The sequence below is a fragment of the Micromonospora sp. KC723 genome, assembly GCF_004348595.1.
Taxonomy (GTDB): Bacteria; Actinomycetota; Actinomycetes; order Mycobacteriales; family Micromonosporaceae; genus Micromonospora.
This window is the reverse complement of sequence record NZ_SMKD01000008.1, coordinates 1-56,028: the sequence shown is the minus strand read 5'-3', so window position 1 is coordinate 56,028 and position 56,028 is coordinate 1. Positions and strand designations below refer to the sequence as shown.

Annotated in this window: 52 protein-coding genes, 1 pseudogene and 1 riboswitch; of the genes and pseudogenes, 15 read left to right on the top strand and 38 right to left on the bottom strand. The window is 73.5% G+C overall.

The genetic code is table 11. From position 1 onward, the window contains the following. Positions 1 to 171: 171 nt before the first annotated feature. Both E1165_RS03900 and E1165_RS03895 read right to left on the bottom strand, forming a co-directional pair. Positions 172 to 1,446, bottom strand: coding sequence for a hypothetical protein (locus E1165_RS03900; protein ID WP_132387753.1), 1,275 nt, complete (start codon positions 1,444 to 1,446; stop codon positions 172 to 174). Between the two features lie 297 nt (positions 1,447 to 1,743). Continuing rightward, positions 1,744 to 2,628: a hypothetical protein gene (locus E1165_RS03895; RefSeq protein ID WP_132387751.1), complete on the bottom strand. Its 885-nt coding sequence runs from the start codon at positions 2,626 to 2,628 to the stop codon at positions 1,744 to 1,746. Between the two features lie 233 nt (positions 2,629 to 2,861). On the opposite strand from E1165_RS03895, the gene E1165_RS03890 reads away from it, so the two are divergent. Next, positions 2,862 to 3,239, top strand: a complete 378-nt coding sequence (locus tag E1165_RS03890) for an FKBP-type peptidyl-prolyl cis-trans isomerase (protein WP_132387805.1) — start codon at positions 2,862 to 2,864, stop codon at positions 3,237 to 3,239. Between the two features lie 42 nt (positions 3,240 to 3,281). Here the strand turns inward: E1165_RS03890 and E1165_RS03885 are convergent, their stop codons facing one another. From E1165_RS03885 to pdhA, 5 genes are all read right to left on the bottom strand, one after another. Then, positions 3,282 to 3,650 (bottom strand): STAS domain-containing protein, encoded by a 369-nt coding sequence (locus E1165_RS03885; protein WP_132387749.1) that lies wholly within the window; start codon positions 3,648 to 3,650, stop codon positions 3,282 to 3,284. A 214-nt stretch (positions 3,651 to 3,864) separates the two neighbouring features. Further along, positions 3,865 to 5,142 carry an Ig-like domain-containing protein gene (locus tag E1165_RS03880; RefSeq protein WP_132387747.1) on the bottom strand — a complete coding sequence of 426 codons (1,278 nt, stop codon included), beginning with the start codon at positions 5,140 to 5,142 and terminating at the stop codon, positions 3,865 to 3,867. 361 nt (positions 5,143 to 5,503) lie between these two features. Further along, positions 5,504 to 6,958 (bottom strand): dihydrolipoamide acetyltransferase family protein, encoded by a 1,455-nt coding sequence (locus E1165_RS03875; protein ID WP_132387745.1) that lies wholly within the window; start codon positions 6,956 to 6,958, stop codon positions 5,504 to 5,506. Further along, positions 6,943 to 7,947: an alpha-ketoacid dehydrogenase subunit beta gene (locus E1165_RS03870; protein WP_132387743.1), complete on the bottom strand. Its 1,005-nt coding sequence runs from the start codon at positions 7,945 to 7,947 to the stop codon at positions 6,943 to 6,945. The genes E1165_RS03875 and E1165_RS03870 overlap by 16 nt, the downstream gene beginning before the upstream one ends. Further along, on the bottom strand, positions 7,947 to 9,149 hold the full coding sequence (gene pdhA, locus E1165_RS03865; RefSeq protein WP_207916542.1) for a pyruvate dehydrogenase (acetyl-transferring) E1 component subunit alpha: 1,203 nt from the start codon (positions 9,147 to 9,149) through the stop codon (positions 7,947 to 7,949). Before pdhA ends, E1165_RS03870 begins: the two co-directional genes overlap by 1 nt. A gap of 69 nt (positions 9,150 to 9,218) precedes the next feature. Between pdhA and E1165_RS03860 the strand changes: the two genes are divergently transcribed. Then, a complete protein-coding gene (locus tag E1165_RS03860; RefSeq protein ID WP_132387803.1) occupies positions 9,219 to 9,728 on the top strand; it encodes an Lrp/AsnC family transcriptional regulator in 510 nt (169 codons plus the stop codon). Between the two features lie 4 nt (positions 9,729 to 9,732). Here E1165_RS03860 and E1165_RS03855 read toward each other — a convergent pair whose 3' ends face one another. After that, positions 9,733 to 10,704 (bottom strand): DNA polymerase domain-containing protein, encoded by a 972-nt coding sequence (locus E1165_RS03855; RefSeq protein ID WP_132387739.1) that lies wholly within the window; start codon positions 10,702 to 10,704, stop codon positions 9,733 to 9,735. Positions 10,705 to 10,784: 80 nt separating this feature from the next. On the opposite strand from E1165_RS03855, the gene E1165_RS03850 reads away from it, so the two are divergent. Next, positions 10,785 to 11,405 (top strand): L-threonylcarbamoyladenylate synthase, encoded by a 621-nt coding sequence (locus tag E1165_RS03850; RefSeq protein ID WP_132387737.1) that lies wholly within the window; start codon positions 10,785 to 10,787, stop codon positions 11,403 to 11,405. Between the two features lie 6 nt (positions 11,406 to 11,411). Here the strand turns inward: E1165_RS03850 and E1165_RS03845 are convergent, their stop codons facing one another. Then, positions 11,412 to 11,957, bottom strand: coding sequence for a hypothetical protein (locus tag E1165_RS03845; RefSeq protein WP_132387735.1), 546 nt, complete (start codon positions 11,955 to 11,957; stop codon positions 11,412 to 11,414). A gap of 79 nt (positions 11,958 to 12,036) precedes the next feature. Further along, positions 12,037 to 12,264: a hypothetical protein gene (locus E1165_RS03840; protein ID WP_132260887.1), complete on the bottom strand. Its 228-nt coding sequence runs from the start codon at positions 12,262 to 12,264 to the stop codon at positions 12,037 to 12,039. Between the two features lie 157 nt (positions 12,265 to 12,421). Here E1165_RS03840 and E1165_RS03835 point away from each other — a divergent pair, with 157 nt between their 5' ends. The 4 genes from E1165_RS03835 to E1165_RS03820 all read left to right on the top strand — a co-directional run bounded on the left by E1165_RS03835 (position 12,422) and on the right by E1165_RS03820 (position 16,247). Next, the gene (locus tag E1165_RS03835) at positions 12,422 to 13,153 is read left to right on the top strand and encodes a histidine phosphatase family protein (RefSeq protein ID WP_132387733.1); all 732 of its coding nucleotides are present in this window, start codon (positions 12,422 to 12,424) and stop codon (positions 13,151 to 13,153) included. Continuing rightward, complete coding sequence (locus E1165_RS03830) at positions 13,137 to 14,006, top strand: NAD(P)H-hydrate dehydratase (protein WP_132387731.1); 870 nt, start codon at positions 13,137 to 13,139, stop codon at positions 14,004 to 14,006. The genes E1165_RS03835 and E1165_RS03830 overlap by 17 nt, the downstream gene beginning before the upstream one ends. A 145-nt stretch (positions 14,007 to 14,151) precedes the next feature. Further along, the gene (locus E1165_RS03825; RefSeq protein ID WP_132387729.1) at positions 14,152 to 15,639 is read left to right on the top strand and encodes a S8 family serine peptidase; all 1,488 of its coding nucleotides are present in this window, start codon (positions 14,152 to 14,154) and stop codon (positions 15,637 to 15,639) included. Positions 15,640 to 15,746: 107 nt separating this feature from the next. Beyond that, complete coding sequence (locus E1165_RS03820) at positions 15,747 to 16,247, top strand: hemerythrin domain-containing protein (protein ID WP_132387727.1); 501 nt, start codon at positions 15,747 to 15,749, stop codon at positions 16,245 to 16,247. Positions 16,248 to 16,294: 47 nt separating this feature from the next. Here E1165_RS03820 and E1165_RS03815 read toward each other — a convergent pair whose 3' ends face one another. Further along, positions 16,295 to 17,161, bottom strand: a complete 867-nt coding sequence (locus tag E1165_RS03815) for a metallophosphoesterase (RefSeq protein WP_132387725.1) — start codon at positions 17,159 to 17,161, stop codon at positions 16,295 to 16,297. Positions 17,162 to 17,361: 200 nt separating this feature from the next. Further along, positions 17,362 to 17,451: riboswitch (ZMP/ZTP riboswitch) on the top strand. A gap of 18 nt (positions 17,452 to 17,469) precedes the next feature. On the opposite strand from E1165_RS03815, the gene E1165_RS03810 reads away from it, so the two are divergent. Continuing rightward, positions 17,470 to 18,906 (top strand): glycine hydroxymethyltransferase, encoded by a 1,437-nt coding sequence (locus E1165_RS03810; protein WP_132387723.1) that lies wholly within the window; start codon positions 17,470 to 17,472, stop codon positions 18,904 to 18,906. A gap of 59 nt (positions 18,907 to 18,965) precedes the next feature. Here E1165_RS03810 and E1165_RS03805 read toward each other — a convergent pair whose 3' ends face one another. The 6 genes from E1165_RS03805 to E1165_RS03780 form a co-directional block, all read right to left on the bottom strand. Then, positions 18,966 to 19,226, bottom strand: coding sequence for a hypothetical protein (locus E1165_RS03805; protein WP_132387721.1), 261 nt, complete (start codon positions 19,224 to 19,226; stop codon positions 18,966 to 18,968). A gap of 61 nt (positions 19,227 to 19,287) precedes the next feature. Beyond that, positions 19,288 to 20,673 (bottom strand): PLP-dependent aminotransferase family protein, encoded by a 1,386-nt coding sequence (locus tag E1165_RS03800; RefSeq protein ID WP_371687299.1) that lies wholly within the window; start codon positions 20,671 to 20,673, stop codon positions 19,288 to 19,290. Then, positions 20,622 to 21,725, bottom strand: a complete 1,104-nt coding sequence (locus E1165_RS03795; protein WP_243704578.1) for an alpha-hydroxy acid oxidase — start codon at positions 21,723 to 21,725, stop codon at positions 20,622 to 20,624. The genes E1165_RS03800 and E1165_RS03795 overlap by 52 nt, the downstream gene beginning before the upstream one ends. Positions 21,726 to 21,802: 77 nt before the next feature. Beyond that, the gene (locus E1165_RS03790; RefSeq protein ID WP_132387715.1) at positions 21,803 to 22,789 is read right to left on the bottom strand and encodes an alpha/beta hydrolase; all 987 of its coding nucleotides are present in this window, start codon (positions 22,787 to 22,789) and stop codon (positions 21,803 to 21,805) included. 8 nt (positions 22,790 to 22,797) lie between these two features. Continuing rightward, a complete protein-coding gene (locus E1165_RS03785) occupies positions 22,798 to 24,009 on the bottom strand; it encodes a cytochrome P450 (protein ID WP_132387713.1) in 1,212 nt (403 codons plus the stop codon). A gap of 62 nt (positions 24,010 to 24,071) precedes the next feature. Beyond that, positions 24,072 to 25,355 carry an SGNH/GDSL hydrolase family protein gene (locus tag E1165_RS03780; protein ID WP_207916540.1) on the bottom strand — a complete coding sequence of 428 codons (1,284 nt, stop codon included), beginning with the start codon at positions 25,353 to 25,355 and terminating at the stop codon, positions 24,072 to 24,074. 342 nt (positions 25,356 to 25,697) lie between these two features. On the opposite strand from E1165_RS03780, the gene E1165_RS03775 reads away from it, so the two are divergent. The 4 genes from E1165_RS03775 to E1165_RS03760 all read left to right on the top strand — a co-directional run bounded on the left by E1165_RS03775 (position 25,698) and on the right by E1165_RS03760 (position 30,350). Beyond that, a complete protein-coding gene (locus tag E1165_RS03775; RefSeq protein ID WP_132387709.1) occupies positions 25,698 to 27,236 on the top strand; it encodes a class I adenylate-forming enzyme family protein in 1,539 nt (512 codons plus the stop codon). Between the two features lie 77 nt (positions 27,237 to 27,313). Next, positions 27,314 to 28,504, top strand: a complete 1,191-nt coding sequence (locus tag E1165_RS03770) for an MFS transporter (RefSeq protein ID WP_243704582.1) — start codon at positions 27,314 to 27,316, stop codon at positions 28,502 to 28,504. 146 nt (positions 28,505 to 28,650) lie between these two features. Next, the gene (locus E1165_RS03765; RefSeq protein ID WP_132387705.1) at positions 28,651 to 29,601 is read left to right on the top strand and encodes an exo-alpha-sialidase; all 951 of its coding nucleotides are present in this window, start codon (positions 28,651 to 28,653) and stop codon (positions 29,599 to 29,601) included. Positions 29,602 to 29,648: 47 nt separating this feature from the next. Beyond that, positions 29,649 to 30,350 carry an SGNH/GDSL hydrolase family protein gene (locus E1165_RS03760; protein ID WP_132387703.1) on the top strand — a complete coding sequence of 234 codons (702 nt, stop codon included), beginning with the start codon at positions 29,649 to 29,651 and terminating at the stop codon, positions 30,348 to 30,350. Between the two features lie 74 nt (positions 30,351 to 30,424). Here E1165_RS03760 and E1165_RS03755 read toward each other — a convergent pair whose 3' ends face one another. From E1165_RS03755 to E1165_RS03705, 11 genes are read right to left on the bottom strand one after another with little or no spacing between them, the layout of a single operon-like run. Then, positions 30,425 to 31,783, bottom strand: coding sequence for a circularly permuted type 2 ATP-grasp protein (locus E1165_RS03755; RefSeq protein ID WP_165945132.1), 1,359 nt, complete (start codon positions 31,781 to 31,783; stop codon positions 30,425 to 30,427). Then, a complete protein-coding gene (locus E1165_RS03750; protein WP_132387701.1) occupies positions 31,780 to 32,745 on the bottom strand; it encodes an alpha-ketoacid dehydrogenase subunit beta in 966 nt (321 codons plus the stop codon). The genes E1165_RS03755 and E1165_RS03750 overlap by 4 nt, the downstream gene beginning before the upstream one ends. After that, positions 32,742 to 33,719, bottom strand: a complete 978-nt coding sequence (locus tag E1165_RS03745; protein WP_132387699.1) for a thiamine pyrophosphate-dependent dehydrogenase E1 component subunit alpha — start codon at positions 33,717 to 33,719, stop codon at positions 32,742 to 32,744. The genes E1165_RS03750 and E1165_RS03745 overlap by 4 nt, the downstream gene beginning before the upstream one ends. Continuing rightward, the gene (locus E1165_RS03740; protein ID WP_132387697.1) at positions 33,716 to 34,675 is read right to left on the bottom strand and encodes a phytanoyl-CoA dioxygenase family protein; all 960 of its coding nucleotides are present in this window, start codon (positions 34,673 to 34,675) and stop codon (positions 33,716 to 33,718) included. Before E1165_RS03740 ends, E1165_RS03745 begins: the two co-directional genes overlap by 4 nt. Next, entirely contained in the window at positions 34,672 to 35,778 is a 1,107-nt protein-coding gene (hppD, locus tag E1165_RS03735) for a 4-hydroxyphenylpyruvate dioxygenase (RefSeq protein ID WP_132387695.1), read from the bottom strand. Before hppD ends, E1165_RS03740 begins: the two co-directional genes overlap by 4 nt. Further along, positions 35,760 to 37,022: a beta-ketoacyl synthase gene (locus E1165_RS03730; protein WP_132387693.1), complete on the bottom strand. Its 1,263-nt coding sequence runs from the start codon at positions 37,020 to 37,022 to the stop codon at positions 35,760 to 35,762. Before E1165_RS03730 ends, hppD begins: the two co-directional genes overlap by 19 nt. Further along, on the bottom strand, positions 37,019 to 38,635 hold the full coding sequence (locus tag E1165_RS03725) for a class I adenylate-forming enzyme family protein (protein ID WP_132387691.1): 1,617 nt from the start codon (positions 38,633 to 38,635) through the stop codon (positions 37,019 to 37,021). The genes E1165_RS03730 and E1165_RS03725 overlap by 4 nt, the downstream gene beginning before the upstream one ends. Beyond that, positions 38,632 to 39,189, bottom strand: a complete 558-nt coding sequence (locus tag E1165_RS03720) for a beta-ketoacyl synthase chain length factor (protein WP_371687298.1) — start codon at positions 39,187 to 39,189, stop codon at positions 38,632 to 38,634. Before E1165_RS03720 ends, E1165_RS03725 begins: the two co-directional genes overlap by 4 nt. Further along, a complete protein-coding gene (locus E1165_RS03715) occupies positions 39,186 to 40,301 on the bottom strand; it encodes a beta-ketoacyl synthase (RefSeq protein WP_132387687.1) in 1,116 nt (371 codons plus the stop codon). Before E1165_RS03715 ends, E1165_RS03720 begins: the two co-directional genes overlap by 4 nt. Then, complete coding sequence (locus E1165_RS03710; protein ID WP_132387685.1) at positions 40,294 to 40,539, bottom strand: acyl carrier protein; 246 nt, start codon at positions 40,537 to 40,539, stop codon at positions 40,294 to 40,296. Before E1165_RS03710 ends, E1165_RS03715 begins: the two co-directional genes overlap by 8 nt. Further along, the gene (locus tag E1165_RS03705) at positions 40,539 to 40,805 is read right to left on the bottom strand and encodes an acyl carrier protein (protein ID WP_132387683.1); all 267 of its coding nucleotides are present in this window, start codon (positions 40,803 to 40,805) and stop codon (positions 40,539 to 40,541) included. The genes E1165_RS03710 and E1165_RS03705 overlap by 1 nt, the downstream gene beginning before the upstream one ends. 17 nt (positions 40,806 to 40,822) lie before the next feature. Between E1165_RS03705 and E1165_RS03700 the strand changes: the two genes are divergently transcribed. Then, positions 40,823 to 41,455 (top strand): 4'-phosphopantetheinyl transferase superfamily protein, encoded by a 633-nt coding sequence (locus tag E1165_RS03700; protein ID WP_243704577.1) that lies wholly within the window; start codon positions 40,823 to 40,825, stop codon positions 41,453 to 41,455. A 17-nt stretch (positions 41,456 to 41,472) separates the two neighbouring features. Here the strand turns inward: E1165_RS03700 and E1165_RS03695 are convergent, their stop codons facing one another. Further along, the gene (locus E1165_RS03695) at positions 41,473 to 42,855 is read right to left on the bottom strand and encodes a class I adenylate-forming enzyme family protein (RefSeq protein WP_132387797.1); all 1,383 of its coding nucleotides are present in this window, start codon (positions 42,853 to 42,855) and stop codon (positions 41,473 to 41,475) included. Positions 42,856 to 43,253: 398 nt separating this feature from the next. Here E1165_RS03695 and E1165_RS03690 point away from each other — a divergent pair, with 398 nt between their 5' ends. Further along, positions 43,254 to 45,161, top strand: coding sequence for a CocE/NonD family hydrolase (locus E1165_RS03690; RefSeq protein ID WP_132387681.1), 1,908 nt, complete (start codon positions 43,254 to 43,256; stop codon positions 45,159 to 45,161). A 137-nt stretch (positions 45,162 to 45,298) separates the two neighbouring features. On the opposite strand, the gene E1165_RS03685 is transcribed toward E1165_RS03690, so the two are convergent. The 9 genes and pseudogenes from E1165_RS03685 to E1165_RS03650 all read right to left on the bottom strand — a co-directional run bounded on the left by E1165_RS03685 (position 45,299) and on the right by E1165_RS03650 (position 54,485). Beyond that, positions 45,299 to 45,622 carry an antibiotic biosynthesis monooxygenase gene (locus E1165_RS03685; RefSeq protein WP_132387679.1) on the bottom strand — a complete coding sequence of 108 codons (324 nt, stop codon included), beginning with the start codon at positions 45,620 to 45,622 and terminating at the stop codon, positions 45,299 to 45,301. Next, the gene (locus tag E1165_RS03680) at positions 45,619 to 46,869 is read right to left on the bottom strand and encodes a beta-ketoacyl synthase N-terminal-like domain-containing protein (RefSeq protein WP_132387677.1); all 1,251 of its coding nucleotides are present in this window, start codon (positions 46,867 to 46,869) and stop codon (positions 45,619 to 45,621) included. The genes E1165_RS03685 and E1165_RS03680 overlap by 4 nt, the downstream gene beginning before the upstream one ends. Next, positions 46,866 to 48,134, bottom strand: a complete 1,269-nt coding sequence (locus E1165_RS03675) for a beta-ketoacyl synthase (protein WP_132387675.1) — start codon at positions 48,132 to 48,134, stop codon at positions 46,866 to 46,868. Before E1165_RS03675 ends, E1165_RS03680 begins: the two co-directional genes overlap by 4 nt. Next, on the bottom strand, positions 48,131 to 48,535 hold the full coding sequence (locus tag E1165_RS03670) for a cupin domain-containing protein (RefSeq protein WP_132387673.1): 405 nt from the start codon (positions 48,533 to 48,535) through the stop codon (positions 48,131 to 48,133). The genes E1165_RS03675 and E1165_RS03670 overlap by 4 nt, the downstream gene beginning before the upstream one ends. Then, positions 48,532 to 49,239: an SRPBCC family protein gene (locus E1165_RS28810; RefSeq protein WP_165945133.1), complete on the bottom strand. Its 708-nt coding sequence runs from the start codon at positions 49,237 to 49,239 to the stop codon at positions 48,532 to 48,534. The genes E1165_RS03670 and E1165_RS28810 overlap by 4 nt, the downstream gene beginning before the upstream one ends. Before the next feature lie 66 nt (positions 49,240 to 49,305). Then, positions 49,306 to 50,553 (bottom strand): annotated as a pseudogene (mmsB, locus tag E1165_RS28805) (multiple monosaccharide ABC transporter permease); the annotation flags it as partial. Next, the gene (gene mmsA, locus E1165_RS03660) at positions 50,550 to 52,088 is read right to left on the bottom strand and encodes a multiple monosaccharide ABC transporter ATP-binding protein (protein ID WP_132387795.1); all 1,539 of its coding nucleotides are present in this window, start codon (positions 52,086 to 52,088) and stop codon (positions 50,550 to 50,552) included. The pseudogene mmsB and the gene mmsA, both read right to left, overlap by 4 nt. An 88-nt stretch (positions 52,089 to 52,176) precedes the next feature. Beyond that, positions 52,177 to 53,319 (bottom strand): multiple monosaccharide ABC transporter substrate-binding protein, encoded by a 1,143-nt coding sequence (gene chvE / locus E1165_RS03655; protein ID WP_132387669.1) that lies wholly within the window; start codon positions 53,317 to 53,319, stop codon positions 52,177 to 52,179. A gap of 179 nt (positions 53,320 to 53,498) precedes the next feature. Further along, positions 53,499 to 54,485, bottom strand: a complete 987-nt coding sequence (locus E1165_RS03650) for a LacI family DNA-binding transcriptional regulator (protein WP_207916538.1) — start codon at positions 54,483 to 54,485, stop codon at positions 53,499 to 53,501. 427 nt (positions 54,486 to 54,912) lie between these two features. Here E1165_RS03650 and E1165_RS03645 point away from each other — a divergent pair. Then, positions 54,913 to 56,028 (top strand): sorbosone dehydrogenase family protein (locus E1165_RS03645; RefSeq protein WP_132387791.1); only part of this gene is annotated, 1,116 nt, incomplete at its 3' end.

The window sequence follows — 56,028 nt, the reverse complement described above, 5'->3', positions numbered from 1 at the left end:
TTCCGCCGGACGTCGGCCGGGCCGGACGTTCCCGCTTCCGGCGGTCCGCCGACGGTGCGCGGGAGGGTCGTGACGGCGTCGACCGACGCACGGGATCCGAGCCGGCGCGCGTGAACGCCTGCGGGCCGCCCGGACATCGGTCCGAGCGGCCCGCAGGCTCACGTGAGCCGGTCAGTTGACCTGGATCCGCACCACGTCGAAGGCCGGGGTCTGGTTGGCCCGCTCCATCATCGGCACCCGGTGCGAGCCGTCACCGGCCCACACCGCGCACTGCGCGGTGCCGTTCTGCGGCAGACCCGGCACCTGGATCACCACCTCGTCGGCCTGGCCACCGCCGCGGCCGTCCTCGGTCGCGACGAAGAAGGCCGGCACCGCCTCCGGGTTCGTCGGCGCGGAGTTCGTGCTCTGCAGCATGCGGCAGGCGGTGTGGAAGTGCCCACGGGTGAGGCCCTGGCCATTGAGGACCGAGCTCTCCAGGTAGTAGCCGCCCTGGCCGGCGGCGAGGAACCGGTCCCGGACCAGGTTGCGGGTGGAGACCCGCAGGGTGAACGCCTGGTTGCGGCGGACCTGGTTCGGGAACTGCGTGATCAGCAGGGAGGGGTTGTTGGCCGCCGCGCCGACCTCACCGAACGCGGTGCTCACGCAGCGGTTGCCGTTCTGGAAACCGTCGTGCGGCTGGAGCCGGCTGTTGCCGCAGTCCTTGGCGAGGACCCCGAGCGCGTTGCCGTTGTTCCCGTTGTTGTTCTGGCCGCCGTTGTTGTTGCCGCCGTTGTTGTTGCCGCCGTTCTGGCCGCCGTTGTTGGCGCCGCCGTTGTTGGCGTTGCCCTGGGCGGCGACGGTGCAGGTGGCAAGCTGGTCGAGGCCCTGCGGCCGCTGCGCCACCCGGCCGATCGCGATCGCGATCCGGTCCAGAACCGCGGCCCGCTTGCCGGCCAGCGGGCCCAGAATGGCGTTGTTGATGAAGCCCTGCCCCTTGTTGCCCTCGGCGGCCAGGCGCCTGTTCGCCTCGTCGATCTGCGTCTTCAGCAGGGCCAGGTTCCGGTCGACCTCGTTGCGGGCCTGCGCGGGAATCTGCGGCAGCCGGCTGGTCACGTCCGGGCAGGACACCCCGGAGGCGAGGGTCGTCACCGGAGCGCTGCCGGCCTTCACCGACTGGCACTCGGCGACCGACATCTGGCCGTCACCCCAGTGGTTGCGCACCCAGCGGCCGTTCTGCCAGGTCTGCGTGGTGCTGGTCCGGCCACCCGGAGAGGTGGCGCCGGGGCTCGGCTGCACACAGTTCGACGACACCGTGCGGGTGTTCGCCGACTGCCGGCGCTCGCCAGCCGACGAGATCTGGGTCACGGCGGCGATACCACCGAAGACCGCGAGCGCGCCGACCGCCGCGAGCAGTCGCTTGCTCCGTGCGCTGCCGGCAGACCGGCGCGCCCCTGAGGTCCTGCGCATCGAATTGCTCTCCTTCTCGATCCGGTACTGACTCGTGATCCCGTCGGGCGACGGAATGCGGGGTGGGTCACCCCGTCAGGATCACTGCGACGTTCCGGTCGCACGTCGATGGCCGACGATGCCATTCCGCACCGTCCGCCGCGTCGGCTGGCGCGGCTGGAAGATCCGTGTCCATTCCCGCTTAGGTACGGAGACCCTGGGGCGATGGTTCAACGCGGATCATGGATTCGTGCGCCGAATTTTCGCCGGCGACCGGACCGGCACACCGAGTCACGGCGCGACGACCGGAGGCGACCGTCAGTCGGCGCAGAGGTGGTCGAACGCGAAGTCGTCGGCCAGCTCGTCCCGGCGCTCCCGCAGCGCCCGGATCTGCCGTCGCAGCGCGCTCCGGTCGACCAGTGCGGGCTCGTCCGTCTCCAGCGCACGCAGCCGCTCACCGACCGCGAGGGCGGCCAGATCCTCGGCGAACCGGGCGGCGTCCACCCCGCACCGGAACCGGTGCTCGCGCACGATCACCCGCTCGACCAGGCACCGCCCGGGGCGCACCTCGATCCAGCTCCAGCCCTCGGCCGCGCCGTCGCCCCACCGCACGTGCAGACCACGGACGATCGGATCAGCCAGGCGCCGGGACACGTACGCGGCCACCGCGTCGGCCCGCGCCAGCGCCCCGAGATCGTTGACGTGCCCCCGTCGACCGTCGGGCAGCCGCCCGACGATGTCCCGGAACCCGACCGGCGGATCGAGCACCTCGGCGTCCGGCCCGACCACCGGTACCGCCGCGGCGTAGTCGTGGGCGTCCAGGACGTACGCGACGATCGGCCGGCCGTGGTCGACGGCGCGCAGGGTGGGCGACTCGATCCTCAGCACGGGCAGACCGATCGCGGCGCAGACCGCGTCGCGCATCCGCTCGGCGCGCAGCCTCGGCGACCCGGTCGGAGCGGTCGGGGCGATCGACACGGCCAGACGCGGCAGACCGCTGTCCACCGCGCAGACGACGTGGTCGAACTCCTCCCGCGTGGCCGAACTCCACTGGTGCCCGGTGATCCCCTCGGGGCGGCGTGCCACCAGCTCGCCCAGCCGCCGACGTCCGTGGACCACCTGGCCCGCCCGGGTGAACGAACCGACGCCGACGCACGGCACCGACCGCAGCCGGGAAGCGCCGTCGGTGGCGGTCGGCGTCATCGTCGGCAGGTCCTCACGCTCGCGGGGTCGGTCGACCGCCGAGTCTAGGGCGTCGGGCGGCCTGATCGGATCCCCGGTGCGGCTGGCTGGCGGAACGGGAAGGCGGTCGCGGGGTCCGAGCGGGATCGGCGGTGCGCGATCGGGCAGGATCGACGGTGACCGGACGATGGACGGCCGTGGTCGCGCCGTACGAGCGGGCCGCCGGCACGAGCGCAGGAGAACAGCAGATGACCATGCCCCAGGCAGGCAAGCCCGAGATCGGCCCGATCGAGGGCACGCCCCCGGCCGATCTCGTCGTCGAGGACATCAGCGTGGGCGACGGCCCCGAGGCGCGGCCGGGTCAGCTGGCCGAGGTCCACTATGTCGGTGTGTCGCACTCCACCGGCCGGGAGTTCGACGCCTCGTGGAACCGGGGCGAGACCTTCCAGTTTCCGCTCGGGGGCGGTCAGGTGATCGCCGGCTGGGACCAGGGGGTGGTGGGCATGAAGGTCGGCGGCCGCCGCCGGCTGACCATCCCGCCGCACCTGGGCTACGGCACCCGGGGTGCCGGCGGCGTTATCAAGCCGAACGAGACCCTGGTCTTCGTCGTCGACCTGGTGGGCGTCCGCTGACCCGTCGCGGGGTCGCCGGTGCGCCCGGCGGCCCCGCGCCAGTCAGGCGCAGGCCACCAGATCGCTGCGGCGGCAGGCCACCGGGGCGCCACCGACTAGCACGGGAACGACCCGGTGGACGCCGGTGACCCGCAAGACCCGGGCGACGACCGGATCGGGATCCGCCAACACCAGCTCGCCGCCCCGGGCCCGGACCCGCAGCCGCGCGGCGAGCAGCGTCCGCACCCCGGCCGCGGAAAGCAGCCGCACCCCGGAGAGGTCGACCCGCAGCACCGGCCGAGCCGGAGCGGCCCAGAGCGCGGCCCGCAACTCGCCGACCGAGGCCACGTCGATCTCACCGACGACCCGTACCTCGGCCACCTCGTCCCGCACGTCGAGTTGGACGTGGAGCCGATCACCGCGCTGTCCCATACGACGAAACTACCGCCGGCCACCGACAATCACGCCCCGCCACGGGCCGATTCCCGGGTACGCCCCGGGAATGCCCCGATCCGCCTCAGGGAGGATCCGGCCCGTCCGTGAACCGGTCACCGCCGCGCGTCACCTGGAGTGGCCGTACCGGGACGACCGCGACCGGCCCGCCGTGCGGCGGGCCGGTCGTTCCCGGTCGTTCCTCCCCTGGCTCTCAGCCGCCGCTGGCCGACGGCGCCGGCTCGGGTGACGAGCCGCCCGCCACCGCGCCCGGGTGCCCCTGGGTCGGGGCCGGCGCCGGCCTGAGCCCCGGCGGCACGGGCAGCGCGCTGCCCCTGACGAACTCGTCCCAGCTGACGTTCCAGGCCGTCCAGCCGTTGCCCGGCTGTAGCTGCACCTCGGTGCCCTTGACGGTGATCAGGTCGCCGACCTGGGTGATGCCCATCAGCCAGTCGGCGGCGGCGGACGAGACGTTGGCGCAGCCGTGCGAGACGTTGGTGTTGCCCTGGTCCCCCTCCGACCACGGCGCGGCGTGGATGAACTCGCCGCCCCAGGTGTAGCGCTGGGCATCCTCGACGTCCACCACGTACCCGCCGTCCGGCTCGCCGCGGGTGTCGAAGGTCGTCTGCTGGTGCTTCTCCATGATCACCATCTTGCCGCTGGAACTCGGCGTGCTGGGTTTGCCGAGGCTCACCGGGATCTTGCGGATCAGCTTGTGGTCCTGGAAGACCGACATCTGCTTGGTGGCGTTGTCGATCTCGAGAGCAACCTGGCGACCGATCCTGGAGGAGGCCCGCCGGTCCTCGTCGCCGACGTACTTCGTGCCGATCGGCAGCCCTTCGAGCCCGGCACGGACGCTGATCTTCGTGCCCGGCTTCCAGAAGTCCGGCGCCCGGTAGTAGACCTGGGTGCCGTCCTCCAGCCACGACCAGGTGCCCGGCTGCGGGGGATCCGTCTTCACGAACAATCGCCGCTGCACGGCCGCCCTGGCCTCTTTCGGAATTCCCGGATCGAATGCGACCGTCACCGGCATCGCCGTGCCGTACGTCTGATTCCCGGAGAAATACAATGTGCTCGTGATGGCCTGCCGGGTCGATTTCGGCCCGGTGGTGAACGTCGTCCGGCGCACGGTGGTGCGGCCGGAGTCACCGGTCGCGGTGACCTCCGCGGTGTAGGTGCGGCCGTGCTGCAGCGGGGCGGCCGGCACCCAGCTCGAGCCGTCCTCCCGGGGCTCTCCCGCGAGCTGTTTCCCCTTGTCGTCGGTGAGTTTGACGGCGGTGACCCGGCCTCCCGTGACGGTGGTGCCGACCTCCGCGCTGACCGGCACGTCCCGGGCCCGGTCGGCGGGGGTCAGGGTGACCGCCAGATCCACCGCGGCGCGGCCGGGCGCCGGCCCGGCCGCCGGTTTCCGGTCGGCGGTGCACCCGCCGAGTATCAACGGTGTGGCCGCGATGGTCACCGCCAAAAGCGTCAATCGCCGCCTCAAATCCATGTTCAGCCCCCCATTTCCGCTCCCCTTGGCCACATTCTGTACAGCCCTTCCCGGGGCATGGCGTTCTTTCGCGGGAAATGCTCGGAAACGGGCGGACGTTTGGCCGCCGCTGTGCTGTGGACGTTCTCCCGGCACCCGGCCGTCCGGGTTCGGTCCTGCTGAGTCGGGGCGTACCGGGCGTGCCGGTCAGTCCCGGTCCGGATCGCCGTGACGGCGTCGGCACACCGGCCGGCGCCCAACTCCGGACAGACCGCCGGGGCGGGTCACCGCCGTCGGTGACGGCGCGGCCCTCGCGGCCCGCCCCGAACACGGCGGAGCCGGCCAGCCCGGTTCAGGGATGGCCGGCTTTCCCCGCTTCCGGTCAGACGTCCGCCACCAGCAACGCGGGCTGCTCCACGCGGTCGGCCACGTGCCGCAGGAAGCCGCCGGCCACGCCGCCGTCGCAGACCCGGTGGTCGAAGGTGAGGCTGAGCTGCGTCACCTTGCGCACCGCGAGCTGCCCGTCGACCACCCAGGGCTTGTCCACGATCCGGCCCACCCCGAGCAGCGCCGCCTCCGGATGGTTGATGATCGGGGTGGAACCGTCGACCCCGAACACCCCGTAGTTGTTCAGCGTGAAGGTGCCGCCGGTGAGCCGGGCGGGCGGCAGGGTGCCGGCCCGGGCCGCCGCGGTGGTCTGCGCCAGCGCGGCGGCCAACTCGCGGGTGGTGAGCCGCTGGGCGTCGCGCAGCACCGGCACCACCAGGCCCCGGTCGGTCTGCGTGGCGATACCCAGGTGCACCCCGGCGGACTGGACGATCCGCTGCCCGGCGGTGTCGACATGCGCGTTGAGCTGCGGATACCTTCGCAGGCCGGTGAGACAGATCCGGGCCAGCAGGGCAAGGACGCTCACCGGGGCGTCCGGGGTGGCCGCGTTGACCGCCGCACGGGTCTCCAGCAGCGCGGTGGCGTCCACGTCGACCCAGATCGTCACCTCGGGGATCTCCCGCCGGCTGCGGGAGAGCTTGTCGGCGATGGCCCTGCGGATGCCGGTGAGCGGGATGACCACGTCCTGGTCGCCGGTGGGGGCGAGTCCGACGTGGCCGTCCGGCACGGGGATGCCGGACGCGGCGGGGTCCGGCTCCGGTACGGCGGCGAGCCGGGTCGTCGGTGCGGCCGTCGCCGCCTCCACGTCGGCGCGCCGAACCACTCCGCCGGGTCCGGTGCCGCGTACCGATGCCAGGTCGACGCCGCGTTCCCTGGCCAGGCGCCGGACGATCGGCGAGATGACCAGGGTGGCCGTCCGTCCGGACGGGGCGAGGGACGTCCCGGTGCCCACCGCGGGTTCCGCGCCCTCCACCGGGGCACCGCCGGTCGCCGGCGACGCGGCGGGACCGCCGGCCGGGGGCGCCGCCGGTTCCGGCTCGGGGGCGAGCGCCAGCCGGGGGCGGCGCCGTCGCCGGCCCGGGCCGCCGTGCCCGGTGCCGTACCCGATCAGCACGTTGCCGGAGCCGGCCCGCTCCTCCTCGCGGTAGGTGGCGTGCCCGCCGGGTTGCGGGCCGTTGTCGTCATCGAGCGGGGCGATGGTGACCAGCGGCTGGCCGACCGGGCGGACCTCGCCCACCGCGCCGTGCAGGGCGACGACCCGTCCGGCGTACGGACAGGGCACGTCGACGACCGCCTTGGCGGTCTCCACCTCGACGACGGTCTGGTCCACGGCGACCACGTCACCGACCGCGACCCGCCACTCGACGATCTCCGCCTCGCTGAGCCCCTCCCCCAGGTCCGGCAGGAGGAAGTCGCGGAGGCCGGTCACGGCGCTCATGCCGCCACCCACCGGGCGTCCGGCTGGTCGTCCCACTGGAGCCGCGCGACGGTGTCGAGCACCCGGTCCACCGACGGCAGGTGGGTGTGCTCCAGCATCGGCGCCGGGTACGGGATGTCCAGGCCGGACACCCGCAGCACCGGGGCGTGCAGGGCGTGGAAACAGCGCTCCTGCACGCGGGCGGCGATCTCCGCGCCGACCCCGGCGAAGCCCTGCGCCTCCTGGATCACCACGCAGCGGCCGGTCCGGCGAACCGAGGCGGCGACGGTGGCGTCGTCGAACGGCACGATGGTGCGGACGTCGACGACCTCCAGGTCCCAGCCCTCCTCGCGGGCGGCCTCGGCCGCCGCCAGCGCGACCGGCACCGCCGGGCCGTACGCGACCAGGGTGGCGTCGGTTCCGGGCCGACGCACGACGGCGGTGCCGAAGGGCTCCTTCCGGGCCGGCAGCTCCGCCTCCGCGCTGGCGAAGTAGAGCTTCTTCGGTTCCATGAACACGACCGGGTCCGGGTCGTCGATGGCCTCCCGCAGCAGCGAGTACGCGTCCTCCACGGTGGCCGGGGTGACCACCTTCAGCCCCGGGGTGTGCGCGTAGTACGCCTCGGACGAGTCGCAGTGGTGCTCGACACCGCCGATGCCACCGGCGTAGGGCACCCGGATGACGATCGGCACGCTGAGCGCGCCGCGGGTGCGGTTGCGCAGCTTCGCCACGTGCGAGGCGATCTGCTCGAACGCCGGGTACGCGAACGCGTCGAACTGCATCTCCACCACCGGGCGCAGCCCGGACATGGCCAGCCCGACGGCGAAGCCGACGATGCCGGCCTCGGCCAGCGGGGTGTCGAAGCAGCGCTTGTCGCCGAAACGGGCCTGGAGTCCGTCGGTGATCCGGAACACGCCGCCGAGCTGACCGACGTCCTCGCCGAAGACGAGCACCCGGTCGTCGGCGAGCATCGCGTCGGCGAGCGCGGCGTTGAGCGCCTTCGCCATGGTCATGGTGGCCATCAGGCGTCCCCCTCCTCGTCGTCGGCGGCCAGCTCGGCGCGGACCTGCTCGCGCTGCTCGACCAGCTGCGGGGTCGGCTCGGCGTAGACGTGGTCGAAGAGGCTGAGCGGGTCGACGGCGGGTTGGGTGTGCATCCGGTCGCGCAGGCCGGCGGCGTACGCCTCGGCCTCCTCGGCGACGGCGGCGACGGCCGCGTCGTCGAGCACGCCCCGGGCGCGCAGGTGGGTCTCCAGCCGGACGATCGGGTCGCGGTCACGCCACGCCTCGACCTCGTCGGGATCCCGGTAGCGGGTGGCGTCGTCGGCGTTGGTGTGCGGTTCCATCCGGTAGGTGTGCGCCTCGACCAGGAACGGGCCGTGGCCGGCGCGGGCGTGCGCCACCGCGCGGGTGAGCACCGCGAGCACGGCCACCGGGTCGTTGCCGTCGACCTGCTCGCTGGGCACGCCGTAGCCGACGCCCTTGTAGGCCAGGGCGGGCGCGGCGGTCTGCCGGGACAGCGGGACGCTGATGGCGTACTTGTTGTTCTGCACGAGGTACACCACCGGGGCCTTGAACACGGCGGCGAAGTTGACGCCCTCGTGGAAGTCGCCCTCGCTGGTGGCGCCGTCGCCGATGAACGCCAGCGCCACGGTGTCCCGCCCCTGGTACGACTCGCCGTAGGCCAGTCCGGCGGCGTGCACGCACTGGGTCGCCAGCGGGGTGCACTGCGGCGCGGTGCGCCGGGCGGCGGGGTCGTACCCGCAGTGCCAGTCGCCGCGCAGCAGGGTGAGCGCCTCGACCGGGTCGATGCCTCGGGCGGTCAGCGCCACCGACTCCCGGTAGGTGGGGAAGACCCAGTCGTCGTCGCGCAGGGCGAGGACCGCGCCGACCTGGCAGGCCTCCTGGCCCCGCGAGGATGGGTAGACGGCCAGCCGGCCCTGCTTGGTCAGGGCGGTGGCCTGCGCGTCGAAGCGGCGGCCGACGACCATCCGCCGGTACATCTCGCGCAGCGCCTCGACGGGTGGCTCGGGATAGTCGTCGCGGGGCGGCAGCGCGGTGCCGTCCGGGTTCAGCAGTCGGACCGGCTCGGCCCGCGGTAGCAGGCCGGCCGACGGGTCGGGCGCGGCCGGGGTGGCCGGCCGGCGCTTCCGCGGGGATGCCCTACGGACCGCCTGGGGTGTGGTCGTCACGGCGGGGACCTCCTGGACGTGTGGTGGACCTATGCTCCTGCCGTCGGATGATTGACTCAAGATGCCCGGTGAACGCGGGACGAATGGCGGCGCATGGAGGCCATGGTGAGCCAGGAGAACAGCCCGGAGGCGTACCGGTCGGGCGGAACGGGACGTTCGGCCGCCCCACTGGACGAGGTGGACCGGCGGGTCCTGGACGAACTGGTCCGCGACGGCCGGATCTCGATTCGTACGCTGGCCGAACGGGTGCACGTCTCACGCACCAACGCGTACGCCCGCGTGGAGCGGCTGCTGCGCGACGGGGTGATCACCGGATTCGGCGCGCGGGTGGCGCCGGAGCCGGCGGGACTGGGCACCTCGGCGTACATCGCCCTGACCATCCAGCAGAACAGCTGGCGGGAGGTGTCGGCGGAACTGGCCCGGGTCCGTTACGTCGAGCACGTCGCGCTGCTCAGCGGCGAGCACGACGTGCTGGCCCTGGTCCGCGCGCCGGACAACGCCACCCTGCGGGACGTGGTGCTGGACCGGGTGCAGGGCATCGCCGGGGTGCTGTCCACCCGCAGCTGGCTGGTCTTCGAGGAGTTCGACGGCGCCGGAAGCCCCTGGGCGTAGCGGCTCACCGCTCCGGCGGGGCCTCCAGACCCTCCCGGTCGGCCCACTCGAGCAGCGGCTCCAGCGAGAACCGCCGCCCGTCCAGCCCGACGTGCGGGTCGCCGCGCTCGGCGAACCGGGCCGGCATGCTCACCACGTCGAAGTCCTCCGGCCGCACGTCGTCCAACTCGGCCCAGTCCAGCGGCGCGGAGACCAGCGCGGCCGGCGTGGGCCGGATCGAGTACGCCGAGGTCATCGTGTGGTCGCGGGCCATCTGGTTGTAGTCGACGAAGACCGGCCGGTCGCGCTGCTCCCGCCACCACGTGGTGGTCACCAGGTCGGGGCGGCGGCGCTGCACCTGGCGGCCCAGCGCCAGCACCGCCCGCCGGCACTCGCCGAAGCTCCAGCGCGGCTCGATGGACAGGTAGACGTGCAGCCCTCGCCCGCCGGTAGTCTTCGGATAGCCGACCAGCCCCACCTCGTCGAGGCACGCCCGGACCTCGTGCGCCACCGGCACCACCTGGTCGAAGCCGACGCCCGGCATCGGATCCAGGTCGATGCGAAGCTGGTCGGGGCGGGCCACGTCGGCGGCGGTGACCGGCCACGGGTGGAACCGCAGGGTGCCCAGGTTCACCGCCCAGATCACCACCGCCAGCTCGCTCGGCGCGACCTCGTCGGCCGTTCGGCCGCTGGGGAAGGTGAGGTGCGCGGTGCGTACCCAGTCGGGCGCGCCGGCTGGCAGCCGCTTCTGGTAGAACGCGTCGCCCCGGCTGTCCTGCCGGGTGGCGATCTTGGCACCCTCGAAGACCCCGCGCGGCCAGCGTTCCAGCATGGTCGGCCGGTCCCGCAGCGCCCGCAGGATGCCGTCGCCCACGGCGAGGAAGTAGCGGACCACGTCCAGCTTGGTCAGCCCACGTTCGGGGAAGTAGGGCTTGTCCGGGCTGGAGACGCGGACCAGCCGGTCCCCGACCCGGATCTCCTCCGCCGCCGTCGCCACGCCTCACACCGTAACCCCGCCCGGAACGGTTGGTGGCCACCGACGCGGCGGGTCGGATCACCCGCTCGTAGGCTGCGGTCATGGCGACGTACTTCGACGTGCACCCGGTGGACCCGCAACCGCGGACGATCAGCCGGGTGGCCGACCTGGTCCGCCGGGACGGACTGATCGCCTACCCGACGGACTCGTGCTTCGCCCTCGGCTGCCGGCTGGGCAACCGGGACGGAATCGACCGGATCCGCGCCATCCGCCACCTCGACGACCGGCACCACTTCACCCTGGTGTGCCGGGACTTCGCCCAGCTCGGCCAGTTCGTCAGGATCGACAACGCGGTGTTCCGGTCGTTGAAGGCGGCGACCCCGGGCAGCTACACGTTCATCCTGCCGGCGACGAAGGAGGTGCCGCGCCGGCTGCTGCACCCGAGGAAGAAGACCGTGGGGGTCCGCATCCCCGACCACGCGGTGACCCAGGCGCTCCTGGCCGAGCTGGGCGAGCCGCTGGTGTCGAGCACCCTGCTGCTGCCCGACGAGGTCGAGCCGATGACGCAGGGCTGGGAGATCAAGGAGCGGCTGGAGCACGCGGTCGACGCGGTGCTCGACTCCGGCGAGTGCGGCACCCAACCCACCACGGTGGTCGACTTCTCGCAGGGCGAGCCGGAGATCGTCCGGCACGGCGCGGGCGACCCGTCCCGCTTCGAGTAGGCCACCTCAGGGCGTCTCGGCGTCCGCCGTGGGCAGGGGCAGCGGCAGCGCGGTGCCGCCGGCCGGCGCCACGGAGTGCGGGGGTGGCGGCCGGTGACCGCCCGGGGCCCGGTGGTGCAGCCGGCCTGCCCCGGCCGGCCCCGGCCGGCGGTCCACCTGGCAGGTGACCAGATGGATGGGCGGCGGCGGGGCACCGAACCGGCCCGCCCCCCAGCGCACCCAGATCGCGATCCGCCCGGCCCCGGCCTCCGCCGCCAGCTTGTCCCAGGTACGACGCCGGTCGGTGTGGTCGACCTCGATGACGACGGGCGGCCCGTCCGCCCGGGCACAGCCGACATCGAGCACGGACCACCGATCCGACAGCGGCGGCGGCAACGGCAGCACGCTCGGTGCCCGGCGGTAGACGCGCCAGCCCTGCTCGTGCCCCCAGGCGACCACGGCGTCGATGATCCGGGCCGTCACCGCGTCGGTGGTCAGGTCGGCGAAGGTGAGCCGGGCCAGGCTGCGCCCGAGGGACGCGGCGAGCCGTTCGCCGTCCTGCCCGCCGTCCATGCCCGCAGGGTAACGCCCGGTGCCGGCACCGGTCGCGACCGGGCGGACCCTCCGGTCCGCCCGGTCGCCACGACGACGCTCAGCCGTTCTCCCGCAGCCGCTCCGCGAGCATCCGCTTGCCCTGCTCACCGGCCTTGCGGTTGTTCTCCTGAAGCTTGCGGAACCAGGTGGCGAGCTCGTTGTCACCCCGGGCGTCCGCGTCGGCGATGTACGTCTCCAGCTGCCAGATGTGCTGCAAGGACATCTGCAGGGCGTGGATCAGGTCGTAGTTCTTGTCCTTCACCGGGCTGGCCGGTTCCCTGACCATGGTCGCCACGGCGTACCTCCCCTGTGTCGGTTCCGGTGGAGCCAGCGGTTACCCGCCCCCGGTGGGTTCACGCGCCCCCGCCGCGAGCGGATCGACGCGGCCGGCGGCGGGCAGTCCGCACGGTTACCCGGCGCGGCCCCCGGGTAGGCATGCCGCCATGGCGGAACTGCGAGCCCTCTGGATCGTGCGGCACGGGGAGAGCACGGCGAACGTCGCCGCCGTCGCGGCCGAGGCGTCCGGCGCGGAACTGATCGACCTGACCCACCGCGACGCCGACGTGCCGCTCTCGACCACCGGCGAGGAGCAGGCCCGGGCGACCGCCCGCTGGCTCGCCGGCCTGCCCGGGCAGCGGCGGCCGGACGTGGCGGTGATGTCGCCGTACCTGCGGGCGGTACGGACCGCCGAGCTGGCCCTGGCCGGCACCGGGATCCCGGTGAGCCGGGACGAACGGCTACGCGACCGGGAACTGGGTGTCCTCGACGGGCTGACCGGGTACGGGGTCGCCCGGCGGTTCCCCGAGGAGGCCGCCCGCCGGCGGCGGCTCGGCAAGTTCTACTACCGGCCCCCCGGGGGCGAGTCCTGGGCGGACGTGGCCCTGCGGCTGCGCGCGCTGCTGGGCGACCTGCGCCGCGACCACGGGGGCCGGCGGGTGCTGCTCTTCGGCCACGACGCCCTGGTCTTCCTGCTCCGTTACCTGGTGGAGGGCCTGACCGAGGCGGAGCTGATGGACCTGACCAGACAACACGTGATCGCCAACTGTTCGGTGACCGGCTGGTTCGCCGACACCGGGGGCCGGCTCGTCCCGGACACCTTCAACGACGTACGACACCTGCGCCAGCACGGTGCCCGGCCCACCGAGGAGGACGAGGTCCATGCCGAACCGGTCTGACGTGCGAACCATCACCCCGGCGCTGCTGCGGGACTGGGCGCTGCCCGTGCCCACCGGCGGCAAGGAGCAACGGGGCACGGTGCTGGTGGTCGGCGGCTCCCGCTCCACCCCCGGCGCGGTGCTGCTGGCCGGGGTCGCGGCGCTGCGCGCGGGGGCCGGGGTCCTTCAGCTCGCCGCCGCCGAGTCCACCGCCACGGCGCTCAGTATCCAGGTGCCGGAGGCCCTGGTCGTCGGGTTGCCGGAGACCAGGGACGGTTCGGTGGCCGGCGACCCCGGGGACCGGCTCGCCGAGTTGGTCGGGCAGGCCGACGTGGTCGCCGTCGGCCCGGGCCTGCACGACATCGACGAGACCCGGGCGGTACTGCACCTGGTCCTCGATGCGGCCGGGCGGGAGACCGCGCTGGTGCTCGACGCGTACGCCCTCGGCGCGCTCAGCCACGAACCGGACCTGTTGGTCGGCTCCGGCCGGCCGGTGGTGCTCACCCCCAACCTGACCGAGGCGCGGCACCTGCTCGGCCGGGAGCCCGGTGACGACCTCATCGCCGAGGCCCGCGAGCTCGCCCGCCGGTACGAGGCGGTGGTCTCCCTGTACGGACACATCGCCACCCCGGACGCGACGGCGTGGCGGGAGGAGAGCGGCGACGCCGGGCTGGGCACCTCCGGCAGCGGCGACGTCCGGGCCGGCCTGCTGGCGGGGCTGCTCTCCCGGGGAGCCGAGCCCGCCCAGGCCGCCTGCTGGGCGGCCTGGGCGCACGCGGTGAGTGGCCAGCGGCTGGTCCCCCGGTTCGGGCGGATCGGCTTCCTCGCCCGCGAGCTGCTCGACGAGATTCCGCACACCCTCGCCACGGTGTGACACGCCCCGGGCGCGTCGCACCGTGGCGCGTAACGCCACACCGGGCTGCGGCGCTGATGGTCCGGAAGTGGGCGTCCCGCCCTCTTCCCGCCGGCCGCTCCCACCCGGGGGCGTGCCCGGCTGGAGACAGCCCCTGGGAGTCTGTGTGAAGAACCTGCGCAGCAAGACACTGGCTGCCGCGTCCGCCGTGTCCCTCGGTGTCGGCCTCGCCGTCACCGGCGGGCTGGCCCCGGCGGCGTCGGCCGCCGGTCCGGACACCACGTTCCTGGTCCTGGCCCCGCAGGGTGCCACGACCGGCAAGGCGGCGGCCCGGGTGACCGCGGCCGAGGGCACCGTGGTGGCCACGTACGACCAGATCGGCGTGCTCGTCGTCCGCTCGGCCAACCCCGACTTCGCCACGGACGTGGCGGGCGCGGGCGTCGAGTCGGTGGCGTCCACCGCCGGCCTGGGCACCGCCCTGGAGGAGGGCGAGACCCTGGAGGTCTCCGCGGCGCAGGTGGCGAACGCCGCCGCCGACCCGACCGCCGAGCCCCTCTTCGGTCAGCAGTGGGACATGTCGATGATCGACGTGCCCCAGGCGCACGCCGTCAACGCCGGCCGAGCCGACGTGGTGGTGGGCGTGCTGGACAGCGGCATCTCCAGCAGCCACCCGGACCTGGCCAGCCAGATCGCCAAGGACAAGAGCGCCTCCTGCCTCGGTGGCGTCACCGACACCGCCGAGGCCGCCTGGAACCCCACCACCTCCGACCACGGCACGCACGTGGCCGGCACCATCGCCGCCGCCGTCAACGGCGTCGGGGTGACCGGTGTCGCGCCGGGCGTCAAGGTGGCGGCGGTGAAGGTGGTCAACGACGACGGCTACATCTTCCCGGAGGCCGCGGTCTGCGGGTTCCTGTGGGCCGCCGAGCACGGGATGCAGCTGACCAACAACAGCTACTACATCGACCCGTGGGAGCTCAACTGCCGCAACGACGCGCGCCAGCGTCCGGTGTGGCAGGCCGTCCAGCGGGCCATCCGCTACTCGCAGAGCAAGGGCGTGCTCCACGTGGCGTCCGCAGGCAACTCCAACTACGACCTGGCCCACAAGATCACCGACGACGGCAGCCCGAACAACGGGACACCCGAGACCCGTGAGAACCTCACCAACGCCTGCCTCGACCTGCCGGCCGAGGTGCCGGGCGTGGTGACCGTCTCGGCGGTCGGCCCGACCGGGGCGAAGAGCTACTACTCCTCGTACGGCCAGGGCGTCATCGACGTGACGGCACCGGGTGGCGACACCCGCTTCCGTACCCAGGGCGTCCGCTCCACCCTCACCGACGGCATCCTGTCGACCACCTTCAACCCGGCGACGAAGACCAACGGCTGGGGTTACAAGCAGGGCACCTCGATGTCCGGCCCGCACGCCACCGGCGTGGCGGCGCTGGCGTTGTCGGCGCACCCCGGCATGAAGCCGGGCCAGCTGGCGTCCTTCCTGGAGCGCACGTCGGTGGCACAGTCCTGCCCGGAGGGCGTGTACAACCCGGTGCCGCTGATCCCGACCGGTCCGCACGCCTACGACGCGACCTGCTCCGGCGGCGCGCGCAACGGCTTCTACGGCGCCGGCCTGGTCAACGCGTACCACGCGGTGCGGTAGCCGCACCGCAACCCGGGGCCCGGCGGATCTCCGCCGGGCCCCGTCCGTTTTCGCAGCTCACCACCGGGGTACGGGACAGTCGTCAGCCGAACCAAGGAGGTCCGCCGGTGTCCACCGATGCCATCGTCCTGCTCAAAGAGGACCACAAGGAGATGCGTCGCCTGTTCCGCCAGTTCGCCAAGGCCGAGGACGGCCCGGCCGCCGAGCGCGGGAAGCTGGTGCGGCAGATCCTGGAGGCCCTGACGGTGCACACCTACCTCGAGAACGAGGTCATGTACCCGGAGATCCGCAAGCTTCTGCCCGACCTGGAGGACGACATCCTCGAGTCGTACGAGGAGCACCACGTGGCCGACCTGCTCTGCGCCGAGCTGGCCACCATGGATCCCTCCGACGAGCGCTTCGTGGCCAAGACGACGGTGCTGATCGAGAACGTCGAGCACCATGTCGAGGAGGAGGAGCAGGAGTGGTTCCCGAAGGTACGGGAGGCGCTCGGCCGCAACCAGCTCCAGGAGATCGGCCAGCGGATGATCGACATGCGACCGTCGGCACCACGCTCCCCCGCCGACCCGAAGGCGATCAAGAAGGCCGTCGACGCGGTCACCGCCTGACCGCGCGGCGCGGGGCCGGGCCGGCGGCCCGGCCCCGCGCCGTGCGGTCACCAAGCCGTCGGCGGCACCCCGTCGGGCGCAGGCAGGATGCGCCGCGGCCGCCCCGGCGGCGTCGGGCGGGTGCGCCACTCCCGTGGGTAGCCCACCGAGACCTCCTCGAAGCGCACCCCGTCGTACCAGGTGGTGCGGGGGATGTGCAGGTGCCCGTAGACGACGGCGGCGGCGGCGAAGCGCCGGTGCCAGTCGGCGGTGGCCTCGGTGCCGCACCACTGGGCGAAGATCGGGTAGCGCAGCACCCGGGTCGGGTCGCGGACCAGCGGCCAGTGGTTGACCAGCACGGTCGGCAGGCCCGGCTCGCGCGCGTCGAGCCGCCGGGCCGTCTCGGCGACCCGGGCCGCGGACCACTCCTGCCGGCTCGGGTACGGGTCGGGGTGGAGCAGCAGCTCGTCGGTGCAGACGATCCCAATCCGGTACGCCTCGGCGAGGGCCGCCGCGCGGTCCAGCCCCTCCGGCCGCCAGCTGTAGTCGTAGAGCAGGAAGAGCGGGGCCACCAGCGCCGGCCCGCCCGGCCCCCGCCACACCGGGTACTCGTCCTCCGGAGTGACCACGCCCAGTGCCCGACAGCGCCGGACGAGGTGCGCGTAGCGGGCCTGTCCCCGCAGCTCGACCGGGTCGCCCCGTGGCGTCCACAGCTCGTGGTTGCCCGGGGCCCACAGCACCTTCTCGAACCGCCGCGCGAGCAGCCCGAGCGCCCACTCGACGTCGGCGGCGGTGTCGGCCACGTCGCCGGCGACGATCAGCCAGTCGCCGGGCGAGGACGGCCGCAGCGCCTCGACCAGGGCTCGGTTCTCCGCGTACCCGACGTGCAGGTCGCTGATGGCGAGCAGGCTCCCGTCGGTTTCCTCCCCCACCATCCACCGATCGTACGCGGACCGCGACGGGCCGTGGGGCCGCCACCGGGCGGCCGCCAGGTGGGGTCGGGTGGGTGATCGACTCTGGCCGCGACGGGTGGTGTGCCGCCGGGGCGGACGGACCGCCGCCGGGGCGGACGGACCGCCGCCGGGCCGTACGGCGAGGTGGACCGGGAGGGCCCGACGGCGACCCGGTAGGATCGGTCGCGGGCCGTGACTGGCGCGTGGGGATGGAGCACCATCGGGAAGCGGCCCCGTCATGAGGACGCACGCCGAGCGCCTGGGCCTTCCGCACGTCAGTAGGAGGTCGCATGTCGCCGAACGCCGAGTCCACCGCCTTCCGCAGCGCGCTCGAGGTGATCCGCGCCGTCGAGCCCCGGGTGGCCGACGCCATCGGCGCCGAGCTGGCCGACCAGCGCGGGTCGCTCAAGCTCATCGCCAGCGAGAACTACGCCTCCCCGGCCACCCTGCTGGCCATGGGCAACTGGTTCAGCGACAAGTACGCCGAGGGCACCGTGGGCCGCCGCTTCTACGCCGGCTGCCAGAACGTCGACACGGTCGAGGCGCTCGCCGCCGAGCACGCCCGGGAGCTGTTCGGGGCCGCGCACGCGTACGTGCAGCCGCACTCCGGCATCGACGCCAACCTGGTGGCGTTCTGGGCGATCCTCGCCGACCGGGTGGAGTCCCCCGCGCTGAGGAAGGCCCAGGTACGCCAGGTCAACGAGCTCACCGAGGCGGACTGGTTCGCGCTGCGCCGGGAACTGGGCGACCAGCGGATGCTCGGCATGTCGCTGGACGCCGGCGGCCACCTCACCCACGGCTTCCGGCCGAACATCTCCGGCAAGATGTTCGACCAGCGCAGCTACGGCACCGACCCGACCACGGGGTTGATCGACTACGACCGGGTCGCCGAGGCGGCCCGCGAGTTCCGGCCGCTGATCCTGGTCGCCGGCTACTCGGCGTACCCGCGGAAGGTGAACTTCCGCATCATGCGGGAGATCGCCGACTCCGTCGGCGCCACCTTCATGGTCGACATGGCGCACTTCGCGGGCCTGGTCGCCGGCAAGGTCTTCACCGGCGACTTCGACCCGGTGCCGCACGCGCACATCGTCACCACCACCACCCACAAGTCGCTGCGCGGCCCGCGCGGTGGCATGGTGCTCTGCGGGCCGGAGCTGGCCGACCAGGTGGACCGGGGCTGCCCGATGGTGCTCGGCGGCCCGCTGCCGCACGTGATGGCCGCCAAGGCGGTCGCCCTGGCCGAGGCCCGCCGCCCCGACTTCGCCGACTACGCGTCCCGGATCGTGACCAACGCGCAGGCGCTCGCCGACGGGCTGCTGCGGCGGGGCGCGAAGCTGGTCACCGGCGGCACCGACAACCACCTGGTGCTCATCGACGTCTCCGGCTACGGGCTGACCGGCCGCCAGGCCGAGCAGGCGCTGCTCGACTCGGGGATCGTGACCAACCGCAACGCCGTCCCGCAGGACCCGAACGGCGCCTGGTACACCTCCGGCATCCGGGTCGGCACCCCGGCGCTGACCACCCGGGGCCTGGGCACGGTGGAGATGGACGCCACCGCCGAGCTGATCCACACCGTGCTCAGCCAGACCACGCCGGGCGCCAACGCCGACGGCACCCCGTCGAAGGCGAAGTACGTCCTCGACCCGGCGCTGGCGGACAAGGTGAGCCGGCAGGCCGGCGAGCTGCTGACCGGTTTCCCGCTCTACCCCGCCGTCGACCTGGGCTGACTGGACGCTCCCGGGGTGGCGCCCACCGCGCCGCCCCGGGCCGGGCCGGGCCGGGTCGATCAGCCGATCGGACGCTTGAGGTGGTAGCGGTGCACCTCGGTGCTGCCCTGCACGTTGTTGACGTCCTCGGCGGCGGAGACCAGCTCCCAGCCCTCCCGGCCGACCCGGTTGAGGTGCGCGATGGCGGTGTCGCCGTACGCCGTCACGTCGGTACGTGACCCCTCCGGGCCGTACCAGACGAACGAGACGTGGAAATTGCGTCCCTGCCCCTGGTAGCGGCGAACCAGCAGGGCGTACTCCCAAGCGACCATGCGGCTCATTATGACCGTCCGATGGGGACGCGGGAAGCACGACCGGCCGCGGGTCGGCCACGGTGCGTCGTCACCGCGCGCGCACGCCGTCGGGCGCGCCGGCGCGGGGGGACTCGTCGGCGACGAGCGCGGCGAGCCGGTCCAGGCCGAGGTCGATCTGTTCCGGGGTGACCGCGCTGACCGACAGACGCAGCGCGTTCACCGGCGTGTCGCCGTCGTAGAAGTGCGCCATCGGCGTCCACAGCACCCCGTGGTGCTCGGCGGAACGGCGCAGCAGCGCGTCGTCCACCGGGAACGGCACGCTCACCACGACGAAGAAACCACCGGCGGGGACGGTCCAGGTCACCGGCGAGGGAGCCGGGAACCGACGCGCCAGACCGGCGAGCAGGTGACGCAGGTTGCGGGCGTACGCCGCGCGCTGCCGGACGGTGGCCGTCACCAGTGAACAGTCGTGTTCCAGCAGCGCCCCGCCGATCATCGCCTGGGCCAGCGGGGCGGTGTTCACCGTGACCATGCTCTTGATCCGGGCGAGCTGGTCGGCGAAGAGCTCGACGGTGCCGTCGGTCGCGGCGACCCGCTGGTCGGCCACCACGTACCCGACTCGGGCGCCGGGCAGCACCGTCTTGGCGAACGAGCCGAGGTAGACCACCCGACGTCGGGTGTCCAGCGCCTTCAGCGTCGGGAGCCGGCCCTGCCCGCCGGCCGGGAAGAGCCCGTACGGGTTGTCCTCGATTAACAGCAGCTCCTCCTCGACGGCCAGGTCGAGCAGGCGCCGGCGGTCGTCCAGGGTGATGCTGACGCCGGACGGGTTGGCGAAGTCCGGCATCACGTAGCAGGCCCGTGGCCGCAGCCCCTCGGCCCGGGCACGGCGGGTCTGGGCGCGCAGGTCGGCGAGGTCCACCCCGGCCGGGCCGCCGGCCACCGGGCGGACCGGCAGGTCGACCAGACGGGCCGCGCCGGTCAGCCCGACGTACGTGGGGGTGACCGCGAGCAGCACGTCACGCGGCCCGGCGCGCAACGCCCGCAGCACCAGGAACATCGCCTCCTGGCAGCCGACGGTCACCACGACCGCCTCCGGGTCGACGTGCACGCCCTCGTCGACGGCGAGGTTGCGGGCGATCAGGTGGTGCACGACGCCCTTGGTCCGGCCGTACTGGAACAGGGTGCGGTTCGCCTGCGCCGGGTGCTGGCCGAGATCCTCGACGAGGTGCCGGCGGAACCGGTCCAGCCAGCGCCGCGGCGCGTCGTCGTCGAAGAACTCCTCGTAGGGGCGGCCGGCGGCGAGCGACACCGCGTCCGGCCAGCGCCCGGCGACCTCGTTGAGGAAGTTCATCGAGTTCAGCACGGGGTCGTCGACCGCCGGGTGCAGGTCGGCGACGGCCAGCTCCACGGGTACGTCCACGCTCACCCACCGACCACGGTGCGCAGCTGCCGGGCCTGCGCCGGGTCGGCGCAGCCGCACAGGGTCAGGGCGTCGCGGAACTCGGCGGCGAGCAGCGCCAGCGCCGCCTCGGCGGCGGGCCGGCCACCGGCGGCCAGGGCCCAGAACGCGGGCCGGCCGAGCAGCACCCCGGCGGCGCCGAGGGCCAGGGCGCGCAGCACGTCCGTGCCGCCGCGCACGCCGCTGTCCAGCAGCACCTCGACCCGGCCGTCGACCGCGGCCACCACCTCCGGCAGCACGGTGGCGGTGGCCGGGGCGGCGTCGAACTGGCGGCCGCCGTGGTTGGACACCACCACCGCGTCCACGCCGCTGTCTGCCGCCCGCACCGCGTCACCGGGGTCGAGGATGCCCTTGACCAACACGGGCAGTGGCGTCCGCGCGCGCAACCACGCCAGGTCCGCCCAGCTCAGCGCCGGGGCGAAGACCGCCCCGGTGTGCGCGGCGATCGCGGACACCCCGGGGGTCCCGACGTGCGCCAGGTCGTCCCGCCCTCCGGGCAGGTTGGCCGCGGTGACCTGCGGGGGCAGCGCGAAGGCGTTGCGGACGTCGCGCAGCCGTCGACCGAGCACCGGCACGTCGACGGTCACCACCAGCGCCGTGCAGCCTGCGGCGTGCGCGCGGTCGAGAAGGTCCGCGACCAGCCCCCGGTCGCGCAGCCAGTAGAGCTGGAACCAGACGGGCCCCCCGGCCGCGGCGGTCACCTCCTCGATCGGGGTGCTGCTCAGCGTGCTGAGCACGTACGGCACACCGGCCGCTCCGGCCGCCGCGGCGAGCGCCACCTCACCGTCGGGGTGCAGCAGCCGCTGGTACGCCATCGGCGCCACCGCCACCGGCATCGACTGTTCCCGGCCCAGCAGCGTCGCCCCGGTCCGCGGGTTCTCCACGCCGGTCAGCATCCGGGGCAGCACGGCGACCCGGTCCAACGCGGCCCGGTTGGCCGTCAGGGTGGTCTCGGCGCCGCTGCCGCCGTCGACGAAGTCCCAGACGTGGGCGGGCAGCACCGCCCGGGCGAGGGCGGCGAACTCCGCCACACTGGCCGGCGGCACGAACCCGGACGGGGTCGGCACCGGTCCTCCTGTCGCCGTCGGTGGCACGCCGAAGCCCGGCGCCGGCCCGGACCGGGGCGCACGCAGCGCCCTGTCGGTCATCGGGGCCCGCCCGGCGCGGCGGCCGCGCCCCGCTCATGCCCGGGGGCCGGGCCGGGCTTGGCGAGACATTCGCGCAGGAAGGCCGCGGCCTCGTCCTGTGCCCGCCGGCCGGCGTCGAAGACCCCCGGCATGGCGAAGAATCCGTGGATCATCCCGGGGTAGCGGGTGAGCCGCACCGGCACGCCGGCCGCGCGCAGCCGCTCGGCGTACCGCTCCCCCTGGTCGCGCAACGGGTCGTGTTCGGCGGTGACGACCAGGGCCGGCGGCAGGCCCGACAGGTCGTCGGCGAGCAGCGGCGAGGCGAGCGGGTGCGCCGCGTCCGCCGGGTCGGCCAGGTAGTGGTTCCGGTACCAGTCGACGGAGTGCCGGTTGAACAGCAGCGGGTCCTCGTCGCCGGGCGGTGGGCCACCGGCCCGCTGGTCGGTGTTCGGGTAGACCAGCAGCTGGCCGGCGAGGCGGGGACCGTGGGACCTGGCCAGCAGGGTCACCGCGGCGGCCAGGTTGCCACCGGCGCTGTCGCCGCCGACGGCCAGCCGGTCGGGGTCGACGCGGAACTCGGCGGGGTACGCGGCGAGCCACGCGGTGGCGGCGTGGCAGTCCTGCACCGCCGCCGGGAAGGGATGCTCGGGGGCGAGCCGGTAGCCGACGGTCACCACCTGGCACGGCGTGGCGTTGGCCAGCCGGCGGCAGATCCCGTCGGCGGTGTCGACGCTGCCGAGGGTCCACCCCCCGCCGAAGAAGTACACCAGGGTGGGCAGCGGGCCGTCGCCGGCCGGCCGGTGGATGCGCACCGGCAGGTCGCCGCCGGGGCCGGGAAGGTGCGTGTCGCGTACCTCGTGCACCGGCTCGACCTCGCCGGACCCGGCGCGGATCGCGGCGAGGTCGGCGGCGCGGGCCTCGGCGAGGGTCTGGGTGTACAGCGGCGGGACGTCGGCCGCCGCCCGCGCGGCCCGGTACGCCACCACCTGGGGGTCGAGAGACATGTCGGCTCCTATCCGCCGGTCGAGACGACGAGCTTGTCGATCCCGCGCAGGAAGAGACTCCCGCTGTAGGTCGGGGTACCGGTGAGCGTCAGGTTCGGGAAGCGGGCGAAGAGCCGGGGCAGCGCGAGCCGCCCCTCCAGCCGGGACACCGCCGCGCCGAGGCAGAAGTGCGGGCCGATGCCGAAGGCGAGCGACGGCGGGCCGTCCCGACGCGGGTCGAAGCGGTCCGGGTCGGGGAACCGGACCGGGTCGCGGTTGGCCGCCGCGATGATCAGCAGCACGTTCTCGCCCCGGCGGACCGGCACGCCGCCCAGGTCGGTGTCGGCCGGCGCGACGCGGGCCAGGAAGTGCACCGGGCTCTGCATCCGCAGCACCTCCTCGACGCAGCCGCCGGCCAGCGCGTCGTCGCCGGGCAGCGCCGCGACGGTGTCCGGGTGGGCCAGCAGCAGCGGCAGGCCGTTGCTGAACATGTAGACGGTGGTCACGAAGCTGGCGTTGAAGAGCACGATCAGGTTGCTGATCAGCTCGTCCTCGGTCAGCTCGACCTCGCTCGCGTCGAACGCCCCGACCAGCGCGCTGACCAGGTCCTCGCCGGGCCGTCGGCGGCGGTGGGCGATCAGGTCCCGGTAGTACGCGCGCAGTTCCTCGGCGGCCCGGTTGGCCCGGGTCAGCCGCTGCGGGGTCTTGCCGGCCACGTCCAGGTACTCGTCGATCCAGTCGGCCCGCTGCCGGTACCAGGGGAGGTCCGCCTCGGGCAGGCCGATGAACTCCGCCATCACCAGCGCCGGGACGGGGTACGCGAAGTCGGCCACGAAGTCGACCTCGGCGCCGCCGGCCTCGGCCATCCGGTCGAGCATCCGGTCGACGACCCGGACGATCACCGGCTCCAGCGCGCCCAGCCGGCGCGGGGTGAACGCCTTCGTGAACACCGCCCGCATCCGGGTGTGGTCGGGTGGGTCGGTGAACATCATCGAGGACATGAAGGTGCGCAGCACCTCCTGCTCCTGCCAGCCGGGCGGGGCCCCCTTGCGCCACCCGGCGTCGCGCAGCACCCGGTCGACCGGGTCGTACCCGACGGCCACCGCGCTGACGGTGCGGTGTTCGGGTCGGACCGGGACCGCGCTGACCGGCCCGTGCGCGTGCAGGGCCGCGTACCACGGGTAGGGGTCCTGCCGGCCCTGTTCGCGGTAGAGGCCGGACAGGATCTCGTCGACGTCCACGGTGGCGCCTCCTCCCCAGGAGCGGACGTGGGGCGGCGGCGGTCCGCCGCCGCCCCACACGGTCACAGGCCGAGCAGGCGCAGTGGGACGGCGTCGGCCATCGCCTTGTTGCCGGCGTCGTTCGGGTGGATGTGGTCGCCCGAGTCGTACGCCGGCAGCAGCCGGCTCGGCTGTGCCGGGTCACGCAGGACGGCGTCGAAGTCGAGCAGGCCGTCGAACTCCCGCGCGCCCGCCCCCCGCAGCCACGCGTTGACCGCCTGCCGGGTGGCCTCCTTCTCCGGCGTCCACACCCCCGGGTTGCCGTGCCCTTCGTAGGGGGTGAGGGTGGCGGCGAGACTGCGTAGACCGCGCGCCCTGGCCTGCTGGTTGATCTGCCGCAGCGTGGCGATGATCCGCTCGGCGGAGTCGCCCGACATCCAGATGTCGTTGATGCCGAGGTGGGTGACGAGCGTCTTCACCCCGGTCTGCGGGAAGACGTCCTCGTTGAGCCGGGCGAGGGCGTTCGGGCCCAACTCCGGGTAGCCGGGGAAACCGCCGGCGCCGGGCTCGGGGCCCTCGTGGTTGAGTCGGTTGCCGGCGAGGCTCAGGTTGAGCACCCCGGGGGTGCGCGCCTCGGGCCGGGCGGCGACCAGCCGGTCGGCGAGCAGGTCCGGCCAGCGCTTGTGGGCGTTGACGGTGCTGCCGTTGCCGTCGCCGATCGAGTCGCCGAGCACGACGACCGCGCCGGGGGTGTGCCGACGCTGCACGTCCAGCCCGGACAGGAACATCCAGCAGCAGTTCGGCCGGATGGTGAAGCCGGCACCACCGGCGGCGGTGGTCAGGTCGGTGGCACCGATGAAGGTGGTGACCTTGGACTGGCCGTGGAAGGTGACCGGTCCGGTGAGCACCGGGAAGTGCAGCGTGACGACCAGTTCCTCCTGCTCTCTGACGGTGAAGTCGAGCGGGTCGCTGAGCAGCTCGGCTCCCCTGTTCATGGTGGCCGAGGTGGCGCCGCCGAAGGTCAGCTCGCGCAGGCTGGCCGGGTCGATGTCGGAGCGGTCGTCGACCGTGGCGTGGTCGGGTCGGGCGACGGTGGCGTGGCCGACCTCGACGGCCTGCTCGCCGTAGAGGTTGGTCAGCCGGACCCGCAACCGGTCGCCGCCGACGCTGGTGCGCACGGTCATCCGGATGCTCTGGTTGTTCAGGCCGGTGTTGGTCAGGCCGACGGTGTTGCCGCGGGTGACGGCTGCGGCCCAGGTGCCCGCCCATTCGCCCCGGACGTGCCGGGCGGTGTCGGTGCCCGAGGGGCCGGCGCTGGCCACCACGGCCGGGGTGGCCACGACCAGCAGAGCGGCTGCGGAAGCTATGACATGCCATCGTTTCGGGGTCAGCAAGGGAACCTCCATCTGTGGCAGCCCGGACCGGCGCCAATGATCACCAGGGCCGGGCGATGGACGGAAACTATCCGCCCGGTCTGACGAGCGTCAATCAACCCGATCGACATGATCAAATGTCCACTGTGTGGACTCGACCGCCGTTCGGCCCTGTTCGGCGGCGGCGGCGCGCACCTAGGCTCGATGGCGGCGGCGACCCCGGTCGCCCGCCGGGGCAACCCGCCGTGACCTGGCCGGACACCGCTGTCGGCTAGCCACGCGACGGGGGCCGCCGGGCCGCCGCGTGACCGCCACGCATCGACTGGGGGCTGTGCGATGACCGAACGACCGACCAGCTACGTCCACGACGCGTTGGACCTCCTCGCCACCTTCGGCACGCGGGAGGCGCTGGTCGGCGACGGACGCCGGCTGCGCTACACCGAGGTCGCCGACGAGGTACGCGGGCTGGCCGGCGCGCTCACCGCCCACGGCGTACGGCCCGGCGCGGCGGTGTTGGTGCTGCTCGGCAACGCGGTCGAGGGTCCGCTGCTGCAACTCGCGCTGCACCTGTTGGGCTGCCGGACGATGTGGGTCGCCCCGGTGACCTCGCCGCGGGAGGTCGACGAGTTCGTCCGGTTGGCCCACCCCGACGTCCTGGTGCACCACGCCCACGCCACCGACGGGCTCGGCGCCCGGATCGCCGCCGCGCTGCCCGGCGTGCCGGTGCTACGCCTGGGCGCGGAGCTGACCCCGGTCACCGGCGTCGCGCTGCCCGACCGGGTGCCGGAACCGGAGTCGTTCCTCCAGACCAGCGGCACCACCGGCGCCCCGAAACTGGTGCACCACCGGGAGAGCTTCTACCGGCAGATCCTCGCCCTCGCGGCCGGCTTCCGCACCGCCGGGTTCCCGCTGCTGCGGCACCTGTCCCACTCGCCCATGTGGCTGGCCAGCGGCCAGATCACCTCGTTGTTCAACCTCTTCACCGGCGGGGTGCTCTTCCTGCGCCAGCAGTGGGACCCGGAGGCGTTCATCCGTACCGTGCCCGCCGAACGGATCACCTCCACCTTCGTCACCCCGCCGATGCTCTACGAGGTGCTCGACCACCCGGCCCTGCCCGGCGCGGACTTCTCCGCCATGTTCATGTTCAACGTGGGCGCCGGGCCCGCCGCGCCCGCCCGGCTGCGCCAGGCCATCGCCCGCTTCGGCCCCTGCCTGCGCATCGTCTACGGACTCAGCGAGGCGGTGGTGATCAGCGCGCTGCCCGGCCTCACCGACGACCCGGCGCACCCGCAGCGGCTGCGCTCCTGCGGGAAACCGTACGGGGACGTGACCGTCGAGATCCGCGACGACGCCGGCCGGGCACTGCCGCCGGGCGTCGACGGCGAGGTCTGGGTACGCACCAACCTCAGCTTCCACGGCTACCACGGCCAGCCGGAGCTGACCGCCGAGACGCTGGTCGACGGCTGGGTACGCACCCGCGACATCGGCCACCTCGACGACGACGGCTACCTCTACCTGGTCGACCGGTCGCAGGACCGGATCCTCACCCGCCAGCGCAGCTGGCCGATCTACTCCCGCCCGATCGAGGACGTCCTCGCCGGGCACCCCGGGGTGCGCGCGGCCGCCGTGATCGGCGTGCCCGACCCGGTGGCCGGTGAACTGCCGTACGCGTACGTGGTCCGCGCCCCGGGCGCCATGGTGACCGGGACGGAACTGATCGACCTGGTCACCGCCGAGCTGAGCGAGACCTGGGCCCCCGGCGGGGTCGAGTTCGTCGACGCGCTGCCGCTGAACCGGTCGGCCAAGGTGGACAAGCGGGCGCTGCGCGACCGGTACGCCGCGCGCCCCGCCGACCCGGCCGGCAGACCGGCGTGACGGCCGACGCCGGCCCCGCGCCCCGGGCACGACCGGCCGCCGGCGCCCATCCCGACCGGGCCGCCGCGCGCCGGGAGCTGGTCACGCTGGTCGCCGCGGACCTCGTCTCCAACCTGGGCAGTCGCATCTCCGTCGTGGCGATCCCGTGGCTGGTGCTCACCACCACCGGCAGCCCGGCGAAGATGGGCCTGGTCGCGGCGGCGGAGTTCCTGCCGTACATGCTGTCCAGCTCGCTGGCCACCCCGTGGGCCGACCGGTTCGGGGTGCGGCGTACCTCGGTGGTGGTGGACGCGGCCAGCGCGGCGGCCATGGCGGTGGTCGCGCTGACCCCGTGGCTCGGCTTCGGGGCGCTGCTCGCCCTCGTCGCGGTGGCGGGCGCGCTGCGCGGCATCGGCGACCGGGTCAAGCACGTGATGTTCCGGCCGGCGGCGCAGCGCGCGGGTGTGCAGCTGATCCGGCTCACCTCCGCCTACGACGGGCTGTCCCGCGCGGTCGCGCTGTCCGGCGCGGTGCTCGGCGGGCTGCTCATCGACTGGGTCGGGGTGACCCGGGCCATCTGGATCGACGCGGGCAGCTTCGCGCTCTGCGCGGTGCTGGTCGCGGTGCTGGTACGCCCGCCCGCCGCCGACGCGCCGGCCGCGCCGAAGGAGCCCTATCTGCGCGCGCTGCGCGCCGGGTTCGGCTACCTGCGTACCGACCGGGTGTTGCTGACCATGCTGGTGGTGATCTCCGCGCTGAACATGTTCGCCGCCGCCCACACCGCCGTCTGGGTGCCGGTGTGGGTCCGTGACGTGCTCGGCGACCCGGCCGGCTTCGGTCTCGTGCTCGGCGTGTTCGGCGCCGGCGCGCTGCTGGGCAACGTGGTCTTCACCGTGGTCGGCCCCCGGCTGCCCCGGACACTCGTCTTCGCCGTCGGCGCGGCGGTCAGCGGCGCGCCCCGGCTGCTCGCCCTGGCCCTCACCGACCATTTGCTGACGGTGCTGGTGGTGACGTTCCTGTCCGGGATCGGGATCGCCGTGGTCAATCCGCTGCTCGGGGCCGCGCTCTACGAGCGGGTGCCGGCGGAGCTGCAGACCCGGGTGTTGGGCATGGCCGGTTCGCTGGCGTTCGTGGGGCTGCCGGTCGGGGCGCTGCTCGGCGGCTGGTCGGTGGCGGCGCTCACGCTCCGGCCGGCGTTGCTGGTGATGGCGGTGGTGTGCGGGGTGCTGACCGTGCTGCCGCTGCTGGTCGGGCCGCTGCGGGCCGGCCGGTCGGCCCCGGCGGCCTGACGGACGCCCGGTCGGCGGGATCCGCCGGCCATGACGGCTGTTCGGCCGCCGCCCACCGGATGTTCGCCGGCTGTGTGCCTGCCGGTGGTCGAGCGGCGGGGGCGCAGCGCCTACCGTGGTCGGTCGACCAACCGGGAGGTGACGGGATGACCCCGACGTCGACGAACGGTACGACGGCCCGGGTGCGGGAGGTCCGGCGGATCGCCGACACCGCGCCGCACAGCGCCTTCACCGATCTGGTCCGTTACCGCGACACCTGGTGGTGCGCCTTCCGGGAGGGCGACGGCCACGTCTCCGACGACGGGGTGATCCGGGTGCTGACCTCGCCCGACGCCCGCACGTGGACGCCGGCCGCCGTGCTGGGCAGGCAGTCGGGCGACCTGCGTGACCCGCGCTTCGTGGTCCGCCCGGACGGCCGGCTGCAGCTCCTCGCCGCCGTGGCGTCCGGCCCGCCGCCGAAGGCGACACAGACGTTCCGGACGGTGAGCTGGCTCAGCGACGACGGACAGCGGTGGAGCGACTCCACCCTCCTCGGCGAGCAGGACGTCTGGGTGTGGCAGGCGGCCTGGCAGCGGGAGGCCATGTACGGCATCGGATACGCCACCCGGGAGCCGCGTTTCGTCCGGCTCTACCGCAGCGGGGACGGACTCGACCTGCAACCGTGGGTGCAGACGCTGTTCACCGACGGGTACCCCAACGAGTCGGGGCTCGTCTTCGCCCCGGACGGCACGGCGTACTGCCTGCTGCGGCGCGACCGGGAGACCGCCACCGCCCAGTTGGGGCTGTCCCGTCCGCCGTACCGGCACTGGGAGTGGACCGACCTCGGCGTCCGGGTGGGTGGGCCGGCGCTGCGCCGGCTGCCGGACGGCCGGCTCATCGCCGGGGTACGCCTGCACGACGGCCCGGTCCGCACCGCGATCTGCCTGCTCGACCCGGAGCGGGGCGAGCTGGCCGAGCTGGTGGCGCTGCCCTCCGGCGGGGACACCAGCTACCCCGGCCTGGTCTGGCACGACGGAATCCTGTGGGTCAGCTACTACTCCTCCCACGAGGGCCGCACCTGCGTCTACCTGGCCGAGGTGGAGCTGGACCGGGCCTGACCGGCCGGCGGCTGGCCCGGCCGCCGCCGGTTCGCTACCGTGCCGGCATGCCATCGACGTTGACCGAAGCGACGGATCCGTTCTGCCTCCGTCCGGGAGAGAGCGCCGCCCTGCTGCGGGGGCACCCGTGGCGCCGGTTCGTGGTGCTGGGCGACAGCGTCGCGGAGGGGCTGTGTGAGCCGGTCGCCGGGTACCCCGAGGTGCAGTGGGCGGACCGGATCGCCGCCGAGCTGCGCGCGGCGGGGCCCGGGCTGGCGTACCTGAACCTGGGCCGGCGCGGGCTGCGGGCGCACGAGGTCCGCGCGACGCAACTGGACGCGGCGCTCGCCTTCGCCCCGGACCTGGCGCTGGTGGTGTGCGGCGGCAACGACGCGTTCCGCGCGTCGTACGACCCGGACGCCGTCGACGCCCAGATGACCGCGATGGTCACCGCGATGCGGACTGCCGGAGCCGACGTGATCACGGTCGGCATGTTCGACGTGTCGCACAGCCCGGCCGTGCCGGCGGCGCTGCGGGCCGGGCTGGGCGAGCGGATGCGCCTGCTGTCGGCGCGCACCGGCCGGCTCGCCGGGCGACTGGGCGCGCTGCACGTGCACCTGACCGACCACCCGGCCGTCGCCGACCCGTCGCTCTACAGCAGCGACGGTCGGCACGGCAGCGCGCGCAGTGACGCCATCGCGGCGGCGGAGACCGTCCGCCGCCTCGGCGCGCACCTGGCCGCCTCCCGTCGAGCGCCCCAGGGGCCCTGATCGGGTAGCGGTAGGACGGCCACGTCGGCGTGTCCGGTCCCCCACCGCTACCCGATCACCTGGCAGCGCCACGGTCAGTCGGTGAGCAGGAGGCCGGTGAGGAGGACGCCGTGGGCCAGGTTGAGCACCTCGTCGCAGCCGGGGTAGCCGACCCGGGCCAGACCGCCCGACCCCGTCCGGCCGAACAGGTACGGGGCGATGCTGTACGGCACCTCGGCGGTGACCACCTCACCGGTCTCGATTTGCACGAAGTCCATCGCCACCCGGTCGGCCGGCATGTACGCCTGCAGGATGTTGCCGCCCCGGGCGATCGCGGCGCGCACCCCGTCGGCCCAGGCCTGGGCGCTCAGCTCCCGGCCGATCAGCACCCCGTGCCCGGCGGATCCGTCGGCCGGCTTGGCGACCAGGTCCGCCTGGTCGGCCAGCGCCCGGTCCAGTTCCGCCGCGGTGAGCGCCACGGTGTGCGGCACGTACCGGCGGATCAGGGCCCGGTCGTCGGCGGGCAGCTGGTCGAGATCCTCGTACAACCAGGCAAAGTTGATCTTGTTGCCGAGTAACCACGCGGCGGCGCTGACGAACATCGGCAGGGTGCCGGCCGCGAGCGCCCCGGCCACCGCGTCCAGCCCCGCGCTGGGGGTGACCCGGTTCGGCACGAAGAGGCGGAACAGGGCGTCCACCGGGGCCCCGTCCACCACGAGTCGCCGCCCGGCGTCCAGGGTGGCGGCGGCCACCGGGGCGATCACCAGGTCGATGCCGAAGCGCCCGGCCTGGTCGACCAGGGGCGACAGGATCCGGACGAACGTCTCCGGGTCGTCCAGGCCCGGGTAGTCGGCGTCGAAGTCCATCAGCAACGCCACCCGGGCCGCGTCGGCCAGGCCCAACTCGTCGCGGATCGCCACGAACCGCTGGTCCAGCAGGGACGGGGCGGGACGGGCCGGCACCCCGTCGAGCAGGCCCCGTTCGGCGTACAGCGCGCCGTAGCGCTGGATCACGGTGTCCGCGTCGAACCCGCCACCGAGGCTGCTGTCGATGTTGTACTCGACGATCCGCGGTTCCCCGCCGGAGATCAGCACGTCCGGCCGGTACGCGGCGAGCAGCGCCTCGGACAGCGGCTCGTCCTCGTCGAGCAGCCGGGTCTCCCCCCGCGGCACGCCGAGCAGCTCGCGCAACTGCCCCGCGGTACGCGCCCGCCGCCGGCAGGCGTCCAGGATGAGCTGGGCGATCCGGTCACAGACCTCGTTCAGCTCGCGGAACTCGTCGGAGGTCAGCACCGGAGGGCGGGCCAGCCGCCACTGCTTGTTGTAGGTCGCCCGGCCGTGGAAGATCCGCTCCCACTCCCGCGCGCCGGCGGCGACCATCCCCCGACGGGTGGCCTCCGGCAGGTCACGCCACGCCTGGCCGGCTTCCGGCCACCGGTAGTTCACGTCGATCATCTGGCGTCCTTCACTACGTGGTGGATGGCGGCGGTGAGCGCCTCCCGGCCGGGCTGCACGGCCCGGTCCAGTCCGGGGGCGAAGGGCAGCACCGCCCCGTCGGGGCGGGTGACCCGGCGCGGCGGTGCGGCCAGCCGCACCCGCTCCACCACGCTGGCGACGATCTCGGCGGCGACACCGCAGGCCCGGTTCGCGTCGTCGAACACCACCAACCGGCCGGTGCGGGCCACCGAGGCGAGCAGCCCGTCCAGGTCGAACGGGTAGACGGTGCGCGGGTCGAAGACCTCCACCGACACCTGCCCGGCGAGGTCTTCGGCGACGGCCAGCGCGTCGTGCACCAGATGGCCGACGGCGACCACGGTGACCTCGTCGCCGGCCCGCCGCACCACCCCCCGGCCGAACGGCACCGGGGCGAGGGTGTCCACGTCCTCCCGGACGTCGAGCGCGCCGGCCGGGGCGAACACCACCACCGGGTCGTCGTGCCGGATCGCCGACACCAGCAGCCCGTACGCGTCGGTTGGGGTGGCCGGCACGGCGGTGACGACGCCGACGTGGGCGAAGAGCGGATACGGGTGGTCGGAGTGTTGCCCCGCCCAGCCGGTGCGGGAACCGGAGCCGGGCACCAGGTAGGTGACCGGGACGGCGCACTGGCCACCGGTCATCAGCGGGAACTTGTGCGCGTGGTTGACGATCTGCTCGAAGACCAGGAAGAGCAGGGACGGGATCTGGAACTCCACCACCGGCCGCATCCCGGCCAGCGCCGCCCCGGTGGCGAAGCTGGTGAACGCCTGCTCCGACAGCGGGGTGTCGCGCACCCGTTCCGGCCCGAACCGCCGGCACAGCCCGGAGGTGATGGTGGACGCGCCGACCCGGACGTCCTCGCCGAGCAGGAACACCGACTCGTCGCGGGCCAGTTCGTCGGCGAGCGCCCGGGTCAGCGCCCGCCGGTACGACAACCTCATGCCTGCCCCCCTCCGGTGCGGCCGGTGAGGCCGCTGGCGTACAGGTGGTCCAGCGCCCCCGCCGGGTCCGGCTCGGGACCGGCCAGGGCGAACGCGACCGCCGCGTCCAGGGTGGCCTCGACCTCGGCGTCGACCTGTGCCCGCCGGTGCGGGGCGAGCCGGTCGCCCTGGATGTCCACCGGGTCCCGGGCCCGGCCGGCGGCCACCTCCTCCGGTGAGCGGTAGTCGAGGCGCACCACGTGTTCGAAGGTGTGGTGCGCGTCGAACCGGTAGGTGCGGGCCTCGACCAGTTCCGGCCCGCCGCCGCCGCGCATCCGGGCGACGGCGGCGGCGGCGACCGCGTGGACCGCCTCCGGATCCTGTCCGTCGACGACGCTCGCCGGCATACCGAACGCCCCGGCGCGGCCGGTGATGGTGCCGGCGACCGCGTCGGCGACCGGCATGGTGGTGGCGTAGCCGTTGTTCTCGCAGACGAACAGCACCGGCACCCGCCAGAGCGCGGCCAGGTTGAACGCCTCCAGCAGCATCCCCTCGTTGACCGCCCCGTCGCCGAAGAACGTCGCCCCCACCACGTCGTCGCCGCGTCGCCGGCGGGCCCACACCGCCCCGGTGAGGATCGCGCCGGCCGCGCCGACGATGGCGTTCGCGCCGAGAACACCGACGGAGAGGTCCGCGGCGTGCATCGACCCACCCCGGCCCCGGTTCAGCCCGGTCTCCCGGCCGCACAACTCGGCCATCGTCCGGGCCGGGTCGGCGCCCTTGGCCAGCACGTGCCCGTGCCCCCGGTGCGTGCCGGTCACCAGGTCCGCCGGGCGCAGCGCGGCGCACACCCCGGCGGCGATCCCCTCCTGACCGAGGTACGGGTGGATGCCGCCGACGATCTGCCCGTGGTGGACCAGGTCGATGGCGCGCTGCTCGAAGCGGCGGATGAGCCGTACCGTCCGGTAGAGCCCGACCGGGTCGGCGCCGGTCACCGGTCGCGGCCCTGCCCTGCACCGGCGGGGGCGCCCGGCGCGGCCCGACCTTGCCAGATGACCGGGCAGTAGTCGGGGTCGGCGTAGTCGGGCCGCCCGTCGGCGGTGCGGCGGACCAGCACGTCGTGGTTGTACGCGGCGAGGGTGCCGTCGGACAGGGGGAACCTGCGCCAGGCGTTCGGGCCGTCCTGCAGGTGCAGGGAGATGGCCCGGCGGGGACGGCCACTGACGTTGGGGCCGCTGCCGTGGTAGGTGCGGCAGTGGTGGAAACTCATGTGTCCCTTGGGGATCACCATCGGGATCTTGCGGATCGTCGCGCCGTTGTGGGACGCGTTGCGGGCCAGCATCTCCTCCAACTGGTCGCGGTCGCGCTCGGCGAAGTGCCGCACCACGGTGTCGTCCGCGCCGGTCTCCGACCAGCGGTGCGAACCGTCGACCATCGTGATGGTGCCCATCTCCTCACCGCAGTCGTGGAAGGGGATGAACGCGGTGAGCATGTTCTCCGACGACGAGGACGCCCAGTAGTGCTTGTCGAAGTGCCACGGCACGATGTTGGACGGCTCCCCGGAGATCGGCGGCTTGTAGATCAGCGTGGACTGGAAGACCCGGATCTCGTCGGCGGCGGCCAGCCGGGCGGCGACCGCCCCGATCAGCGGTTTACGCAGGATCGCGCCGATGCCGTCGTGTTCGTAGTGCACGTAGTCGTTGTGCCGTTGCACCGGGCCCCTGGACGGGTCCCAGTAGGCGAGCTTCGGCGGGCGCACCGGCAGGGCGCGGTCCCGCTCGCCGTCGTAGTACCGGTCGGTCGCGGCGACGAGCGCGTCCACCTCGACGTCGGTGAGCAGCTTCTTCGACAGGTACCAGCCGTGTTCGGCATAGAAGCGCACGTCGGCCTCGGTGGGCAGCAGCGCCTCCTCCTCGGCGGTGAGCGTCGGTCGGAAATCGGTGGTGGTCATACCCGCATCCCTCCTGCCGGGCCGGACACGACGGCCGGGGTTTCCCCCGCCGTGGCCAGCTCCCGTTCCTTGGCCTCGTACAGGGCCTGGATGTTGCCGCTGCCGAAGGTGCGCGCCCCGCGTCGCTCGATGACCTCCCAGAAGAGGGTCCGGCGGGGGTGCGTCGACTGGGTGAAGATCTGCAGCAGGTGCCCGCCGTGGTCGCGGTCGACCAGGATGCCGAGGTCGCGCAGCCGGTCCAGCGGCGCGTCGACCGCGCCGACCCGCCGCGGCAGGTCGTCGTAGTAGGCGGCCGGGGTGCCGGCGAAGCGGACCCCACGAGCGGTCAGCGCGCCGACGGCGGCGACGATGTCGTCGGTACGCAGCGCGAGGTGCTGCACCCCGGCCCCGTGGTGCGCGGCGAGGAACGCGTCGAGCTGGCCGGGCCGCGCGCCGGTGTCCGGTTCCAGCAGCACCAGGGTGACCCGCGCCGAGTGGTCCTGCACCACGACGGAGTTCATCGCCTGGCCGGCGACCTCGACGCGCTCGGCGAAGGTCTGCCGGAACCCGAAGACCCGCTCGTAGTGGGCGACGGTGGCGTCGAGCGCGCCGGCTGGCAGGCACACCGCCAGGTGGTCGACCTCGGCGAGCAGTTGCTCGCCGGCGGCGGCCGGGACCGGTTCGACGAGGCCGGGCAGGAAGTCGGCCCGGTCGCCGCGCCGCTCGACGAGACGGTGCCGTACGTCGCCGACGCCGCCGACCTCGGCGATCACCACCTCGGAGTCCGCGCCGGCGCAGGTGCGCGGCGGAGCCACCGGGGTCGCGCCGCGGGCCACCAGTTCCGCGTACGCCCCGGCGGCGTCGGCCACCTCCAGCGCGACGACCGCGATCCCGTCGCCGTGCCGGCCGACGTAGCCGGTGGCGGGATGCTCCGCCGTCAGCCCGGTGGTGAGCAGCATCCGGATCTCGCCGTGGGTCAGCAGCAGGCACCGCTGCCCGTCGAGCCCCGTCTCCGGCCCCCCGTGTCCCCGCAGCCGGAAACCGAACCCGGTGTCGAGGGAGAGGGCGACCTGCCGTGCGTCGCCCACGTACAGCTCGATGTGGTCTATCCCATGGATGTCCATCTGTCCGGTCCCTTTCCTCCGGTGATCCGCCGCAGCAGCAGGCTGACGTTCTGGCCGCCGAAGCCGAACGAGTTGGTCAGCGCGAAATCGGTCCCGGTCGCCCGCGCCCGCCCACGGACGTGGTCCGCCGGGCAGGCCGGGTCCGGGTCGTCCAGGTGGTACGTGGGCGGCAGCAGCCCGGCGGCCAGCGCCAGCGCGCAGGCCGCCGCCTCCACCACCCCGGACGCGCCGAGCAGGTGCCCGGTGAGCGCCTTGGTCGAGCTGACCGGCACCCCACCGTCGCCGAAGACCCGGGCCAGCGCGGTCGTCTCCGCGACGTCACCGAGCCTGGTGCCGGTGCCGTGGGCGTTGACGTAGCCCACGTCGGCCGGCCCCACCTTCGCGCCGGCCAGCGCCCGACGCATGCACTCGGCCGCGCCCGCGCCGTCGGGCCGGGGCGCGGTCGGGTGGTACGCGTCGGTCGTCGCCCCGTACCCGACGATCTCGGCGTAACCGGTGACGCCCCGCGCGGCGGCGTGCTCGGCCCGTTCGAGTACCAGCAGCGCCGCCCCCTCGGCCAGCACGAAGCCGTTGCGCCGCCGGTCGAACGGCCGGCTCGCCTCGGTCGGGTCGGCCCAGCCCCGGGCCAGCGCCCGCGCGTTGCCGAAGGTGTCGGCGAAGGTGGGGAACAACGGGGCCTCGCTGGCCCCGCAGAGCACCACGTCGGCCTCCCCGGCGCGGATCAGCCGGACCGCGTCGGCGACCGACTGCGCGCCGGAGGCGCAGGCGGTGCCGACCGAGGAGCTGTAGCCGCGGATGCCGTGGGTGATGGCGATCCGGGCCGCCGGCATGTTCGGCAGGATCCCGGTCAACAGGTAGGGGCTGACCGCGGCCCGGCCCCGGGCGGCCCGCGCCACCACCTGGGCCTCCAGGGTGGACAGGCCACCCACCCCGCCGACGATCACACCGGCGCGGTCCGGGTCGACGTCCCGGCCGACCTCGATCCCGGCGTCGGCCAGCGCGTCGGCGGCGGCGAGCAGCGCCAGCACCACGATCCGGTCCAGCACCCTGGTCTCCGGCCCGGTGGCGACCGTACGCGGGTCGATCTCCGGCAGCAGGCCGGCGACCTCCAGCGACTCCCGGGCCGGGTGCCCCTCCGGCGGCCGGCTCAGCCCGGACGTGCCGCTGGTCAGCGCGGCGAAGGTGGCCGCGGCGCCCCGCCCGACGGGGCTGAGCAGCCCCATCCCGGTGATGACGGCGGTCATGACGGCGACTCGGTCAGGTAGCGCTCGCGCAGCGCCACCTTGCGGACCTTGCCGGTGACGGTGACCGGGATGTCGTCGGCGCGGACCGGCACCACCCGGCGCAGGGTCGCCCCGACGTCGTCGCCGAGCGCGGCCCGCACGGCGTCGGTGCGGTCGGTGTCCGGGTCGGCCCCGGCGGCCAGTTCCAGCAGGACGTCGGTGACGACCCCGTCGCCACCGGCGACCATCACCACCGTGCAGTCGGTGACGTCCGGGCAGGCGGCGAGGATCCGCTCCTCCGACAGGGCCGTGTAGAACCGCTTGCCGTTCCCGGCGTCGACCGAGTCGACGGCCCGGTCCAGGTGGTAGTAGCGGCCCTCGTCGTCGGCGTACACCAGGTCGCCGGTCAGGTACCAGCCGCGCAGCCGGGACCGGTGGGTGGTGACCGAGTCGTTCCAGTAGCCGCGGAACAGCGACGGCGACTCGATGCCGAGCCACCCGACCTGCCCGGGCGACAGTTCGGTGCCGTCGGGGTCGAGCACGGCCACCCTGGTGAACCGGTACGGGCGGCCCACGCAGCGGCCGTACCGGTTCGTCTCGGTGGTGTGCGTGATGTGGAACATCGAGTGTCCCATCTCGCTGGAGCCGAGGCCGTCGATGAAGACCGAGCCCGGCACCCGGGTCACCCCGTCGCGGGTCACCACGTCCCGGGAGCCGACCGCCACCAGGCGGCGTACGTGCGGCTCGTGTGAGGCGTCGCCGGTGTTGAACCACAGCCGCACCGAGTCCAGGTCGTACCCGGTCAGGTCGAAGCGGGCCAGCTCCGCCCAGGTGACGGAGAAGCCGAAGACGCCGTCCGGACGCCAGCGCTGGATGGCGTCGAGCACCCGCTGTCCGCTCTGCTCGGACAACAGGAGCATCTCCGCCCGGTTGCCCAGCGCCTGGTTGACCATGAGCACGGTGGCGGTGTGCGGGGCGGGCAGCGCGTTGAGGATCCGCCGGGTGCCCTGCGCCTGCGGCATGGACAGCAGGTGCCGGGTGGCGGCGAAGAGGCTGGCGTGCGAGTGCAGCACCGCCTTCGGCACGCCGGTCGTCCCCGAGGTGTGGGTGATGACGACCGGGTCCTCGTCGTGGTGGCGGTAGGGGGCCGGGGCGGTCGCCGGATCGCCCGTGCCGGCCTCGGCGGGCTGGCCGAGCAGCGGGGCGCCCGGGTCGTGACCGGCGAGCGCCTCGGTGTGCGCGGCGTCGGCGAGCACCCCGACGGCGCGCAGCCGACGGATGTACTCGGCGGCGATCTCCGGACGCAGCCTACCGTTCATCAACGCGGGGATCGCGCCGAGCCGGGTCAGTGCCAGGAAGCTGAGCACCATGTCGGCGGCGCTGGTCGCCCACACCGCGACCGGGTCGCGCCGTCCGATCCCCCGCTCGTGCAGCCAGGCGGCGCGGGCGGCGACCCGCTCGTCGAGCTGCCCCAGGGTGAGCGGCCGTTCGGCCGGGTACCCGTCGACGCACGTGTCGAAGGTCAACCCCGGCCCGTGCGGATCGGCCCCGTGCGCCAGCACCCGGTCGAGCACGTTGCCGGCGCCGATCGCGGTGTCGGCGGCCAGTTCGCCGCGCAGTCCCTTCGTCCTCATGGGCTCGTTCCTTCCCCCAGCAGCACCGCGACCGCCCCGGTGGGGGCGCCGTCGGGCGCGTGTTCGACAAGGACCAGCAACGCCGCGTCGGCGTCACCGTCGTACAGCAGCAGTTCCGCCTCGGCGACGGCGTCGGCCCGCGGGTTCCCCGTCGGGCTCAGGCACACCACCGGGCCGTCCAGGCCCCAGCGCGCCGCGACGTGCCCGGCGACGCTGTTGGGCACCGACTGGAAGAAGAACAGCGGTCCGACCCGACCTCCGGCGTCGACCGTGGCCCGGACGTGGTCGGCGCTGGGCCGGTCGCCGGCCGCGCTGACCAGCACCACCGCGCACCGGCTGCCGGGCGGCGGGGTCCGCCGTCGCAGGCACCGCCCGGCGACCGCGGCCACCAGGGGCGCGAACGGCGAGTGCACGAAGCCCGGCAGCGGGGGCGGTGGCCCGTCGCCGGGCTCCGGCCAGTACGCCTCGGCCAGCACCCTCGACGCCCGCGCCCCACGGGGGCCGCACGGGCGCGCTGGTGCCGTCCCGGGCGCCGGGTCGCCTCCCCCGGTCACGGTGCGCCGACCAGCAGGGCGGTGTTCGCGCCACCGAACGCCGCGTTGAGGCTCAGCGCGTACCGGCCGGCGGGCCGGGGCGCGCCGGTGACCACGTCGAGCGGGCAGGCCTCGTCGGGGCCGAGCCAGCCGGCGTTGACCGGCAGCTTCCCGTGCCGCAGCGCCAGCACGGTCACCACCAGTTCGAGCAGGCCGGAGGCTTCCAGGGCGTGCCCGTGCACCGACTTGGTGGAGCTGACCGGCACCCGGGCGGCCTGGTCGCCGAGGGCCAGCCGCAACGCGGCGGCCTCAGCGGCGTCGCTGAACACGGTGCCGGTGGCGTTGGCGTTGACGTAGCCGACGGCCGCCGCGTCCAGGTCCGCGCGCCGCAGCGCCGCGCCCACCGCCCGGGCCAGGCCGCGGCCGGCCGGGTCGGGCTGGCACGGGTGGTACGCGTCGCCGGCCCGGCCCCAGCCGTGCAGGGTCGCCACCGGTGGCGCGTCCCGCCGGCGGGCCGAGTCGGGGGACTCCAGCACCACCGCGGCGACCCCGTCGCCGAGCAGCAGGCCCTGCCGGCCGGCGCTGAACGGGCGTACCGCCCCGTCGGTGGCGAGGGCCCGGCCGGCGTCGAAGAGCGCGAACTGGTCCGGCTCGACGAGGTAGCCGGCGGCCACCACGACCCGTTCCCGGTCGCCCCGGCGGATCAGGGCGGCGGCGTCGGCGACCGCCGTGCTCGCGGAGACGCAGGCGCTGGTGTAGACCCGGGTGTGCTCGCCCAGCCCACACCGGTCGGCGAGTCGGCCGGCGAGCGCCGGCACCGGCGGCCCGCCGCCCGGCAGCGTGGACGGACCGCCGTGGGTGGCCAGGAACAGCGCCGCTTCCGCCCGCTCGGCGCGGCCCAGACCGGCGGCCCGGCAGGCCACGTCGACCGCGTCGGTCAGCTCGTCGGTGAGGGTGTCGACGTCGGGCAGGGTCGCGGCCACCGTCACCCGGCGGCCGGTGGTGTCGAATCGGCGTACCGGCCGGAACGCCGGGGCGGCGCGGAGCACCGCGTGAAGCTGGGCGTCGACGCCCCTGCCCAGGGCGCTGACGGCGTGCGTTCCGGTGATCGGTACGGGTTCCCGCTCAACCATCCGTGGCGCTGGTCAGCGAGGTGCGGAACACCGCCAGGGCGTCGTCGACGGTGCGGATCGCGGCGAGCTGGTCGTCGGTGAGGTCCAGCCGCCGGCCGTAGCGTTGCTCGACGAGGTGCACGAGCCAGGCGAGTTCCATCGAGCCGACCCGGTGCGGCACCTGGTCGACGGGTTTCGCGGTCAGTTCGGCGAGCATGCCCAGCAGGTCGGCTCGCCCCAGGTCGGACTGACCCGACATCAGCGGTTGTCGGCGGTCGCCCCGGCGACCCGGTCGGCGACCATGGTGGTGAACTCGCCGACCGTCATCAGGGCCAGCCGCTCCGACTCGTCGTCGGCGAACTTCAGGCCGTACCGGTCCTCGACGCGGACGGCCAGGTCGGCCAGGGCGAGGGATTCCAGGTCGACGCCGGCGGGGCCGAGGGTGGTGTCGTCGTCGATCCCGTCGACGTCGTAGTTCATGTCCTCGAGCTGCTCGATGACGAAGGTGCGGACCTCGTCGCGCATGGGCTTAACCTCTCTTCGTGGGCGAGCTGACGGTGTCCGGTCGGGACACCGTGCACGTGTGGGTCTGCCGTACCGCCGGCGGTCGGCCGGAGGCGGTGGATCGGCTGCTGCGGCGCGCGGGGTCCGCGCTGCTGGGCCGGGCGGAGTCGGAGGTCACGGCGGGTCGGCGGCCCGACGGACGGCCGTGGGTGCGGGCCGCGGGCGCCGACCTGCCGGTCAGCGTCAGTCACGACGGCGGCGTGGTGGTGGTCGCCGCCTGCCGGGCCGGGACGGTCGGGGTGGACGTGGAGCGGCGCCGCGCGCTGCCCGCGGTGGCGCTGGCCCGCCGCTGGTACGCCCCGCCCGAGCTGGCCTGGCTGCGCGGGCTGCCGGAACCCGCGCGAGCGGAGGCGTTCCTGCTGCTGTGGACGGCCAAGGAGGCGGTCGGCAAGGCGCTCGGTCGGGGGCTGCGCGACGGTGGGCTGCGCCGGCCGATGCCGCTGCCCGGGCAGGCACGCGGGCTGCTGCGCCCGGTGCCGGGGCGCGACGACGTCCGGGTCGGGCATCCGGTCTGCGGCGGCGATCTGGTGCTGGCCGTCGCGGTCGGTGGCGTCGCCGCGCGCGCGGATCCGGGTGGGCCGCGGGTCGCGGTGTCGGTGCGGTGCGGATAGCCCGCCCAGCGGGCCGGTCACGGCGCGGCCACCCGTAGCGCGGCCACGGAGCGGACCAGCTTGCCGGTGGTGGTCCGGGGCAGCTGGCCGACCAGGCGCAGGGTGCGGGGACGCTTGTAGCCGGCGAGCCGCTCGGCGAGGAGCCCGTCCAGCATCTCCTCGGTCAGCGGCCCGTCGGGCTGCACGTACGCGGTGATGCCGTCGTCGTAGACCACCACGGCGGCGGCGACCCCGGGCAGCCCGGTGAGGGTGCCCTCGACCTCGGTGAGGTCCACCTTCATCCCGCCGACGGAGACCTGGGAGTCGAGCCGTCCCCGGACGGTGACCAGGCCGGTGGCCGGGTCGACGCTGCCGGCGTCGCGGGTGTGCAGCCAGCCGTCGGCCCACCGGGTGGGGTCACTGAGCCCGACGTACGGTGAGGCCGGGCAGCTCACCCGCAGCTCGCCGTCGACCTCGCGCACCTCGATGCCGGGAGCGGGCATGATCGAGGGGCGGTGCCGGCCGTGCAGGTCGGTGCCGATCACCCCGACCTCGGTCATGCCGTACATGTTGCCCAGCGGGACGCCGAACCGGTCGGTGAAGGCCTGGGCGGTCGCGGCCGGCACCAGTTCGCCGCCGGTGGTCATCCGCGTGAGCTGCGGCAGCGGACCGTCGGGGCGGGTGGAGGCGAGCAGGCCGATGTGGAACGGCACGCCGAGCACGGTCGCCGGGGTGTCCTGCGCCCGGACGGCGGCCACGATCGCGTCGCCGGAGAGCCGCTGCGGGGGGACCAGCTCGACGCCCGCGTGCAGGCCGTAGAGCAGGCCGCCGACCAGGCCGAGCACGTGCACCATGGAGGGCAGCAGGATGATCCGTTCGCCGGGCAGCGCCACCCCGTCGATCCGGGTGTAGCGGCGGACCTCGGCGATCAGGTCGTCGGCGGTGCGGCCGATCACCTTGGACGGGCCGGTGGAGCCGGAGCTGAGCTGGATGACCGCGTGCCCGCTGGTCGCCGGCCGGTCGGCGTACCGGGTCACCGTCTCGGTGACGTCGACGAAGACCCGCAACGCGCCGCCGACGGCGTGGACCGGGGCGACGACCACCTGCGGGGTGAGTCGGGCCAGCGCCCGGTCGACCTCGTGGTCGGTGAGCCGGTGGTCGAGCAGGATCGCCTGCGCGCCGACGCGCCAGGTGGCCAGCAGGTTCACCACGTACGCCAGCGAGGGTGGCAGGCGCAGCGCGGCGGCCCCACCGTGGCGCAGTCCGGCGCCGGTGAGACGGGCCTGCGCCTCCCCCACCAGCCGGCGCAGGGTGCCCCGGTCCACCGGTGCCGGTAGCCGGAGACAAACGTCGGCCGAACGGCCGGCCAGCAACACGTCGTCGACCCATTCCGGGTGTCGTGCCGTAGGATTTCCCGTCAGACGCTCCATGGTCACTACCGCCCACCGCCCAGCGTCAAATAGGGCGTAACCCGCCCATAAAGTGCATCTCTCGGGGTGCTGTCGGAACCCTACGACAGCCCGGAAGACCATTGCTAGATGCAAATGGCTAGATCAAAAAGGGCGGGCGGCCGGATTGCCCACACTCGATCGGACAGGCAGGATCGGGCGCGTACGCCGACTCCCACCCGCGACCGCCGACCGGCCAGGGGGCAAGAGCGACTGTCCGAAGTAGACAATGATCACAACCGCGTTCCGCGCGGATCGATGTTCTGCCACGGTTGCCGGGGATGCGCATTCCGTTGTTACAGGAGCGCCACCTCCCAGGGCCGGCACCGGCGCCGTCCGCGACGGTGGCGCGCGACCGGAACGGATGACAATTGTCTGCACACACAGGAAGGCGTCGATGGGCGACCGCTCTCGCCGCCGCGCTGTCCGCCACGGCGAGCGTGGTGGTGGTCGCCCCCGTCGGAGCCGTGGCGGCGGGGGCCCCACCCGGGATCGTCGTGGCCAACGGCGCCACCCAACCCGTGTTCTCGATGGCCGAGGCCGTCCAGGAAACGGTGCACGTCCGGTCGGACATGGACAGCGACGGTGACGGCGTCCTCGACACCATCACCGCGCTGGTGATCCGACCGGAGGAGACGAACTCCACCCTCAAGGTCGCTTCGATCGTCAAGGCCAGTCCGTACTGGACGGTCCAGACCGCCGCGGCCCGGCGCAGCACGGTGACGGACCCGATCGCCGATCCGGCCACCCACTGGAGCGGCTGGCTGGACGAGTACTTCGTGCCGCGGGGGTACGCCGTGCTCGAGGTGGAGATCGCCGGCACCGGCACCTCCGAGGGGTGCCTGTCGGTAGGCGGCGCCGAAGACGAGCGCAGCGTGACCGCCGTGATCGACTGGTTGAACGGCCGCGCCACCGCCACCCGCGACGACGGCAGCCCGGCGGTGGCCTCGTGGAGCACGGGAAGCGTCGGCATGTACGGGGTGTCCTACGACGGCACGCTGGCGACGCAGGTGGCCGAGACGGGCATCGACGGGCTCGAGACCATCGTGCCGGTCGGGGCGATCTCCAGCTGGTACGACTACACCCGGGCGCAGGGCATCGGGTACCGGAGCTGGCCGACCCGGTACATGCAGGGCTTCACCGGCCGGTGGGGCAACGCGGAGTCCAAGCTGGACTGCGCCGCGCGGTACCAGGGCGTCGGCGACGGCGAGACGCAGGCCGGCTGGGACCACGGCCCGTTCTTCGTCGCACGCGACTACCGTGACCGCGTCGACCGGGTCACGGCCTCCGTGTTCCTCGTGCACGGTCAGCAGGACGACAACGTCAAGACCACCCAGTGGGGCAGGTACTGGGACCAGTTGGCCGCACACGACGTGCCGCGCAGGCTGTACCTGCACGACGCCGCGCACGTCGACCCGTTCTACAGCGAGCCGAAGGACGCGGTCGGCCGGTGGATGGACCACTGGCTGTACGACATCGCCAACGGCGTCATGGACGAACCCCAGGCCACCGTCGACCGGCCGGACGGCACCCGGGTCACCGAGGCGGTGTGGCCTCCGTCCACGACCACCGAGACGAAGCTGTACCTGGGCCCGGCCGGCAACGGCGGCGCCGGCAGCCTGACCAGCGCGCCGGTCTCCGGCAGTCAGCAGTTCACCAGCTCCGGCACCGTCGCGGAGACGACCATGGTGGCGGGGCCCGGCACCGCCCAGAGCTACCGGCTCGCGTACCTCAGCCCGACGCTCCGGTCGGCCCACCGGCTCTCCGGCGCCACCCGCGTCGAGGTCACGTTCACCTCGGCCACCACCAGCACCCCGCTCACCGCGCTGCTGGTGCACTACACCGGCGGGTCGAGCACCCGGGTGGTGGCCCGCGGGTCGCTCGATGCCAAGAACCGTGACTCGCTCACCACCGCCACGCCGCTGACGCCGGGGCAGCAGCACACCGGCGCCATCCTGCTGGAGCCCAAGGACCACGTCTTCCCGGCGGGCAGCCAGATCGGCCTGATCCTCACCGGCAACCTCAACGAGTTCATCCACGCGGACCCGCAGGCGGGCCAGGTGACGGTGGCGCTCGGAGCCAGCCGGGTTCTCCTGCCGCTGACCATCGCGCCGGCTCCGGCCTGCGCGGACCCGGCGTGGAACCCGACGTCGATCTACACGGCCAACGACGTGGTGTCGCACAACGGCCACCGCTGGCGGGCGCAGTGGTGGACGCAGAACCAGGAACCGGGCACCACCGGGCAGTTCGGCGTCTGGGTCGACCTCGGCCCCTGCTGACCGACCGCACCACCCGTGGGCCCGCTCTGGACAGCCGGCGCGGGCCCACGGCGGGCCGGCTGCTCACCCGACACGCGGCCACCGTCAGGAGCGGCGTCACCGGAGGGCCGTGGCCACACGTGGGATAGATCGTCCGGTCAGACCCGCGCCACCTCCGGGGTCTGCGCGTGGATGACGAAACGCAGCGACCGGGCGTCGGTGAAGCACTCCCGCATCGGCCGCACCAGCTCCCGGTGCTCCGGGCTGCGCTCCCACGCCTCGAAGTCCGCCAGCGACTCCCACTCGCTGGTGATGAGCCACTGCTCGGGGTCGGTGGCGGAGCGGCACACCTGGTCCACCAGGTGCCCCGGCACCCCGTCGGCGACCAGGTGCCGCACCGCCTCGTACGCCCGCAGGAAGTCCTCGGTACGCTCCTGCGCCACCCGTACCAGGAAGACGATCCGGGCCCGTCGACCGCTCATCGCGCCGCTCCCCTCGGTGCCGGTGGCGCCCCGCGCAGCACCAGCGCGCTGTTGAAACCGTCGAAGCCCCGGGCGCAGACCAGCGCGAGCCGATGCCGTGGTCGCCGGGGCGTACGCAGAAAATCCAGGTCGCAGCCCGGCGCCGGCTCCCGCGGACCGGCCGAGACGGGCAGCGTGTCGTGGTGGAACGCCAGCAGCGCGGTCGCCACGTCCAGCGCGGAGCCGCCCTGGTGTGCCCGGCCGGTCAACGGCTTCTGCGTGCTCACCGGCGGCGGCCGGTCACCGAAGACCACCCGCAGCGCCTCGGCCTCGGCGCGGTCGTAACGGGGCACCCCGAGGGCGTCCGGCAGGACCACGTCCACCTCGTCGGGGCTGACTCCGGAGCGGTCCAGGGCCAGCCGCATCGCCCGGGCGTAGAGGGCCGGCTCGCCCGCACCGTCCGGCCCGGTGTGCGCGGCGTCGTGGGTGGCCCCCCAGCCGGTCACCTCGCCGTAGATCCGGGCGTCCCGGGCGACGGCGTGCCCGAGCTCCTCGACGACGAAGACCGCCCCGCCCTCGGCGGGCACGTAACCGCCCGCCGACCGGTCGAACGGCCGGTACGCCGCCTCCGGGTCGCAGGCGTCGCTGAGCAGGCCGGAGCGGAGCTGGCAGGCCAAGGCGTACGGGCTCAACGGACACTCGGTCGCGCCGGCGATCACCACCGGGGTGCCCCGGCGCACGGTACGCACCGCGTGGGCGAGGCTGTCCAGTCCGCCGGCGGACTCGGCGACCAGCACCCCGCACGGCCCCTTGAACTGGTGGTGGATGGAGAGCTGACCGACGCTGGCCGCGTAGAACCAGGCGATCGACTGGTACGCCCCGACGGTGCGGCTGCTGCCACCCCAGAGCCGTTGCAGCTCCCGCTGCCCGAACAGGTTGCCCCCGGACGAGCTGGCCAGGGTGACCGCCCAGCCGTACGGGTCGGGGGCCCGCTCGGGCAGCCCGGCATCGGCCAGCGCCAGCCTCGTGGCGGCGAAACCCAGGTGGGTCCACCGGTCGGTCTGCACCAACTGCCGGGTGTCGGCCCAGGCCGCCGCCTCGAATCCGGGCACCTCCCCGGCGACGCGGGTGGGGTAGCCCGCCGGGTCGAACAACGTGATCGGGGCGGTGCGGCGGACGCCCTCGACGACCGTACGCCAGTGCGCGTCGACGCCCACACCGCTGGGGGCCACCACCCCGATCCCGGTGACCACCGCCCGGACGCTCATCCGGCCACCGCCAGCCGGCGGAACACCATCGCGGACTGGAAGCCGCCGAACCCGCTGCCCACCGACAGTGCCACGTCTACCGGGGTCTCCCGGGCCACATTCGGCACGTAGTCCAGGTCGCACTCGGGGTCCCGGGTGGTCCAGTTCGCCGTCGGCGGCACCACGCCGTACTCGATGGCGAGGGCGCAGGCGGCCATCTCGATCGAACCGATCGCGCCCAGCGAGTGCCCGACCATCGACTTGATCGAGCTGATCGGCACCCGGTAGGCGGCCTCGCCGAGAGCCCGCTTGAACGCCGCCGTCTCGTGCCGGTCGTTCTGCCGGGTCCCGGAGCCGTGCGCGCTGATGTAGGAGACATCCTGCGGATTCAGCCGGGCCTGGCGCAGCGCGTCGGCGATGGCCAGTCCCATCTCCACCCCGTCGGGGCGCAGCCCGGTCATGTGGAAGCCGTTGGCACGACTGGCGTACCCGGCCAGCTCGCAGTAGACGTGCGCGCCCCGGCGGCGGGCGTGCTCCCACTCCTCCAGCACCAGCACCGCGGCCCCCTCGGCGAGGACGAAACCGTGCCGGTCGGCGTCGAACGGGCGGGAGGCGTGCGCCGGGTCGTCGTTGTCCGGGCTGGTCGCCTTGATCGCGTCGAAGGAGGCGACGGTGACCGGGGAGATCGGCGAGTCGGAGGCGCCGGCCAGCACGACGTCGGCCTCCCCGTCGACGATCAGCTGGTGGGCGTAGCCGATGGCGTCGATGCCGGAGGTGCAGCCGGTGGAGACGACCTGGGCGGGGCCGTGCACGCCGTGCCGGACGGCCACGTCGGCGGCCAGACTGCTGGGCACCAGCGCCGGGTAGAGGTACGGCCCACCGAGGGTGTGGTCGACCAGCCACCGCCGGCCGGAGTCGCTGACCCGCACGTACTCCTGTTCCAGGGCCATGGTGCCACCGACGGCGGTGCCGAGCACCACACCGGTGACCTCCCGCTCGGCGTCGGTGAGCACCAGGCCGCTGTCGGCGAGGGCCTCGGTGGAGCAGGCCAGGGCGAACTGCACGTACCGGTCGGCGCGCTGCCGCTCGGTGAGGGTGATGCCGGCGGCGTCGGGGTCGAAGTCGCACTCGGCGGCGATCTGGGAGCGGAACGGCGACGGGTCGAAGAAGCTGATCCGGCGGGTCGCCGTCCGTCCCTCGGTGACGGTCTTCCAGAAACGGTCCCGGGTGACGCCGCCCGGCGCGACCACCCCGACGCCGGTGACGACCGTGCGGCGCCCGGTCACGACGCGCCCCGCTGCTCGAGGAGTTCGGTGTCGACGTGGCCGAGTTCCGGGCGGGGGGCCAGCGGGCCGAGGTGGAAGACCACCTCGGCCGGCTCGTCGCCGGTGTTGCGCAGCCGGTGCCGTACGTTGCGGGGCACGAACAGCGCCTCCCCGGCGGCCAGCGGGACCGGCTCGTCGTCCAGGTCGACGGTGATGGCGCCCCGCGCGACGTACAGGAACTCCTCGCTGTACGGGTGGTAGTGCTCGGCGATCCGTTCCCCCGGGCGCAGCGCCGCGACCCCCATGAAGCCGGAGGTGCTGCCGACGGTACGCGGCCCGAGCAGCACCCGCAGCTCGCCGCCGCGCCGCCGGTCGGGGGTGATGTTGCGGGCGGCGACCAGTCCGCTGGTGATCTCGGTCATCGCGTGCCTCCCGCGTACGCCAGTTCGATCTTCTCCTTGATGATCTGGAGCTGGATCCGGCTGTTGGCGTTGATCCGGTCGGTCATGCCGGCGTCGTCCACCGGCGCCGTGGGTTTCATGGCGAAGTCCTGCACCCACGTCATCCGGGTGCCCTCGGGTTCCTCGGTGTAGCGCCAGTGGATGCGCATGTACTCGAACGGCCCGGTCTCCACCCGGTGCGCCCGGACCTGCCGGGTGGCCGGGTCGGCGGTGCGCTCGCTGACCCAGCTCCACGCGACGCCGTTCTCGTCGGGGTGCATGGTGAGCCGGAACCGCACCGTGTCGCCCTCACGGTGCAGGATCTCCACCACTGCGTACTCGGTGAACAGCTCGGTCCACCGGGCCACGTCGTTGGTGATGTCCCAGACCAGTTGCAGCGGGGCGGCGATGACGATGCTGTTCTCGGTGTGCCCGGGCGGCCCGGTGCGGCGGGCCACCAGGTCGGCCACGGCGGGGATGCTCAGCCGCCCGGACTGTTCGGGAATCTGCACCTGCCAGCGGTCGGCGACCACGGCGGAGAGTTCCAACAGGGCCAGCGAGTCCATGCCCAGTTCCTCCAGCGAGGCGGCGGGTGCGCGGGCGGCCGCGTCGGCGTCCAACCCGCAGTGCGCCACCAGGATGTCGGTGATCTGCTCGGTGAGCGGCTGGCCGTGTGTGACGGTCATCGGTTCCTCCTCGGTCGCGGTCAGGACTTCTCGGCGGCCGGCGCCGCGGTGGCGGCGACCGGTCGGGCGGGTGGCGCCGGCGCGGCGCTTGTTCCAGACGTCGAACGCCACGGCGATGAGCAGCACGAGCCCCTTCACCACCGACTGCAACGACTGGTCCACGCCCATGAGCTGCATGCCGTTGCTCATCACCGCCATGATCAGGCCACCGACCATGGCACCGACGACCGTGCCGACCCCGCCGGTCACCGCCGCGCCGCCGATGAAGGCCGCGGCGATCGCGTCGAGTTCGAACATGTTGCCGGCGGCCGGCTGCGCCCCGTTGGAGCGGGAGGAGTAGATGACCCCGGCGACGGCCGCCAGGAAGCCCATGTTGACGAACATCCAGAAGTTGACCGTCTTGACCTTCACCCCCGACAGCGTCGCCGCCGACAGGTTGCCGCCGATCGCGTAGACCTGGCGACCGAAGACGGTGCGCCGGGTGAGCAGCCCGTAGACGAGGACGAGGAAGGCGAGGATGATCAGCACGATCGGCAGGCCCCGGGCGTGGGCCAACTGCCAGGCGAAGTACATGATGACCGCGCCCACCGCGACCACCCGGGCGACGAACAGCGGGAACGACTCGACGGGCTGCTCGTAACGGATCCGGGCCACCCGGGTGCGGAAACCGCTCACCGCGTACCCGGCCACCGCGAGGGCGCCGATGAGCAGGGTGAAGGCGTCGTAACCCTGCCCACCGAGGAGCCCGTTGAGGAAACCGGCCGCGACCTGCTGGTACTCCGCCGGGAACGGCGACAGCGAGATGTTGTCGAGCACCCGCAGGGTGAGCCCGCGGAACAGCAGCATGCCGGCCAGGGTCACGATGAACGCCGGTATCCCGGCGTAGGCCACCCAGAAGCCGTGCCAGGCGCCCACCGCGACGCCGACGGCCAGCGCGGCCAGGATGCCCACCCACCACGGTTGCCCCTGCCGGATGACCAACACGGCGGAGACCGCGCCGGTGAGCGCGACCACCGACCCCACCGACAGGTCGATGTGACCACCGATGATCACGATGACCATGCCGATCGCGAGCACCAGGATGTAGGAGTACTGCAGGACGATGTTCGTGATGTTGCCGGGGCTCAACGAGAGACCGTCGGTCAGGATCGCGAAGAGCGCGACGATGACGACGAGGGCGACGTAGATGCCGCTCTGCCGCAGGTTGCTCATCAGCAGCGTCCGCACGTCGCTGGTCCCGGCGTGCAGGGCCGCGGCGGGGGCGCTGTCGCCGGAGGCGGTGTGCCGCGTCGAGGGGCTCTTGGTGCTGGTCATCCGACGGGCTCCTTGTCCTTCGTCATGAGCTCCATGAGGTTCTCCTGTGTCGCCTTGCCGATCGGCACCTCACCCGTGATCCGTCCGGCGGAGAGGGTGTAGATCCGGTCGCACATCCCGAGTAGTTCCGGCAGTTCCGAGGAGATGACGATCACCGCCTTCCCGTCGGCCACGAGCCGGTTGATGATCGTGTAGATCTCGAACTTCGCCCCGACGTCGATGCCGCGGGTCGGCTCGTCCAGGATCAACACGTCCGGATCGGTGAACAGCCACTTCGACAGCACCACCTTCTGCTGGTTGCCGCCGGAGAGCTTGCCGACCACGGCCATCACGCTCGGGGTCTTGATGTTCAGGTCGCGGCGGCTCTGCTCGGCGACCTTGATCTCCTCGTTGCCGTTCACCCAGCCCAACCGCGCGAGCTTGCCGAGGGCGGCGGCGGAGACGTTGCGGCGGATGTCGTCGATGAGGTTGAGGCCGAAGCGTTTGCGGTCCTCGGTGACGTAGGCGATGCCGTTGTCGATCGCCTCGGCCACGGTGCGGGCCTTGACCTCCCGGCCCCGCACGAACAGGCGGCCCCGGATGTCACGCCCGTACGACCGACCGAACACGCTCATCGCCAGTTCGGTGCGTCCCGCCCCCATCAGTCCGGCGACGCCGACCACCTCTCCGGCCCGTACGCGCAGGTTGACGCCCTCGACCACGAGACGGTCCTGGGTGGGGTGCCGCACGCTCCAGTCCTCGATGCGCAGCACCTCCTCCCCCGGCGACGACACCCGGTCGGGGTAGAAGCTCTCCAGGTCGCGGCCGACCATGCCCCGGATGATCCGCTCCTGGGTCACCTCGCCGGAGCGTATGTCGAGCGTCTCCACCGTGCGCCCGTCCCGGATGACGGTGGTGGAGTCGGCGATCGCGGTGATCTCGTTGAGCTTGTGGGAGATCATGATGCAGGTGATGCCGCGCTCCCGCAGCCGGCGCAGCAGGGCCAGCAGGTGCGCCGAGTCGACGTCGTTGAGGGCCGCGGTCGGCTCGTCGAGAATGAGCAGGCGCACCTGCTTGGACAGCGCCTTGGCGATCTCCACCAGTTGCTGCTTGCCGACACCGAGCTGGATGACCGGGGTGACCGGGTTCTCGCGCAGCCCGACGGACTCCAGCAGGGTCGCGGCGTCGGCGTTGGCACGGTTCCAGTCGATCAGCCCGCCGCGCCCGCGCCGCTCGTTGCCGAGGAAGATGTTCTCGGCGATCGACAGGTACGGCACCAGGGCGAGCTCCTGGTGGATAATGACGATGCCGTGGGCCTCGCTGTCCCTGATGCCGCGGAAGTGCACCGGCTTGCCGTCGTAGACAACCTCCCCGTCGTAGGAGCCCGACGGGTAGACACCCGACAGCACCTTCATCAGGGTGGACTTGCCTGCGCCGTTCTCACCGCAGATGGCGTGGATCTCTCCCCGCCGTACCGCGAGGGAGACGTCCTGGAGGGCCGTCACCCCGGGGAACCTCTTCGTGATGCCACGCATCTCGAGGATGGTGTCGTCCATGGTCATCGTCCTGATCGTCGATCTGAGTCGGGTGGCGACAAGGGGTGCGGGCCCGGCGGCCGTGGTCGCCGGGCCCGCACGGGAGGGGTCAGCTCTTGGCCTGGCCCGCGGCGACCTCTTCGGCCGACCAGTAGCCGGAGTCGATCAGGACCGGCTTGATGTCGTCCTTGTAGACCGTCTGGACCGGCAGGAGGTACGACGGGACGACCTTCACCCCGTTGTTGTACGTCTTGACGTCGTTGGCCTGCGGCTGCTTGCCCTGGAGGAACGCCTCGGCCGCGACCGCGGCCTGGTCGGCGAGCAGCCGGGTGTCCTTGAAGATCGTGGAGCTCTGCACGCCGTCGTTGATCAGCTTGACCGAGGCGATCTCCGCGTCCTGGCCGGTGACCACCGGCATCTTCTTGCTGGCGGCGCCGTACCCGGCGTTCTGCAGGGCGGTGATGATGCCGCGCGACAGGCCGTCGTACGGCGACAGGACGCCGTCGACCTTCGCGCCGTTGTTGTAGGTGGAGGTGAGCAGGTCCTCCATGCGCTTCTGCGCGGTCTCCTGCTGCCAGCGCAGGATCGCCGCCTGCTCGATCTTGGTCTGGCCCGACTTGACCACCAGCGACTTGTTGTCGATGTACGGCTTGAGCGTGTCCATCGCGCCGTTGAAGAAGAAGTGGGCGTTGTTGTCGTCCAGCGAGCCGGCGAAGAGCTCGATGTTGAACGGCCCGGTCGCGGTGCCCTTCGACCCGTCCTTGTTCTGCAGGCCGAGGCCGACCAGCAGCGCGGTGGCCTGGGCGATGCCGACCTTGTAGTTGTCGAAGCTGACGTAGAAGTCGACGTTCTTGCTGTCCCGGATCAGCCGGTCGTACGCGATCACCGGGATCTTCGCGTCGGCGGCCGTCTGCAGCTGGCTGGACAGCGCCGTGCCGTCGATCGCCGCGATCACCAGAACGTCCGCGCCCCGGGTGATCATCTGGTCGACCTGCTGGGACTGGGTGGGGATGTCGTCGCCGGCGTACTGCAGGTCGACCTTGTACCCCTTCGACTCGAGCTTCTGCTTCACGGCGTTGCCGTCCGCGATCCACCGCTCCGAGGTCTGCGTCGGCATCGAGACGCCGATCGTCAGCTCGGCCGGGTTCTTGCCACTGGTGTCGCCGCCGCTGCCGGCACCCTCGCCACCACAGGCCGCCAGGGTCAGCGCCAGCGCGGCGCTACCGACAGCGACCAGGAATTTCCTGCTCACAGGATTGCTCCTCTCAGAACACACACCGACGGCCGGACCGCACCGGTAAGACTTCCGGGGTGAGTGTTAGCGCTCACAATAGGCTCGTCAACGCCTGCGTCGAAATCTCTACGTCACGGTCTCGTAACAGGACCCGGGGCAATGGAGGACTGTCACTGGTAGGCGCGCACCCCCGTCGATCAGCCGGGTGGGGCGGCGACGCTGTCCCGGGCGACCAGGACGGGAGCGACGGTCTGGCGCAGCGTGCCGTCGGTCTCGCCCTCGATCTGGGTCAGCAGCAGGTCGAGGCTCGCCCGGGCCACCGCGGCGAAGTCCGGCCGCACCGTGGTCAACGGCGGGATGAAGTACGCGGCCTCCGGCACGTCGTCGAAGCCCACCACGCTGATCTCGGCTGGCACCCGTCGGCCGTACTCGTGCAGGGCGCGCAGCACGCCGAGCGCGAGATGGTCGTTGGCGGTGAACACGGCCGTGACCTCCGGCATCCGCGCCAGCATCTGCCCGCACCGGTACCCCGAGGCCGCGGACCAGTCCGCCGGCACCGGGGTCGGCACCTCCGCCCCCGCCGCCAGCAGCGCCTCCCGCCAACCCTGTATCCGACCGGCGCTGTCGAACCAGTCCGCCGGCCCGGACACGTGCCAGACCGTGCGGTGCCCCGCGTCGAGTAGGTGCCGGGTGGCCTCCCGCGCCCCGGCCGCCTGGTCGACCGTCACCAGCGGGACCGACCCGCCCGGGTCGCCGTCGACGGTGACCAGCGGCACCTCCTTCGGGAGGTGCTCCAGCGCCGCACCGGCCGACTCGACCGGCGCGATCACCACGATGCCGGCGACCCCGTGCATCAGGTGCCGCTCCACCACCGCCGAGATCGACCGATGATCCAGGTCTCGGACGCTGCCCACGCTGACGGCGAACCCGGCCTCGGCGGCGACCTGCTCCAGGGCGGCCAGCAGGGACGCCGGCCCGTAGAGGGTGGTGTTCTGCGCGACCACGCCGATCACCTGCGAGCGGCCGGTGACCAGGGCACGGGCCGCGCGGTTGGGTCGGTAGCCGAGTTCGGCGATGGCGGCCTCGACCCGCAGACGGGTCTGCTCACGGACGTAGGGGTGCCCGTTGAGCACCCGCGACACGGTCTGGTGGGAGACACCGGCGAGACGGGCCACATCGGTCATCGCCGGACCGCGTACCGCCATCTCGCTACCCACCTGCCCGTTGGTCGCCCCGGCCCGTGGCGGACCGGGGCATCCTGATGCCGGTCGTCTCTCCCGGCGCCCGTGGCGGCGCACGTCTCGGGGGCGGAGAGCGCTGGCATGGACACTCTACGCCAACCCGCGGCCAGCAGCGTGGCACCCCGGCCCGGCCGGCCCGGAGCAGGGGCGGGTGGTCGCGCACCCGGCCCGGCGGCAGCCCGACGAAGGTGGTGACCAGCGGTTCTCCCGCGTCGGGCCGGTCCCGCCGCGGTCGCACCGGCGCCACAAGGCAGGCAGGCCCGCACCGGTTTCCCGGCGATCGGGGGCCGCTTTCCCGCGCGCCGACCCACCGTCGGATATATTGACTGGAATCACTCTACTGGAGGTGGTCGTCGTGCGCGTGCGGTCGATGGTGGTGACAGCGGTCGTCACCGGTCTCACGGTCGCCGGTGTCGGAGCCGGCGCGCTGGCCGGGACCGCGCCGGCCGCTGCCCCGGCGGGCGCCGGCACCGCGCTGGCGGTCGGCGACTTCGACCTCACCCGACCGGAGGTCGTCGCCACCGGCCTGACCGTCCCCTGGGGGATGGACTTCCTGCCCGACGGCAGCGCCCTGGTGGCGCTGCGGAACTCCGGCCAGGTCCTCCGGGTACGGCCGGGACAATCCCCGGAGCCGGTGGCCCAGATCTCCGGCGTCGCCGCCGGTGGGGAAGGCGGCCTGCTCGGCCTGGCCGTCTCGCCCACGTACGCCCAGGACGGCTACGTCTACGTGTACCTCACCAGCACCTCGGACAACCGGATCGTCCGGTTCCGGCCCACCGCGCCGCAGACCCAACAGCCGATCCTCACCGGCCTGGCCCGGGCCAGCATCCACAACGGTGGCCGGATCGCCTTCGGTCCGGACGGGATGCTCTACGCGGGAGTCGGCGACGCCGGGCAGACGGCTTCCGCGCAGGATCCGCAGAGCCGCAACGGCAAGATCCTGCGGATGCGGCCGGACGGCTCGGCGCCCCCCGACAACCCCTTCCCCGGCTCCCTGGTCTACAGCCTCGGCCACCGCAACGTGCAGGGCCTGGCCTGGGACGCCCAGGGCCGGCTGCTCGCCACCGAGTTCGGGCAGAACTCGTGGGACGAGGTGAACCTGATCGTCGCCGGCGGCAACTACGGCTGGCCGACGGTCGAGGGCCGGGGCAACGATCCCCGGTTCCGTGACCCGCTGCTCGTCTGGTCGACCGCGCAGGCCTCCCCGAGCGGCGCGGCGGTGGCCGGGAACCGGCTCTTCGTCGCCGCCCTGCGCGGCGCTCGGTTGTGGAACGTGCCCCTCACCGGCACCGGCGTCGGCACCCCGGTCGCCGAACTCGTCGGCACATACGGACGCCTGCGGACCGTCGAGTACGGACCGGACGGCTGGCTCTGGGTCACCACGAGCAACCGCGACGGGCGCGGCTCACCGGCCGCCACCGACGACCGGATCCTGCGCTTCCCGCCGCGCGACACCACGCCACCCACCACCACACCACCCACGACG

Bases quoted from the DNA above. Each gene is read 5' to 3' on its own strand.
- E1165_RS03900 (WP_132387753.1), bottom strand. From the start codon at position 1,446: ATGCGCAGGACCTCAGGGGCGCGCCGGTCTGCCGGCAGCGCACGGAGC.
- E1165_RS03725 (WP_132387691.1), bottom strand. From the start codon at position 38,635: ATGAGGACGAAGGGACTGCGCGGCGAACTGGCCGCCGACACCGCGATC.
- E1165_RS03830 (WP_132387731.1), top strand. From the start codon at position 13,137: ATGCCGAACCGGTCTGACGTGCGAACCATCACCCCGGCGCTGCTGCGG.
- E1165_RS03740 (WP_132387697.1), bottom strand. From the start codon at position 34,675: ATGACCACCACCGATTTCCGACCGACGCTCACCGCCGAGGAGGAGGCG.
- E1165_RS03845 (WP_132387735.1), bottom strand. From the start codon at position 11,957: ATGGACGGCGGGCAGGACGGCGAACGGCTCGCCGCGTCCCTCGGGCGC.
- E1165_RS03835 (WP_132387733.1), top strand. From the start codon at position 12,422: ATGGCGGAACTGCGAGCCCTCTGGATCGTGCGGCACGGGGAGAGCACG.
- E1165_RS03850 (WP_132387737.1), top strand. From the start codon at position 10,785: ATGGCGACGTACTTCGACGTGCACCCGGTGGACCCGCAACCGCGGACG.
- E1165_RS03705 (WP_132387683.1), bottom strand. From the start codon at position 40,805: ATGCGCGACGAGGTCCGCACCTTCGTCATCGAGCAGCTCGAGGACATG.
- E1165_RS03750 (WP_132387701.1), bottom strand. From the start codon at position 32,745: ATGAGGTTGTCGTACCGGCGGGCGCTGACCCGGGCGCTCGCCGACGAA.
- E1165_RS03880 (WP_132387747.1), bottom strand. From the start codon at position 5,142: ATGGATTTGAGGCGGCGATTGACGCTTTTGGCGGTGACCATCGCGGCC.
- mmsA (WP_132387795.1), bottom strand. From the start codon at position 52,088: ATGGACGACACCATCCTCGAGATGCGTGGCATCACGAAGAGGTTCCCC.
- E1165_RS03755 (WP_165945132.1), bottom strand. From the start codon at position 31,783: ATGATCGACGTGAACTACCGGTGGCCGGAAGCCGGCCAGGCGTGGCGT.
- E1165_RS03685 (WP_132387679.1), bottom strand. From the start codon at position 45,622: ATGAGCGGTCGACGGGCCCGGATCGTCTTCCTGGTACGGGTGGCGCAG.
- E1165_RS03805 (WP_132387721.1), bottom strand. From the start codon at position 19,226: ATGAGCCGCATGGTCGCTTGGGAGTACGCCCTGCTGGTTCGCCGCTAC.
- E1165_RS03715 (WP_132387687.1), bottom strand. From the start codon at position 40,301: ATGGTTGAGCGGGAACCCGTACCGATCACCGGAACGCACGCCGTCAGC.
- E1165_RS03760 (WP_132387703.1), top strand. From the start codon at position 29,649: ATGCCATCGACGTTGACCGAAGCGACGGATCCGTTCTGCCTCCGTCCG.
- E1165_RS03860 (WP_132387803.1), top strand. From the start codon at position 9,219: ATGGTGAGCCAGGAGAACAGCCCGGAGGCGTACCGGTCGGGCGGAACG.
- E1165_RS03670 (WP_132387673.1), bottom strand. From the start codon at position 48,535: ATGACCGAGATCACCAGCGGACTGGTCGCCGCCCGCAACATCACCCCC.
- E1165_RS03815 (WP_132387725.1), bottom strand. From the start codon at position 17,161: ATGGTGGGGGAGGAAACCGACGGGAGCCTGCTCGCCATCAGCGACCTG.
- E1165_RS03730 (WP_132387693.1), bottom strand. From the start codon at position 37,022: ATGACCGCCGTCATCACCGGGATGGGGCTGCTCAGCCCCGTCGGGCGG.
- E1165_RS03680 (WP_132387677.1), bottom strand. From the start codon at position 46,869: ATGAGCGTCCGGGCGGTGGTCACCGGGATCGGGGTGGTGGCCCCCAGC.
- E1165_RS03870 (WP_132387743.1), bottom strand. From the start codon at position 7,947: ATGGCCACCATGACCATGGCGAAGGCGCTCAACGCCGCGCTCGCCGAC.
- E1165_RS28810 (WP_165945133.1), bottom strand. From the start codon at position 49,239: ATGACCGTCACACACGGCCAGCCGCTCACCGAGCAGATCACCGACATC.
- E1165_RS03885 (WP_132387749.1), bottom strand. From the start codon at position 3,650: ATGGGACAGCGCGGTGATCGGCTCCACGTCCAACTCGACGTGCGGGAC.
- E1165_RS03810 (WP_132387723.1), top strand. From the start codon at position 17,470: ATGTCGCCGAACGCCGAGTCCACCGCCTTCCGCAGCGCGCTCGAGGTG.
- E1165_RS03840 (WP_132260887.1), bottom strand. From the start codon at position 12,264: ATGGTCAGGGAACCGGCCAGCCCGGTGAAGGACAAGAACTACGACCTG.
- E1165_RS03895 (WP_132387751.1), bottom strand. From the start codon at position 2,628: ATGACGCCGACCGCCACCGACGGCGCTTCCCGGCTGCGGTCGGTGCCG.
- E1165_RS03710 (WP_132387685.1), bottom strand. From the start codon at position 40,539: ATGTCGGGTCAGTCCGACCTGGGGCGAGCCGACCTGCTGGGCATGCTC.
- E1165_RS03790 (WP_132387715.1), bottom strand. From the start codon at position 22,789: ATGTCTCTCGACCCCCAGGTGGTGGCGTACCGGGCCGCGCGGGCGGCG.
- hppD (WP_132387695.1), bottom strand. From the start codon at position 35,778: ATGGACATCCATGGGATAGACCACATCGAGCTGTACGTGGGCGACGCA.
- E1165_RS03765 (WP_132387705.1), top strand. From the start codon at position 28,651: ATGACCCCGACGTCGACGAACGGTACGACGGCCCGGGTGCGGGAGGTC.
- E1165_RS03650 (WP_207916538.1), bottom strand. From the start codon at position 54,485: ATGACCGATGTGGCCCGTCTCGCCGGTGTCTCCCACCAGACCGTGTCG.
- E1165_RS03890 (WP_132387805.1), top strand. From the start codon at position 2,862: ATGCCCCAGGCAGGCAAGCCCGAGATCGGCCCGATCGAGGGCACGCCC.
- E1165_RS03775 (WP_132387709.1), top strand. From the start codon at position 25,698: ATGACCGAACGACCGACCAGCTACGTCCACGACGCGTTGGACCTCCTC.